The sequence below is a fragment of the Arthrobacter sp. NPDC055138 genome (assembly GCF_053607305.1).
The window spans coordinates 168,280-218,298 of sequence record NZ_JBSGTH010000007.1 but is presented as its reverse complement, the minus strand read 5'-3'; the positions used below and the strand labels follow the sequence as shown (position 1 = coordinate 218,298).

The 50,019-nt window shown below is 67.5% G+C and carries 48 protein-coding genes (1 of these 48 only partly in view); 19 read left to right on the top strand and 29 right to left on the bottom strand.

Going from position 1 to position 50,019, the window contains the following annotated elements; translation table 11 throughout:
- Positions 1–109: 109 nt before the first annotated feature.
- Together ACWF5H_RS17390 and ACWF5H_RS17385 are read right to left on the bottom strand one after the other, a co-directional pair.
- Positions 110–1,195 (bottom strand): 4-hydroxy-3-methylbut-2-enyl diphosphate reductase, encoded by a 1,086-nt coding sequence (locus ACWF5H_RS17390; RefSeq protein ID WP_364644639.1) that lies wholly within the window; start codon positions 1,193–1,195, stop codon positions 110–112.
- 9 nt (positions 1,196–1,204) lie between these two features.
- Positions 1,205–2,047 carry a hypothetical protein gene (locus ACWF5H_RS17385; RefSeq protein WP_452038401.1) on the bottom strand — a complete coding sequence of 281 codons (843 nt, stop codon included), beginning with the start codon at positions 2,045–2,047 and terminating at the stop codon, positions 1,205–1,207.
- Positions 2,048–2,218: 171 nt separating this feature from the next.
- Between ACWF5H_RS17385 and xseA the strand changes: the two genes are divergently transcribed.
- Positions 2,219–3,475, top strand: a complete 1,257-nt coding sequence (xseA, locus tag ACWF5H_RS17380; RefSeq protein ID WP_452038399.1) for an exodeoxyribonuclease VII large subunit — start codon at positions 2,219–2,221, stop codon at positions 3,473–3,475.
- Positions 3,476–3,536: 61 nt separating this feature from the next.
- Positions 3,537–3,830, top strand: a complete 294-nt coding sequence (locus ACWF5H_RS17375; RefSeq protein WP_364644631.1) for an exodeoxyribonuclease VII small subunit — start codon at positions 3,537–3,539, stop codon at positions 3,828–3,830.
- A gap of 102 nt (positions 3,831–3,932) precedes the next feature.
- Here ACWF5H_RS17375 and ACWF5H_RS17370 read toward each other — a convergent pair whose 3' ends face one another.
- The 10 genes from ACWF5H_RS17370 to ACWF5H_RS17325 form a co-directional block, all read right to left on the bottom strand.
- Entirely contained in the window at positions 3,933–4,793 is an 861-nt protein-coding gene (locus tag ACWF5H_RS17370; protein ID WP_452038397.1) for a polyphosphate kinase 2 family protein, read from the bottom strand.
- 89 nt (positions 4,794–4,882) lie between these two features.
- Positions 4,883–6,097, bottom strand: coding sequence for a pyridoxal phosphate-dependent aminotransferase (locus ACWF5H_RS17365; RefSeq protein ID WP_452038395.1), 1,215 nt, complete (start codon positions 6,095–6,097; stop codon positions 4,883–4,885).
- A gap of 73 nt (positions 6,098–6,170) precedes the next feature.
- A complete protein-coding gene (locus ACWF5H_RS17360; RefSeq protein WP_452038393.1) occupies positions 6,171–7,151 on the bottom strand; it encodes an ABC transporter substrate-binding protein in 981 nt (326 codons plus the stop codon).
- Between the two features lie 10 nt (positions 7,152–7,161).
- Positions 7,162–7,881, bottom strand: a complete 720-nt coding sequence (locus tag ACWF5H_RS17355; protein WP_452038391.1) for an ABC transporter permease — start codon at positions 7,879–7,881, stop codon at positions 7,162–7,164.
- Positions 7,878–8,648 (bottom strand): ABC transporter permease, encoded by a 771-nt coding sequence (locus ACWF5H_RS17350; protein ID WP_452038389.1) that lies wholly within the window; start codon positions 8,646–8,648, stop codon positions 7,878–7,880. The genes ACWF5H_RS17355 and ACWF5H_RS17350 overlap by 4 nt, the downstream gene beginning before the upstream one ends.
- The gene (locus ACWF5H_RS17345) at positions 8,648–9,709 is read right to left on the bottom strand and encodes an ABC transporter ATP-binding protein (protein ID WP_452038420.1); all 1,062 of its coding nucleotides are present in this window, start codon (positions 9,707–9,709) and stop codon (positions 8,648–8,650) included. Before ACWF5H_RS17345 ends, ACWF5H_RS17350 begins: the two co-directional genes overlap by 1 nt.
- A gap of 139 nt (positions 9,710–9,848) precedes the next feature.
- The gene (gene rsgA / locus ACWF5H_RS17340) at positions 9,849–10,961 is read right to left on the bottom strand and encodes a ribosome small subunit-dependent GTPase A (protein ID WP_452038387.1); all 1,113 of its coding nucleotides are present in this window, start codon (positions 10,959–10,961) and stop codon (positions 9,849–9,851) included.
- Positions 10,962–11,144: 183 nt separating this feature from the next.
- Positions 11,145–11,600: an NUDIX hydrolase gene (locus tag ACWF5H_RS17335; protein WP_452038385.1), complete on the bottom strand. Its 456-nt coding sequence runs from the start codon at positions 11,598–11,600 to the stop codon at positions 11,145–11,147.
- Positions 11,601–11,628: 28 nt separating this feature from the next.
- On the bottom strand, positions 11,629–11,883 hold the full coding sequence (locus tag ACWF5H_RS17330; protein ID WP_452038383.1) for a hypothetical protein: 255 nt from the start codon (positions 11,881–11,883) through the stop codon (positions 11,629–11,631).
- Positions 11,880–12,545: an ArsR/SmtB family transcription factor gene (locus ACWF5H_RS17325; RefSeq protein ID WP_452038381.1), complete on the bottom strand. Its 666-nt coding sequence runs from the start codon at positions 12,543–12,545 to the stop codon at positions 11,880–11,882. Before ACWF5H_RS17325 ends, ACWF5H_RS17330 begins: the two co-directional genes overlap by 4 nt.
- A gap of 213 nt (positions 12,546–12,758) precedes the next feature.
- Between ACWF5H_RS17325 and ACWF5H_RS17320 the strand changes: the two genes are divergently transcribed.
- The 4 genes from ACWF5H_RS17320 (at position 12,759) to ACWF5H_RS17305 (ending at position 17,174) form a co-directional block, all read left to right on the top strand.
- A complete protein-coding gene (locus ACWF5H_RS17320; protein WP_452038379.1) occupies positions 12,759–14,501 on the top strand; it encodes a tetratricopeptide repeat protein in 1,743 nt (580 codons plus the stop codon).
- Between the two features lie 99 nt (positions 14,502–14,600).
- Positions 14,601–14,969, top strand: a complete 369-nt coding sequence (locus ACWF5H_RS17315; protein ID WP_452038377.1) for a hypothetical protein — start codon at positions 14,601–14,603, stop codon at positions 14,967–14,969.
- Between the two features lie 124 nt (positions 14,970–15,093).
- On the top strand, positions 15,094–16,521 hold the full coding sequence (locus ACWF5H_RS17310; protein ID WP_452038375.1) for a sensor histidine kinase: 1,428 nt from the start codon (positions 15,094–15,096) through the stop codon (positions 16,519–16,521).
- On the top strand, positions 16,506–17,174 hold the full coding sequence (locus ACWF5H_RS17305) for a response regulator transcription factor (protein WP_452038373.1): 669 nt from the start codon (positions 16,506–16,508) through the stop codon (positions 17,172–17,174). Before ACWF5H_RS17310 ends, ACWF5H_RS17305 begins: the two co-directional genes overlap by 16 nt.
- Positions 17,175–17,185: 11 nt before the next feature.
- Here ACWF5H_RS17305 and ACWF5H_RS17300 read toward each other — a convergent pair whose 3' ends face one another.
- From ACWF5H_RS17300 to galU, 4 genes are all read right to left on the bottom strand, one after another.
- Positions 17,186–18,397, bottom strand: a complete 1,212-nt coding sequence (locus tag ACWF5H_RS17300) for an aminoglycoside phosphotransferase family protein (RefSeq protein WP_452038371.1) — start codon at positions 18,395–18,397, stop codon at positions 17,186–17,188.
- A 103-nt stretch (positions 18,398–18,500) separates the two neighbouring features.
- Positions 18,501–19,304: a hypothetical protein gene (locus ACWF5H_RS17295; RefSeq protein ID WP_452038369.1), complete on the bottom strand. Its 804-nt coding sequence runs from the start codon at positions 19,302–19,304 to the stop codon at positions 18,501–18,503.
- 261 nt (positions 19,305–19,565) lie between these two features.
- The gene (locus ACWF5H_RS17290; protein WP_452038368.1) at positions 19,566–20,201 is read right to left on the bottom strand and encodes a GNAT family N-acetyltransferase; all 636 of its coding nucleotides are present in this window, start codon (positions 20,199–20,201) and stop codon (positions 19,566–19,568) included.
- A gap of 24 nt (positions 20,202–20,225) precedes the next feature.
- Positions 20,226–21,128, bottom strand: a complete 903-nt coding sequence (galU, locus tag ACWF5H_RS17285; protein WP_364644581.1) for a UTP--glucose-1-phosphate uridylyltransferase GalU — start codon at positions 21,126–21,128, stop codon at positions 20,226–20,228.
- Positions 21,129–21,196: 68 nt separating this feature from the next.
- On the opposite strand from galU, the gene ACWF5H_RS17280 reads away from it, so the two are divergent.
- The 3 genes from ACWF5H_RS17280 to cpaB all read left to right on the top strand — a co-directional run bounded on the left by ACWF5H_RS17280 (position 21,197) and on the right by cpaB (position 23,009).
- Positions 21,197–21,832, top strand: a complete 636-nt coding sequence (locus ACWF5H_RS17280; RefSeq protein ID WP_452038366.1) for a 5-formyltetrahydrofolate cyclo-ligase — start codon at positions 21,197–21,199, stop codon at positions 21,830–21,832.
- A gap of 82 nt (positions 21,833–21,914) precedes the next feature.
- Entirely contained in the window at positions 21,915–22,223 is a 309-nt protein-coding gene (locus tag ACWF5H_RS17275; RefSeq protein WP_452038364.1) for an FmdB family zinc ribbon protein, read from the top strand.
- A 114-nt stretch (positions 22,224–22,337) separates the two neighbouring features.
- Positions 22,338–23,009 carry a Flp pilus assembly protein CpaB gene (gene cpaB, locus ACWF5H_RS17270; RefSeq protein ID WP_452038362.1) on the top strand — a complete coding sequence of 224 codons (672 nt, stop codon included), beginning with the start codon at positions 22,338–22,340 and terminating at the stop codon, positions 23,007–23,009.
- A 44-nt stretch (positions 23,010–23,053) separates the two neighbouring features.
- Here cpaB and ACWF5H_RS17265 read toward each other — a convergent pair whose 3' ends face one another.
- From ACWF5H_RS17265 to ACWF5H_RS17240, 6 genes are all read right to left on the bottom strand, one after another.
- Positions 23,054–27,031: a DUF4011 domain-containing protein gene (locus tag ACWF5H_RS17265; protein WP_452038360.1), complete on the bottom strand. Its 3,978-nt coding sequence runs from the start codon at positions 27,029–27,031 to the stop codon at positions 23,054–23,056.
- 169 nt (positions 27,032–27,200) lie between these two features.
- A complete protein-coding gene (guaA, locus tag ACWF5H_RS17260) occupies positions 27,201–28,790 on the bottom strand; it encodes a glutamine-hydrolyzing GMP synthase (RefSeq protein WP_452038358.1) in 1,590 nt (529 codons plus the stop codon).
- Between the two features lie 172 nt (positions 28,791–28,962).
- Entirely contained in the window at positions 28,963–29,454 is a 492-nt protein-coding gene (locus tag ACWF5H_RS17255; RefSeq protein WP_452038356.1) for a DUF3817 domain-containing protein, read from the bottom strand.
- A 5-nt stretch (positions 29,455–29,459) separates the two neighbouring features.
- Entirely contained in the window at positions 29,460–30,350 is an 891-nt protein-coding gene (locus tag ACWF5H_RS17250) for an SURF1 family protein (protein ID WP_452038354.1), read from the bottom strand.
- A 72-nt stretch (positions 30,351–30,422) separates the two neighbouring features.
- Positions 30,423–32,147: a glycerol-3-phosphate dehydrogenase/oxidase gene (locus ACWF5H_RS17245; RefSeq protein ID WP_452038352.1), complete on the bottom strand. Its 1,725-nt coding sequence runs from the start codon at positions 32,145–32,147 to the stop codon at positions 30,423–30,425.
- Positions 32,148–32,171: 24 nt separating this feature from the next.
- Positions 32,172–33,311 carry a GuaB3 family IMP dehydrogenase-related protein gene (locus ACWF5H_RS17240; RefSeq protein WP_364644554.1) on the bottom strand — a complete coding sequence of 380 codons (1,140 nt, stop codon included), beginning with the start codon at positions 33,309–33,311 and terminating at the stop codon, positions 32,172–32,174.
- A 375-nt stretch (positions 33,312–33,686) separates the two neighbouring features.
- Between ACWF5H_RS17240 and ACWF5H_RS17235 the strand changes: the two genes are divergently transcribed.
- The gene (locus ACWF5H_RS17235) at positions 33,687–34,538 is read left to right on the top strand and encodes a hypothetical protein (RefSeq protein WP_452038350.1); all 852 of its coding nucleotides are present in this window, start codon (positions 33,687–33,689) and stop codon (positions 34,536–34,538) included.
- A gap of 4 nt (positions 34,539–34,542) precedes the next feature.
- Here the strand turns inward: ACWF5H_RS17235 and ACWF5H_RS17230 are convergent, their stop codons facing one another.
- The 4 genes from ACWF5H_RS17230 to groES form a co-directional block, all read right to left on the bottom strand.
- A complete protein-coding gene (locus ACWF5H_RS17230) occupies positions 34,543–34,932 on the bottom strand; it encodes a hypothetical protein (RefSeq protein WP_452038349.1) in 390 nt (129 codons plus the stop codon).
- Between the two features lie 136 nt (positions 34,933–35,068).
- The gene (guaB, locus tag ACWF5H_RS17225) at positions 35,069–36,574 is read right to left on the bottom strand and encodes an IMP dehydrogenase (protein ID WP_364644546.1); all 1,506 of its coding nucleotides are present in this window, start codon (positions 36,572–36,574) and stop codon (positions 35,069–35,071) included.
- 232 nt (positions 36,575–36,806) lie between these two features.
- A complete protein-coding gene (gene groL, locus ACWF5H_RS17220; protein ID WP_364644543.1) occupies positions 36,807–38,411 on the bottom strand; it encodes a chaperonin GroEL in 1,605 nt (534 codons plus the stop codon).
- A 134-nt stretch (positions 38,412–38,545) separates the two neighbouring features.
- Positions 38,546–38,842 carry a co-chaperone GroES gene (gene groES / locus ACWF5H_RS17215; protein WP_127511177.1) on the bottom strand — a complete coding sequence of 99 codons (297 nt, stop codon included), beginning with the start codon at positions 38,840–38,842 and terminating at the stop codon, positions 38,546–38,548.
- 349 nt (positions 38,843–39,191) lie between these two features.
- On the opposite strand from groES, the gene ACWF5H_RS17210 reads away from it, so the two are divergent.
- From ACWF5H_RS17210 to ACWF5H_RS17195, 4 genes are read left to right on the top strand one after another with little or no spacing between them, the layout of a single operon-like run.
- Entirely contained in the window at positions 39,192–40,139 is a 948-nt protein-coding gene (locus ACWF5H_RS17210; RefSeq protein WP_452038347.1) for a siderophore ABC transporter substrate-binding protein, read from the top strand.
- Between the two features lie 53 nt (positions 40,140–40,192).
- Positions 40,193–41,224, top strand: a complete 1,032-nt coding sequence (locus ACWF5H_RS17205; protein WP_452038345.1) for an ABC transporter permease — start codon at positions 40,193–40,195, stop codon at positions 41,222–41,224.
- Complete coding sequence (locus ACWF5H_RS17200; RefSeq protein WP_452038343.1) at positions 41,217–42,224, top strand: iron chelate uptake ABC transporter family permease subunit; 1,008 nt, start codon at positions 41,217–41,219, stop codon at positions 42,222–42,224. Before ACWF5H_RS17205 ends, ACWF5H_RS17200 begins: the two co-directional genes overlap by 8 nt.
- Complete coding sequence (locus ACWF5H_RS17195) at positions 42,221–42,979, top strand: iron ABC transporter ATP-binding protein (RefSeq protein WP_452038341.1); 759 nt, start codon at positions 42,221–42,223, stop codon at positions 42,977–42,979. Before ACWF5H_RS17200 ends, ACWF5H_RS17195 begins: the two co-directional genes overlap by 4 nt.
- Positions 42,980–43,071: 92 nt before the next feature.
- On the opposite strand, the gene ACWF5H_RS17190 is transcribed toward ACWF5H_RS17195, so the two are convergent.
- Positions 43,072–43,461, bottom strand: a complete 390-nt coding sequence (locus ACWF5H_RS17190) for a VOC family protein (protein WP_452038418.1) — start codon at positions 43,459–43,461, stop codon at positions 43,072–43,074.
- 134 nt (positions 43,462–43,595) lie between these two features.
- Here ACWF5H_RS17190 and ACWF5H_RS17185 point away from each other — a divergent pair, with 134 nt between their 5' ends.
- From ACWF5H_RS17185 to ACWF5H_RS17175, 3 genes are all read left to right on the top strand, one after another.
- Positions 43,596–44,345, top strand: coding sequence for a Crp/Fnr family transcriptional regulator (locus tag ACWF5H_RS17185; protein WP_452038339.1), 750 nt, complete (start codon positions 43,596–43,598; stop codon positions 44,343–44,345).
- Positions 44,346–44,376: 31 nt separating this feature from the next.
- A complete protein-coding gene (locus tag ACWF5H_RS17180; protein ID WP_452038337.1) occupies positions 44,377–45,468 on the top strand; it encodes a sulfite oxidase in 1,092 nt (363 codons plus the stop codon).
- An 84-nt stretch (positions 45,469–45,552) separates the two neighbouring features.
- Positions 45,553–46,902 carry an MFS transporter gene (locus ACWF5H_RS17175; RefSeq protein ID WP_452038336.1) on the top strand — a complete coding sequence of 450 codons (1,350 nt, stop codon included), beginning with the start codon at positions 45,553–45,555 and terminating at the stop codon, positions 46,900–46,902.
- 10 nt (positions 46,903–46,912) lie between these two features.
- Here the strand turns inward: ACWF5H_RS17175 and ACWF5H_RS17170 are convergent, their stop codons facing one another.
- On the bottom strand, positions 46,913–47,512 hold the full coding sequence (locus ACWF5H_RS17170; RefSeq protein ID WP_452038334.1) for a maleylpyruvate isomerase family mycothiol-dependent enzyme: 600 nt from the start codon (positions 47,510–47,512) through the stop codon (positions 46,913–46,915).
- A gap of 82 nt (positions 47,513–47,594) precedes the next feature.
- Positions 47,595–47,774 carry a hypothetical protein gene (locus tag ACWF5H_RS17165; protein ID WP_364644514.1) on the bottom strand — a complete coding sequence of 60 codons (180 nt, stop codon included), beginning with the start codon at positions 47,772–47,774 and terminating at the stop codon, positions 47,595–47,597.
- 144 nt (positions 47,775–47,918) lie between these two features.
- On the opposite strand from ACWF5H_RS17165, the gene ACWF5H_RS17160 reads away from it, so the two are divergent.
- Both ACWF5H_RS17160 and ACWF5H_RS17155 read left to right on the top strand, forming a co-directional pair.
- Positions 47,919–49,181, top strand: coding sequence for a THUMP-like domain-containing protein (locus ACWF5H_RS17160; RefSeq protein WP_452038332.1), 1,263 nt, complete (start codon positions 47,919–47,921; stop codon positions 49,179–49,181).
- Positions 49,182–49,270: 89 nt separating this feature from the next.
- On the top strand, positions 49,271–50,019 hold the 5' portion of the coding sequence (locus ACWF5H_RS17155) for a glutamate--cysteine ligase (RefSeq protein WP_452038330.1). It continues 400 nt past the right edge of the window; only the first 749 of its 1,149 coding nucleotides appear in the window; its start codon is at positions 49,271–49,273; its stop codon lies off the right edge, out of view.

Below are 50,019 nucleotides of genomic sequence, written 5' to 3'. Positions count from 1 at the left end.
TTTTGTCCGAGGCAGCTGGCATCGTGAAGGCATGGATGCTTCGCATGTACTTCTCGCACTTCTGGCTTTGTTCGTTGGCGCCGCGCCCGGGGCCGCTGCCCTGCAGGCTTTAGCTGGTGGGGCGGGTGACCCTGCCGCCGAGGCCGCGCGATTCATCGCCGCGTTCCTTGAGCGTGGCACGCAGCTCCTTCGGCAGCGAGAAGAGAATATCCTCCTGGGCAGTGACCACTTCCTCTACCTCGCCGTAGCCGTAATCGGCCAGCAAGCTCAGGACCTCGCGCACCAGCACCTCCGGCACGGAGGCGCCCGAGGTCACGCCAACACTGGCTACGCCCTCGAACCAGGACTCGTCCACCTGATTGGCGAAGTCCACCCGGTAGGCCGCTTTGGCGCCGTATTCCAAGGCGACCTCCACCAGCCGGACCGAGTTGGAAGAGTTCGCGGAACCCACCACAATCACCAGGTCCGATTCCGGAGCGATCTTCTTGATCGCCGCCTGGCGGTTGGAGGTGGCGTAGCAGATGTCGTCGCTTGGCGGATCCTGCAGGGCCGGGAAGCGTTCGCGAAGGATGGAGACGATTTCCAAGGTCTCGTCAACCGAGAGCGTCGTCTGCGAGAGCCAGATCAGTTTGTTCGGGTCGCGCACCTGCACGGTCCGCGCCTCATCCGGGTCGTTGACGATCGTGGTGTGGTCGGGGGCTTCGCCGTAGGTCCCTTCGACTTCTTCGTGCCCCTCGTGACCAATCAGGAGGATCTCGTTGCCATCGCGGGCGAAGCGCACCGCTTCGCGGTGCACCTTGGTGACCAACGGGCAGGTTGCATCGATGGTTCGCAACTGCCGGTCCGCGGCAGACTGCACAACGGCGGGGCTGACGCCGTGGGCTGAGAAGACCACCAGCGCCCCTTCCGGAACCTCGTCCGTCTCTTCAACAAAGATGGCGCCCTTTTCCTCCAGGGTGGACACCACATGCACATTGTGGACGATCTGCTTGCGCACATAGACCGGCGGACCGTAGTGCTCAAGTGCCTTTTCGACGGCGATCACGGCACGGTCCACGCCGGCACAGTATCCGCGGGGAGCTGCCAGCAACACCTTCTTGTCGCCGTCCACGGGCGTGGCTGACGCGATCTCATCAGGAGTGCGTCGCTTGCGGGGAACGGTAGGCATGGAAAGGGAGACTGCTGTACTGGCCATGCCTCTATGCTAGCCCGTGGCCTTCTTCCGCCGGTCCCCGCCCAGCAAGGCCCGTAGGGTGAAACCGGCCACGGCAACCACCAGCCCTGTGCCGGCGAAAACGATGGCCCAGGAACGGAGATCCGCCACCGCCAACCCGGCAACCCTCCCCACAAACGTGGCCGCAAGTTCGCTGCTGCCCGCCGCGCCCTCCGCCAGCGGCGGCGCCTGCACGGCCGCCAGCCAGAGGATCCCGCCCAGCAGCGCCGCGCCAATACCGGCCCAAGCCAGTGCCGTAGTGGAGCGGCGTGCGGCCAGCAGCATCAGCACCAGCGCGGCGGCCGCAGCCAGCGCCGCCACCCACCACTGCGCGGCCAGATCCTGCCAGAAAGTCAGCTGGTCCGCGGTCTGGGCTGAGCCCAACGGGACCAGCACTCGCTCCGGCACCGGAAGATTGGTGCCCAGGGCGTCCGCTACCCGCGTAACCGCCAGGCCCACAATGGGAGCAATATCCAAGGTGATCCCGGCTTCTGACTCCGTCCCGCCGGAAAACGTCAGAGTGTGCGAGTTGGCCAGGGTTTCATTCAGCGCCTGCGGAAAACCGTCCAGCTCAGTGACCGCTCCGGCAGTCCGCTCGACGATGGGGCGCACCAACTCCCGCAGGCCTGCCGGCAGGTCTTCGCTTCCGGCCATTTCTTCCGTGACCGCGGAGGCAAGCGCTGCACGGAAGTCCGCATCACTGCCAAGAGGTGCAGCCAGCGACACGAACCCATCGCGATCGAACACGCGCTGGTTTGCCCAGGCTCCGCAGAGTGCCGCGCCGGCGAGGAGCACCGCCAGAAGCCCGCTCAGCACGGCCAGTAATGCGCGCACTGCTACCTCCGTCCCTGGCTTCCAGCAGGTGTCCGGCAGCGGCCCGCGAGCCCTGCCCCATTTGTACCTAGTACAACAGAGAATCGGAATGACGGGGATAGCTGGTAAGAATGTAGAGTCTTCGGCAGCCGCCGTAAGCACACGGATGCACACTGCCGGAGGGGGCAATTCATGGAGTCAGGCGGGGTCCAAGGCGCGGACACCGGGAAGTCGACCCTGCCCCCGACGGCCAACCAAACCACAGCGGAGAACCCCTGGCCGCTGCGGATGCTCTCCCAGAAGCTCAAGATGCACATCGACCGCGTGCCTCCCACCTGGGTTGAGGGCCAAGTCATTGAGCTCAACCGCCGGAACTCAACGACCTACCTGACCCTGCGGGACACCGACGCCGAGGCATCCTTCAGCCTGGTGGTCTGGGGCAGCGTAATGGCCCGCCTGGAGATGCCACTGGAACCGGGCTCGCGCGTGGTGGCGCAGATCAAGCCGGACCTTTACATCAAGACCGGCCGGCTGACCATGCAGACCCGCGACATCCGGCCGGTGGGACTCGGAGACCTGCTCGTGAGGCTGGAGCGGCTGCGCCGGGCGCTGGCAGCCGAAGGCCTGTTCGACCCGTCGCGCAAGCAGCGCCTGCCGCTGCTGCCGCACCGCATCGGCCTCATCACCGGCCGGGATTCCGACGCCATGAAGGACGTCATCCGGAATGCCTCGCTGCGCTGGCCGGCCGTCGAATTCGAGGTGCGCGAGGTTGCAGTCCAGGGCGTGAACGCGGTGGCCCAGGTAATGCGGGCCCTCGCGGAACTCGACGCCCGCCAGGACGTCGATGTCATCGTCATCGCCCGCGGAGGCGGATCGCTGGAGGATCTGCTGCCGTTCAGCAACGAAGATCTGGTTCGCGCGGTGGCCGCGGCAGCCACGCCGATTGTCAGCGCCATCGGGCACGAAGCAGACCGTCCGCTGCTGGACGACGTGGCAGACCTGCGCGCCTCGACGCCCACTGATGCTGCCAAGCGCATTGTCCCGGACGTCAGCGAGGAACTGCACCGGATCGGCCAGGCCCGCGCCATGCTGGCCCGGCGGGTGGAGCAACTGGTCCACCGCGAAACGGACCGGTTGGCCACCCTGCGGAGCCGTCCGGTGATGGCGAATCCTGCGGGCATGGTGGATGTCCGGACAGAGGACATCCACCGGCTCATTTCACGGGCCCACCAAGCACTCTCCTCGGCAGTGCACCGGGATACGGACCGGATTGCCCACCTCAAAGCGCAGGTTCGTGCCCTTTCGCCCCAGAACACGCTGGACCGCGGCTATGCCGTGGCCCAACTGCCGGATGGCCACGTGCTGCGTGATGCAGCCGACGCTCCCGCCGGTACCCGGCTGCGCCTCCGCCTCGCGGTAGGCGAGGTCGCCGCCGAAACACTCCCCTGACGCCGCTCCCGAATTCCCACAGACTCCAACGAAAATTACCTGCAGCGAAAGCGAGAACCCGATGACAGAGCAGCCAGCAGTGCCGTCCGACGTGGCGTCCTTGTCCTATGAACAGGCGCGCGAAGAGCTGGTAGCCGTTGTCAGCCAACTGGAAGCCGGCGGCGCCAGCCTTGAGCAGTCGCTCGCACTGTGGGAGCGCGGCGAAGCATTGGCCGCCCGCTGCGAGGCCTGGCTGGAAGGTGCGCGTCAACGTTTGGACGCGGCGCGCGTTGCCACCAACGCCGGGCAGCCGCCGCTCAGTGCAGGCAGTGCCGGCACTCCGGGATCCCCGATTTCCCCGGTTTCCCCGCTCTAGCCCGCCCGGCACGCCCGGCATGCCCACCATAAGGTTTGCCACACTGGGGCCGCCACTGCGCGGACGCCTGCCTCGATAGTTGCCGCCGTTCCGCCCCCGCTGCTACGAGTCGGCCAGCCGGGCCTTTTCCGCGGCGACGTCGAAGTGGGCCGGTGGCCACTGCGGGTCGATGGCTTCCAGTGCCTGCAGCAGAAGCTCCTGCACGGCGATCCGCGCGTACCACTTGTTGTCCGCCGGCACCACGAACCACGGCGCCTCGGCGGTGCTGGTCCGGTCCAGCATCACCTGGTAGGCCTGCTGGTATTCGTCCCAGAAACGGCGTTCGTCCACGTCGCCCGGATCGTACTTCCAGTATTTGTCCGCCCGGTCCAGCCGCTCGAGCAGCCGTTTGCCCTGTTCGTCCTTGCCCAGGTGCAGCATGACTTTGACCAGCCGGATGCCCTTGCCGGCCACCGCGGACTCGAAGTCGATGATCTGGCCGTACCGGGCTTCCACCGCCTCCCGGGACGAGAGCCCGTGCACGCGGTGGATGAGCACGTCTTCATAGTGCGACCGGTCGAAGACGCCGATCAGGCCCGGCCCCGGCAATTCCCGCTCCACCCGCCAGAGAAAGTCGTGCGCCAGTTCTTCCGGCGTCGGGGCTTTAAACGCATGATGGGACACGCCCTGCGGGTCGGCCGCTCCAACCACGTGCCGGACGATCCCGCCCTTGCCTGAGGTATCCATCCCTTGCAGCACCAGCAGGACAGCATCCCGTGCCCCGCCTCGGCTCTGCGCAAAGAGGCGTTCCTGCAGTTCGGAGAGGCGGCGGTCGGACGCCTTGAGCAGGTCTTTGCCCTCGGCTTTGCCGCCGGCAAAACCCGGTGTGCTGCCGGTGTCCACGCCAGCCAGGTCAAAGCCCGGTCCGACCCGCAGTAGCTCCGACGGACTCGCCGAAAACACCGGCACATCTGCCTCTTCCACCCTCGTCCTCCCTTCGGCACGGCCCGCTTGACCCGCGGTGGGGAAAGCCTACCCACACGCGGGCAGTGCAGCTACGGCAGGTGCACCAGTTACTGCCGGTACCCGGTCAGGAACTCCTCGATCCTCCCGACTGCTTCGGTCAAGACGTCCACATTCGGCAACGTGACCAAACGGAAGTGGTCCGGCTGCGTCCAGTTGAACGCCCGGCCGTGCGAGATCAGGATCTTCTGCTGCTTGAGCAGGTCCAACGCAAACTGCTCGTCGTCCTTGATCGGATAGACCTCCGGGTCCAGCTTCGGGAACAGGTAGAGCGCTCCCTTGGCCTGCTGGGTGCTGACTCCGGGGATGGCGTTCAGCAACTCATAGGCCTTGTTGCGCTGCTCCAGCAGCCTGCCGCCGGGCAGGATCAGGTCGTTGATGCTCTGGTGTCCGCCCAACGCGGTCTGGATTGCATGCTGGGCCGGCACATTGGCGCACAGCCGCATGTTGGTAAGCAGGTTGATGCCTTCGATGTAGTCCCCTGCCAAATGCTTGGGCCCGGAAATGGCCATCCAGCCGCTGCGGAAACCGCAGACCCGGTAGGCCTTGGACAGCCCGCTGAAGGTCAGGACCAGCACGTCGTCGGCCAGCAGCGCCGTATTCACATGCTCGGCGTCTTCGTACAGGATCTTCTCGTAGATCTCGTCCGAGAACACCACCAGGTTGTGCTTGCGCGCCAGTTCCAGCATGCCCTCGAGGATGTGCTGCGGATAGACGGCACCGGTGGGGTTGTTCGGGTTGATGATCACGATCCCCTTGGTGTTGGGGGTGATCTTCCGTTCCATGTCTTCCAGATCGGGCAGCCAGCCCTCTTCCTCGACACAGAGATAATGCACAGGATGGCCGCCGGCCAGGGACACCGAGGCGGTCCAGAGGGGGTAGTCGGGCGCCGGGATGAGCACCTCGTCGCCGTTGTTCAGCAGCGCCTGCAGGCTCATGGTGATCAGCTCGCTGACGCCGTTGCCCAGGTAGACGTCGTCCACGCCGATCTCCTGGATGCCGCGCGTTTGGTAGTACTGCGACACGGCGGTCCTGGCGGAGAAAATGCCGCGCGAATCGCTGTAGCCCTGCGCGGTGGGCAGGTTGCGGATCACGTCCACCAGAATGGCGTCCGGCGCCTCGAATCCGAACGGCGCGGGGTTGCCGATGTTCAGTTTGAGGATGCGCTGGCCCTCGGCCTCCATCCGCTGCGCGTGCTCGAGCAGCGGCCCGCGGATGTCGTAGAGAACGTTGTGGAGCTTATTGGACTGCTTGAACTCGGCCATTCAAAAATCTTCGCACACCGCGCGCGCCGCCCCGGTGACCGGAGCGGCGCGTGCGTGAACTCGAGGCAAAGCCTTAGTCGGCCAAGCCCTTCTGTGCCAGCCAATCTGCGGCCGCGTCGGCCGGATTGCGCTTCTCGTCGCCGCTGACCTGCCGGTTGAGGTCAATCAAGTCCTCGGTGGTCAATGCCGCCGAGACCTCGTCGAGCACCTTGGCTGCCTTGTCGTCCACGGACTCCGTACGGACCAGCGGCAGCACCTGCTGGGCAATGAAGTTGTTCTTCGGGTCTTCAAGCACCACCAAGTCGTTGTCCTCGATGGACGGAGTGGTGGTGTAGATGTCGGCCACCTGGATCTTGTCCGTGATCAGCGCGTTGAGCGTGGTCGGCCCACCGTAGTCGTTGATCGGTTCGAAGGACTTGGGCACGCAGTTGTAGTGCTCCTTCAGTCCCGGCAGTCCGTACTCGCGCTCGGCGAATTCCGGGTTGGCTCCGATCACCAGGTCGCCGCAGACCGGGGCCATGTCCTCGATCGAGGTCAGCTTGTGTTTCTCCGCCGTTGCCTTGGTTACCACCATCGCGTCCTTGCTCTCCGCCGCTGCCGGCTCCAGCACGCCGAGCCCCTCGGGCATGGCGGCAGGAAGTGCCGCCATGACGTCCGGGGCGGAGGCCGCCGTCGCGCCGCTGTCCAGGAACAGCAGCAAGTTTCCGCTGTAGTCCGGGATGACGTCCACGGACCCTTCCTCGACGGCCTTCACGTACACTTCCCGGGAGCCGATGCCCGGCTTGGTGGTGACGTCGTAGCCGGCTGCGGTCAGCGCACCCGCATAGAGCTCGGCAATGATCTGGCTTTCCGTGCCGCCGCTTGAACCGACCACCAGGGACCCGCCGGCGCTTCCCTCGGACGCCGGTGTCCCTTCCTGCAGCGGGTTGGAGCCGCCGCAGGCGGCCAATACCAGCGCCAGGGCCGCCGTTCCTGCCGCGAGCACGCTCCGCCGGGCGGCCGGGCCCCTGCTGCGTTCTTGGCTGTGTGCGTTGATCCGGGGGTGGTTTTTCATGCTTTTCTCCTCATGTGCCGGCACTGGCTGCTCCAACCTTACTTGTCCTGCCTTTTGACCCGGAGTGGACGCCGCGCACGCCGGGCGATACGGCGACTTTCTGAACCAAGGCCAACACGGCGTCGGTCACCAGTGCCAGCGCCGCGATCAGCAGTGCGCCGGCGAACAGGCGAACCGGGTCGCGGACGGCAAGCCCGTCGATCAGGTACCGGCCGAGGCCGCCGAGATTAATGTAGGCGACCACCGAGACCGTGGCGATGACCTGCAGCACGGCGGCACGCACCCCGCCCAGCAGCACCGGCAGCGCGTTCGGCACTTCGGCGCGGAACAGCACCTGCCGCTCGGTCATGCCCATCGCGCGTGCGGCGTCCACCAGCGGGCGGTCGACGGCGGCAATCCCGGAATAGGTGCCTGCCAGCAGCGGCGGAATGGCCAGGATCACCAGCGCGTAGATCGGCGGCATGAGGCCCAGGCCCATCAGGATGACGAACAGGGTCAGCAGGCCCAGCGTGGGCAGCGCCCGCAGCCCGCTGGCCAGCCCGACGACGGCGACGCGCCCCCTTCCGGTGTGGCCGACGAACAGTCCCAGCGGCACGGCAATGGCAGCGGCGATCACCAGGGTCAGGCCACAGTAGAACAGGTGCTCGGCCAGCCTGGCCGGAATGCCTGCCGGTCCGTTCCAGTTGGCCGGATCGAGGAACCACGCCGCAGTCTGTTCAAAGAGGTTCATCCGCGCACCGCCGCCTGGGCAGCATCGGGCCGTTGCCCCGGACCGATGCCTTCCTGCGCCGCCGTGCCGCCGCCGGGTTCCGACTCGGCGCCGGGCCCGGCCGCGGTGAGCGCAGCGGACCCGTCGGCAGCTCTGTGCCGGCGCAGCCACGGCGTGAATACCCGCTCCAGCACCACCAGGAACAGATCCATCAGCGCCGCGAGCACCAGGGTCATGAAAATTCCGACCAGGATTTCGGTCATGAAGTTGCGCAGGAGTCCGTCGGTGAACAGGAAACCGAGGTTCGGGACGCCGATCAGTGCACCCACGCTGGCCACCGATATGTTGCTGACCGACACCACGCGCAGGCCTGCCACCAGCACCGGGATGCACAGCGGCAGATCCACCTGGAAGAAGCGGCGCACCGGCCGGTAGCCCAAGGCGGCCGCGGCTTGCCGGACGCCGTCGTCCACGGACTCCAGCGCATCAACCACCGAGCGGACCAGCAGCGCAACGGTGTAGACCGTCAGCGCCACAATGAGGTTGGCCATTTCCAGGATTCCGGTGCCCAGAATCACGGGCAGGATCACGAACAGGGCCAGCGAGGGAATGGTGTACAGCACCGAGGAAAGAGAAAGGATCAGTCCGCGGACGGCGTGAATCCGCCAGGCCAGATAGCCCAGCGGCAGCGACGCCACCAACCCGAGCACCAGTGGAAGCACGCACTGGAACAAGTGGAGCCAGCTCAGCTCCATCACATAGGGCAGGTTGTCCAGGAACCACTTCATCAGCTGCCGTCCGCCTGGAGCCGCTGCAGCACGGCGGAGGGGTCGACCAGGCCGACCACACGACCAGCGGCGTCGACGGCGACCCCCGCCCCGGAGGGCGAGGACAGCGCCGCGTCCAGCGCCTGCCGGAGGCTGGAGCCGGGCGTGAACAGCGATCCCCCGATCAGTGCCTTCGCCGGGTCACGCTGACCCGGCGGCAGCCATCCGGCCGGTCCGCCGCCGTCGTTGGTCAACAGCAGCCAGCCTTCCTTTGGCGCTTCCGCAACACGGTCTTCGGTGGCGGTGGTGGCCGGCATCAGGGTCAGGCCGGCCGCGCTGTTGAACGACAACGAGCGGAAGCCGCGGTCGCGGCCGACGAAACCGGCGACGAATTCGTCCACCGGTGCCCGTAGGACTTCCTCCGGCGTGCCGAACTGCGCCAGCCGTCCGCCGGTGGCGAAGACGGCGAGCTTGTCGCCGAGGATCGTCGCCTCATCAATGTCATGGGTGACGAACACGATGGTTTTGGCCAGCTGTTGCTGCAGCCGCAGCAATTCCTGCTGGAGCTCGGCGCGGACTACCGGATCCACCGCGCTGAACGGCTCGTCCATCAGCAGGATCGGCGGATCGGCCGCGAGCGCCCGGGCCACCCCCACACGCTGCTGCTGGCCGCCGGAGAGTTGGGCCGGGTAGCGGTTGCCCAGCTCCTGGGCCAGCCCGACGACGGCGAGCAGCTCTTCGGCGCGCTTCCGCGCAGCCGTGCGGCGGACTCCGTTCAACCGCGGCACGGTGGCAACGTTGTCCAGCACGGTGCGGTGCGGCAGCAGTCCGGACGACTGCATGACGTAGCCCATCGACCGGCGCAGGGCCGCGGCGGGTTGGGCGGAGACGTCGTGGCCGTCCACCAGCACGGAACCAGCGGTCGGTTCCACCATCCGGTTAATCATCCGGAGCGAGGTGGTTTTGCCACAGCCCGACGGGCCCACAAAAACGGTGATCGCGCCGCGTTCAATGTCCAGTGTCAGGTCATGGACGGCCGGCTGTCCGGCATAGGTCTTCGTGACTTCCCGGAACTCCACCATCGGGCGCTGCCCAGCCGTGGCGACGCCGGCCGACTGGTCAGCCGGAAGGGCAGTCGGCTGTTGGGGCTCGGTCATGCTGAACCTTCCGTGGGAGATCCTGCGGCCGGTGGGCCCACAGGAGTGCTGGCTCTGAGTCTAATCACCTCGGCGGTCCGCCTGCACGTGGTTCCCCTCGTCCGCGGTGGTCCTTGGCCTGCGCGGCCGCTTTGGCCAGCTTGGCGAACTGCCGGCCGGTCCGGCGCTGCGCCGCCACGTTCTGACGCAGGTGCAGGCTGGCCAGTTCACGTTCCATCTTCCGGTAGCTGTCCCAGCGCCGCCGCTCCAGGCTGCCGTCGGCCAGCGCCAGCTGGACGGCGCAGCCGGGCTCGGCATCATGGACGCATTCGCTGAACCGGCAACTGGTTGCCAGCTCTTCGATCTCGGCAAACACCGTCCCCAGCCCGTCCTCCGCATCCCACAGGGCGAAGCCACGGATGCCGGGTGTATCCATCAGCACTGCGCCGTTGGGCAGCGGAATGAGTTCACGCACCGTGGTGGTGTGGCGGCCCTTGCCGTCGCCGGCGCGGACCGCTCCGGCGTCCTGCACCTCCCGGCCCAGCAGCGCGTTGATCAGGCTGGATTTGCCGGCGCCGGAGGGTCCGAGCAACGCCATGGTCCGGCCGGGCGCCGGGTACCCGGTCAGTGCGTACAGGCCGTCGCCCGTCTCCGCGCTGGTTGTCAGGACGTCGGCACCGGCCGCCTGCTCCACGATCTGGGCGGCGACCTCGTCATGCTGGCCGCGCAGGTCAGCCTTGGTCAAGATCACCAGCGGCACTGCGCCCGAATCCCACGCGGCTACCAGGGTCCGTTCCAGCCGGTTCGGCGAGAGCGGCCGGTCGAAGGGCGCCACCACCCCGATGAAGTCAATGTTGGCGGCCAGGATCTGTTCGGCCGAGAGCGGATCGTAGGCCTGTTTGCGGGACAGCGCTGAAAACCGCGGCAGCAGCCCGACGATGGCGGGGCCGCCCGCGGACGCCGGGCGGCCGGCGTCGTAGGCCACCCAGTCGCCAGTGGCCGGCTGCTGCGGCAGCCCCGCGGTAGATAGATGCAGAAGGCCGCTGTCGGCAGCCAGCAGGACGCGGCCCCGGTCGGTGCGTGCCACCCGGGCAGGGCGGAGTCTGGAATCGGGAAAATGGTCCCTGAACAGGGCTGCGATGCGTTCGGTGTAGCCGTAGCTGTGCAGCAGGGAATGCGGTGTGGATGTGTCGGTCACGACGGTTACCTCGGGATCTGAGGCCTCCGGACCGGAGCTTCCGGCTGCTAGCTGCGGCCGGAGCGGTCGTAGGAGGCGGGGCTGGAGATGGCAACGGCATCTGCGGCAATGACGGTCATCACATCCACCTCCTCGAGAGGTCCCAGCGGGCACGGCGGCCCGGCAACCGGTCCAGCATAGCGCTCAGCGGCCGGTTGCGGAATGGCCAGCGGGCACACCGTCCGGGAAGAGGAGCCGAAGCCCCAGATCCACCAGATCGACGCGGTCCAGCGACTGGACCCGGTGCAGCGGGATCCACCGCGCCAAATCGGTGGATCCGTCGGCCTCGTCCTTGAGCTCGCCGTCGATGACGCAGGCCGCGTAAATGACGCGGAAGGCGTGCAGCGGACGGTTCCCATGCAGCCGCTTCGCAGCCGGGATGTGCTTGCTGTCCACGCCTAGCAGGCCCTGGAGTTCGGCTGAATAGCCAGTCTCCTCCCGGATCTCCCGGACTGCGCCGGTTTCGGCGTCTTCTCCGTACTCCAGGCCGCCGCCGGGCAGCGTCCAACGGGGCCAGCCAGCGCCGGTCCAGCGGGCCAGCAGCACGGCGCCGTCGGCGACGATCACGCCGTAGGCGGCAACCCGCGTATCGAATTCCATCCCTTTAGTGTAGGGCTGCGGGCCGGCGCTACCGGGCGTGGATGCCGCTGTGTGCTGCCGCCTGGACATCGGTCCGAAGGGTTTCGTGGGCCTGTAGCAGCGCGGCCGGTGCACCATGGTTCGGCGTCGGCCGTCGCAGGGCTGCCTGCCGCCGGGCACGGCGCTCTCCGGCCATCACCAGTGCACGGCCGGAGTGGATCAGGAGCGATTCGAAAGCGTTGGGCCTGATGCCGAAGCCGGCGGGCGACGGCGGACGGTACGGCTGGCTGGGAATGCTGGTCATGATGGGCTCTCGGTGGGTGTGGGCGTCCGGTCCGAGCGGACGTCGATGATCGGAAAAGCGTTGAAGTGGAGCTGTACCGGGCGGACGCCCTCGGCGCTCTCCGCATTCTGGTCCAGATAGGGCGCGGCCAATTTGCGGACGTAATCAGATGCCTGTTCTGCAATCTCGGCGAGCTGTTCACGGGTCAGCCGGACGTTGATGGTGCTGACCACCGACGCATCCAGCCATTCCTCGGGCACCAACTCGCTCCCGTGGGCCATGAAATCCGCCAGTAGGTCCGCCCAGCTACGCTCGAATTCCCGCGTGACCAGGCGGGCTGCCTCCCTGGTTGCCGGACTGCCGGCCAGTTCTCCGGTGCTGATCGTCAGGCTGCCGGGAGTGCGCCGCCACCATCGTTCGCGGGCGGTTCCGCGGCCTTCGACCTCGCGGACGAAGTCGTGCTTGGCCAACTGACGCAAGTGATAACTGGTGGCCCCGCTGGACTCCCCCAGACGTTCCGCGAGTCCGCTGGCGGTCTGCGGGCCGTATTGGGACAGCGTATTGAGCAGCTGGATCCGCAGCGGGTGGGCCAGCGCCTTCAAGGACACCACATCCACCCGACGGTCCGTGCCGTGCTCGCCCGCTGAGGACGAGGTGGCTTCTTGCTGTTTCTGCTGCTCCATGAGCAGCATCCTAGTGATACAAAGACTTCTTTGCAATAGACTCTTTGCAACTGTTTGTTTGCATCCACTGAGCGGCTTCGATGACCATCGCCGCCGCTCCTCTGCCAGGCACCCAGAAGGCATTGCGCGGACCCCCGTTGGCAGCTAGAACTGAGACCATGGGCAAAGCGGCAACGAGGTCCCTCGGCACAGCGCTGCGGAAGCGGGGCCGCCGTGCCTGAGTCCGCGGCCACCATGCCCCGGGGCCTGATCGCCGACCGCTTGCGGGCCGTCCTGGATAACGCCGGACCCGATCCCTCCCGGTTCCCTGCGGCCGCCCGGGACTGCTTGGACCGCGCCTATGAGGCCGCCTACGGAGAGGACCACGCCAGCGCCCGGGCGTTGGCAGAGGCCGGGCTGGCCGGGTCCTCCGACGCCGATTTGGACGTCCGGTTGGGCCTGTACTCCGTGCTGATTGCGCTCGACCAACTGGCCGGAAACGAAAGCCAAGCACTTGAGTACCTCCAGGCGCGGATTGCCCTGCTCCGCAGCCACGGCCTGATGGCGGAAGCTGCCGCGGGTGAACGGCTGGGAATCGTCCTGTTCCGCGAGGCCGGCGACGACGACCTCGCGCTGCTGGAGGCCGAACTGACCAGTCTGCTGGATACCCATTCCCCCGCCTCGGTGACCTCGGATGTCCAGTTGGCCATCGCCGTCGTCCGATCCCAGCGGGGCGAGGCGAAGCGGGCGATCGCCTTGCTGGAAGACGCGGTGGCCGGGTATGAACGTGCCGGCCGGACCGACAGTTTGTCCGGCGCGCTGATGTATCTGGCCAATACATACCTGCAGGCCGACCAGCCGGAACGGGCCGCGGCGGCCGCCGACCGGATGCTGGCCTTGCCGGGAAACCGTGCCACCACCGCCAGCATGTGGCTGCTGAAGGCCAATGCCGCCGGCGGCGAGGGCGCGGCCGGGCTGGAGGAAGCTCTGACGGCACTGGAACTCTACGCCGCCGCCGGCGTGCGCAAGGGCGCCATCAGCGCGGCAGTGGTGCTGGCGCGGCTGTGTGCGGGGATGGGCGACTATGAAGATTCCGTGCTGGCCTGGCAGGCGGCGGTGGCGCAGGCAGAACGCGGTGAGGTCCAGGAAGAACTGACCCTGCGCCTGGCCCTGGGCAATCAGCTGCTGGAGGCTGAGGAATATGAGCTCGCCGGCGAGGTGCTGTCCAAGCTGCTGCAGCGGCTGGAGCAGACCAAGGCGCCGCACCCGCAGGTGGCCCGCGCCCTGATGAGCATGGGCCATGCCCATCGGCACGCCGGACGCACCCCCGAGGCTCTGGATTGCTGGCGCCGCGCGGTATCCGAATTCAGCCACGGCGGCGAGTTCGGCGAGGCGGCCCGTGGCCTGCTGGCGACCGGAACGCTGCTGTCCCGGGAGGACCGCGAGAAGGACGCGCTGGTCTGCTTTGAAGCGGCGGTTGCCGCCGCCCGCAAGGCCGAGGACGACGACGCCGCGCTGCCCCAGGCGCTGCATGCTCTCGGCCATGCCCTGTGCGAAGCCGGCGACCCGAACGGCCTGAACGCCCTGGACGAGGCAATCAGCCTGGCCCGCGAGTACGGGGCCCACTGGTACGAGGCGGACTACAGCGACACGCGGGCCCGGGGGCTCTGGGCGCTGGAGGACGGCACCGCGGCGATCTCGGCCGCACTGCACGCGGCCGACCTCTACTCGGCCGCAGACGACGCCGCCTCGGCCGGCAATTCCGAATTGTTCGCCGCCCACGTGCTCGCGGAGATGGGCCGGGCCGACGACGCCGTGCCGATGTTCAAACTGGTGCTGCAGGAGCCCGACGTCGGCCGCACGCTCCGGGTCGCTGCCTATCTGGGGCTGGCCTCTGCCCTCGATAACCTGGGCAGGACCGTGGAGGCGGACATTGCCAGGCGCGCCGCGGACGCGGCGGCCGACGGCACCGACTGACGGAGGCCCGCTCCGCATCCGCCCGCTTCCGCGGCAAGGCACCCGGGCCTTCGGCGCGGCTCTCATCTTGGTCTCATCTGCGCCGTGGATACTGATGCCATGCCTCGTGTAGCCATCCGCACCGTTTTGATCACGCTGGCCGTGCTGCTCGGACTGGGCGCCGGCGGCGCCGCGCTGGCCGCCGCGATGCGCGCGCCGGGCACCACCGATCTGGGCCCGTCGATCAGCGTCACGCAGTCCGGATCGCCAGACCCGGCCGAAACCCCGACGCCGGCAGCAAGCGAACCGCCGTCGCCTGCTTCCACCCCGACGCCGTCACCGACTACATCCGAACGGCCGCCGGGAGAAGGGGCCCAGCAGGTTCCGGTCCAGCCGGTTCCGGTCCAGCCTGCCCCGCCGCAGGATTACGATGACGACGATGACCACTGGGATGATAATGGGGATGACGACGGCGGGGACGATGACTAATTCGAGAGCAGGTCCGGCTGCACCGACCCGCCTGCAAACTGGTCCCAGTGCGGCGGCGTCCTGTCCGGCGGCCGTGCCTAGTCCTTCGGGCGGGCTATCGGTCCGGGTGCGGATACTGGCTGCCGTGCTCGCACTCTCCGCCTTGGGTCTGCTGGTTGCCGGATCGGTCGCTTTCGCCTTGCAGCGGGCTCACACGGTACAGCGCATCGACGATTCCCTGCAGCGCAGCGTGACCGAGTTCAAAACCTTGGCGGAAACAGGCATCGACCCGGAAACCGGGGAACCCTTCACACAGGCCAGCCGGTTGGTGTTTCTGGCGATGCAACGGACGCTGCCAGCGGCCAACGAAGGCATGCTCGGCCTGGTGGACGGGCGGGTGACCTACACGGCAAGCCCCTCCGTTCGGCTACGGCTCGAGCAGGATGCCGAACTGGTGGCCCGCTTGGGCTCGGAGGCAGCGGCGTCCGACCGGGTCACGCTGGCAACACTGCAGACGCCCCTGACCGTCTATCGGGTGGTCACGGTGCCGGTTCAGCTGGCCTCCGACCCTGCCCAAAGCACCTTCGTCGTGGCCTACGACTTTGATGCCGAACTGCGGCAGTTGGGGGACATTTTCCTGACCTACGCGCTGATCAGCTTCGGTTCCCTAGTGCTGATCGGCGGCGTGGGCTGGCTTCTGGCCGGCCGTCTGCTCGCGCCGGTCCGGTTGGTGCGGGAAACCGCCCAGCAGATCACCGACGCTGACCTGACCCAGCGGATTCCGGTCGGCGGGAACGACGACGTCTCCGCGCTGACCCGCACGTTCAACGACATGCTCGGCCGGTTGGAAGCATCGATGATTGCCCAGCGTCAGCTGCTCGACGACGTCGGGCATGAACTCCGAACCCCCATCACCATCCTGCAGGGCCATCTGGAGCTGCAGGACTCGCGCGACCCGGTGGATGTGGAATCGGTCCGCGGGATCGCCCTGGACGAACTGGACCGGATGCGCTTGCTGGTGGACGATCTGGTCCTGCTGGCTAAGGCCGAACGCCCTGGCTTTATCAGCGTGGCAGGGGTGGAAGTCGGCCAACTGACCGACGACGTGCTGGACAAGGCACGGGCCCTGGGCGAGCGCCGGTGGATGGTCGATGCTCGGGCCGAAGTCCGCTGGCCGCTCGACAGCCGGAGGATCACCCAGGCCTGGCTCCAGTTGGTGGCCAACGCCGCCAAGTTCTCCGAGGCAGGCTCCACCGTGGCCATCGGATCGGCGGTGCGCGGCGATGAACTGCGGCTGTGGGTCAGGGACGAAGGAACGGGCATCCTCCCTGAGGACCAAGCCCGGATTTTTGACCGCTTCACTCGGGGCAGCAACGGGACCCGGGCGGAAGGGTCCGGCCTGGGGCTGACCATCGTCAGCGCCATCGCGGCAGCGCACGGCGGCACCGTGGAACTGGCCTCCGCGCCGGGCGCCGGTTCCACCTTCACTATTCTGATCAGCGGGCGGCCGGAGGCGGCCGAGTACAAGGACTCAGCCCAGGACAAGGAGATAACAGCGTGGGCCAGATTCTGATCATCGAGGACGAGGACAGGATTAGCTCCTTCGTCGCCAAGGGGTTGAAGGCGGCCGGTTATCTGCCCACTGTGGTCGGCACCGGCCGGGAGGGCTACCATCTGGCCATGACCGGCGACTTCGAACTGGTCATCCTCGACCTTGGGCTGCCGGACCAGGACGGATTCACCGTGCTGCGCCGCCTGCGCGATGGCCGGAACGACACGCCGGTCATCATCCTCACCGCCCGCAGCTCGGTGGATGACACGGTTGCCGGGCTGGAAAACGGGGCGAACGACTACATGTCCAAGCCGTTCCGGTTCGAAGAGCTGCTGGCCCGGGTGCGGCTGCGGCTGCGTTCCGAGGCGCAGCCGGCGGACCTGGCCAGCCTGAGCAGCGGCACGCTGAGCCTGGACCTGCGGACCCGACGCGCCAGCGTGGGCGATCGGGACGTGGACCTTTCCGCGCGTGAGTTCGCCCTCGCCGAGGCCTTCCTGCGCAACCCGGGCCAGGTCCTCAGCCGCGAGCAGTTGCTCTCGCGGGTTTGGGGATACGACTTCGACCCAGGGTCAAACGTGGTGGACGTGTACGTCCGCTACCTGCGGAACAAGCTGGGGGCGGAGAAGTTCGCCACCGTCCGGGGCATGGGCTACCGGCTGGTGCCGGACGCCTAGCGCCTCCGGCCTCAGGCCGCGTCGGCGGCCAGACCCTCGGCGATGGCCAGCCGCTGCATGGCGTCCTGCTGCCATTCGTCCCCCTCGCCGGCGGTCTTGGCCCCGGCCACCAGCGACAGTGCCACGCCGGCGGCCCGGCCGCGCAGCCCCGCCGGGTCCACCACGGTATCGAACACCGCTGTGAAACGCTTCAGGGCTGCCGGCACATGCACATAGCCGGCGTGAACCGCCGGCAGCACGGCCAAGTGCCCAAGGAAACAGGCCAGATCGTCCACCAGATGGCCGGGTCCCAGCGAGTCCACGTCCATGAGTCCGGTGATCCGCCCGCCGTCCACCAGCAGGTTGGCTTCGTAGAAGTCCCCGTGCGAGGGGACCACGGGACCGGAATCCGTGGTGGCCAGCAGCTCCTCCACCCGGCTGGCCAGGGCGAAGATCCGGTCCTGCTCGTCGGGAAGCACCGCGGCCGCCGCCTTGGCATAATCGGCGGCGCGCTCCGCCCAGGCCGGACGGCGGGAGAGCTCCAACACGCCCGGCGGGAGGGCGTTCAGCAGGTCCAGGAGGGTCTGAGGTGCGAGCGCCGCGGCGCCGTCGTTCATGATGGCCCGGGCCAGCGGGGTACCCTCCGCCTCCGTGAGCACCACCACGCCGTCGGCCGGGCCTGGGGTGGCAACAGGTGCAGGCAGACCTGCGTCGGTCAGCATGCGGTGCCGGCGAAGCAACTGGACCGCCCGGTCCGGGCGGACCACCTTGAGGAAGACCTTGCGGCCGCCCTGCACGGCTTCCAGGACAGCGCGGCGCAGCGGCCGGTAACTGACCATCCGCAGCTCCGCCGCTCCCCCGCCGAAGACGCTACGTCCGACGGCAGCCGGGTCGCAGGCTGCAGGCAATCCGACCAGCACCGGGTCGATCGGGTACAGCCAGGCGGTCAACGGCACGGTTCCGCCGTCCAGGCGCACCAGCGGCAGGCCGCATTCGGGCACCGCGGCCGTGGTGATGCAGACGTACTCCGTCCGGTCGCCGCCATCGTTCCCGCGAAGCCGCACCGTGTAGATACCTGTGGTGCCAGCCCCGGGGCGGTGCTGCAGTTTCGCCAGCTGCCAGGACTGGATGGCACCGCCGACCGTGGCGACGGCCAGTTCCAGCGGCTCGCGCATCTCGGAGCTTTCCAAGAGGTCGATGCCGGCGGTTTCCGTGGCCATCACGTCCTGATTCGGTGCTTCCATACGTCCATTCCACACCATGTCGGCCGTCGCCGCTCGGTATTGCGGATCAGAAAGCACTGCGGCCCGCCCCGGGGGGCAGGCCGCAATGACATTCCGGGGCAGATCAGGCCCGGCGGCGCTGCAGCACGTCGTCCAGGTTCAGCCGGTTGGCTGCGGACTGCTGGCCGGAGGCTTCGGCCGTCGCGGCCGCCTCCTCGGTGTGCTGCCCGGCAGCCTGCGCGGTCCGCTGTGCCGCGGCTTCTTCAGTCCGCTGTGCGGCGGTCTGCTTGATCGACGTCTTGACCTGCGGCTTCTTGACCTCGGGGGCCGGCAGCGGCGCGGGAGCCGGACGGTTGGCCTTGGCGGCGGCAACATACGTCGGCTTGGGTACGTCCACGGGCTGCCAAGTGGTCCCGGTCGGCCGGGACGGGGCAACGGTATCCCCGGCTTCCGCGGCCACCTTCAATGCCTGCTCACGAAGTTCGGTGGCCGTCAGCGGAGCCGGCGCGGCGGGCGCGGCTTCCGGCGCCGGCTGCGCGTCCGTGGCGGCCCCGTCAAAGAGCTGGGTGGGGCGGGCGGGAGTCCTCGTGCCGGAGGCCCGGGAGGCCGACGCGGTGCGGGCCGCCCGGTCAGCGCGGATCGCTACACGCTTCTTGCGGTCGCGGAGCGCCAAGGAGCGCAAAATCACGACGACGGCGACGGCCGCCAGCAGCGCGAAGCCAGGGACCTGCCCCGAAACTGCGCCGGCCAGCGCCAGCGCACCGCCGGCGACGAAAACCACAAGGGCCATGGCGCCGGCCAGCGCCAGCGCGGTCCTGCCATACCGGATCCGAAACCCCGGCTGCCCGGCGGGCTGCTGGGAGGGCTGCCGGGAGATCTGCTGCACGGGCGACGACGTCGACGGTGCCGGCTGTGCGTTGTATTCCATGATGTTCCCCTGGTTGCCGCTGGAGGCGGTTGCGGGTATTGAAACTAGTGGTGCTGCTGCGTGCCCCGGCGCCGGTTCAGCCATCGCGAGACGGAATCCTCCGCGGAGCAGGTACGGTCCTACCCAGACAAACCACAGCCCAACGATGACCGCCAAGATCACAGAGCTCTGAATGTCCACTCTCAAAACCGTAGAAGCTCAAGCATGCCGGACGTGGCATTCCTCGCGGTGTGTCGGATAACGATTCCGCCCTGCCCTGCTTTATGGTGTCAGCCCAACGTCCCCGTGTTCCAACCAACGTTCCAGCAGTCCGCCGGGGACTTCCTCGGCGGTCAGCGCGAAGCTGCGGTGGTCCGCCCACGCTCCGTTGATGTGCAGGTACCGCGGACGCAGGCCCTCGTCCCGGAAACCGAGCTTCTCCACCACCCGGAGGCTGGCCCGGTTTTCCGGCCTGATATTGATCTCCATTCGATGCAGCCCCAGCGTCTGGAAACAGTGGTCGGTAGCCATCGCCACCGCCGTCGGCGCTATCCCCCGTCCGGCGCAGGCCTCGTCCACCCAGTAGCCCAGGGTGGCGGACATCGCGGACCCCCAGGTGATGCCGGAAACGGTGAGCTGGCCGATCAGCGCCGGCTTGGGCTGTCCCTGCTGCAGTTCGGTAATGACCCAGGGCAGGGCCATGGCCATCCGCGCCTGGTGTTTGAGTGAGCGGACCATCTCCGAGAAGGCCGGCAGGTAGCCGCCCGGGGCCGGATTCGAAGCCTCCCACGGCTCCAGCCAGCGTGCGTTGCGGCGCCGTACCGCCATCCACTCGTGCCGGTCCCGGTACCGGATGGGGCGCAGCGACAAATCCCCGCACTCAAGTGTCGCCGGCCAGATCGCCGCGCCATAAACCATGTGAAGATCTTTGCGGTCGAGCCGTCAGTCGCACGAACCGTCGACGAATTCTTTCAGCCAACCCCTCAGTTCCGTGCCGATGTCCTCCCGCTCGGAGGCTATCGTCACCACTGCCTTGAGATAGCTGAGCTTGTCGCCGGTGTCGTAGCGGCGTCCGGAAAAGACCACGCCGTAAACGCCGCCGCCCTCGCCTTCGCGGCCGGCCAGCACTTCCAGCGCGTCGGTCAACTGGATTTCGCCGCCGCGGCCCGGCTTCGTATCCTCCAGCACGTCGAAGACATCCGGGTGCAGTACATAGCGGCCAATCACGGCCAGATTGGACGGTGCCTCCCCCGGCGACGGTTTCTCGACGAGTTCGTTGATCCGCACATAGCTGCCGTCTCCCACCGGGGTGATATCGGCGCAGCCATAGGCACTGATCTGTGCCGGCTCCACCTCCATCAGGGCGACCACGGAACCGCCGGTCTGCTGCTGGACCTCGATCATCTGGGCCAGCAGGTCGTCGCGTTCGTCGATCAGGTCGTCTCCGAGCAGCACGGCGAATGGCTCGTGGCCCACGTGCTGGCGCGCCCGCAGCACCGCGTGGCCAAGCCCCAGCGGGTCCCCCTGGCGCAGGTAGTGGATGTCCGCCAGTTCCGAGGCAGCCCGGACGGCGGCAAGCTTTTCCAGGTCGCCCTTCTCCTCCAGGATCTGCTCAATGTTGGGCACCCGGTCAAAGTGGTCCTCCAGCGGCCGCTTGTTGCGACCGGTGATCACCATGACGTCGCTCAGGTTCGCGCGGACGGCCTCTTCGACCACGTACTGGATGGCCGGCTTGTCCACAACGGGAAGCATCTCCTTGGGCATGGCCTTGGTCGCGGGCAGGAACCTGGTTCCCAGGCCGGCGGCCGGAATGACTGCTTTGCGTACCGCACGATGAGACGTCATGACCTCAGAGTACCGAACGAAGCTGCGCCGCAAGCCGTTTTGGCGGGAAAGGAATTACGATGGCGGCCATGGAGAAGCAGACCCGATTGGACAAGGAGACGGCCCGCGCCCTCTTCCGCACCCGCCGCAGCGAGCGTTCCACCGAGGAGCGGCTCCGGGCCGGAACCGTTTTCGCGCAGCAGGTGCTTGACGGACTGCAGCGGCTGAAGATTCCGGCCGGAACCACCGTTCCGGCCTACATCTCGGTGGGCTCCGAACCCTCCACCCGGACGCTGCTTCCTGCACTGGAGGACGCGGGCTACCACGTTGTAGTCCCCATCTGCGAACCGGAATACCGGCTCAGCTGGGCCCGGTGGTTCAGCGGCGTGGAGCTGGCGCGCAGCCCGCGGGCCTGGGTGGACGAGCCCGTCGGAGAGCGCTTCGGTCCGGAGATCATGGCCGGCCTGCCGTTGCTGCTGATTCCCGGGCTTGCCGTCGACTTAGCGGGCAACCGGATGGGCCAAGGCGGCGGGTACTACGACCGCTTCCTTGCCTCGCTGCCCGAGGGCGCGAACCGAACCAAAATGGTGGGACTTTTCTACTCGGACGAAGTGGTGCCGGCCGGCACCTTCGAGTTCACCGCCCTCGATGCACCGCTGGACGGCGTGGTCACTCCCGACGGCTGGACGTGGTTCAGTAGCCAGACGGTGCAGAACACGGTGTAGAATTGGCACTCGGAGCATTTGAGTGCCAGCTTACGTATCAGGCACTGTTCTGCTTCAGGCCAAGTTTTCAGGAGGAACCACAGTGCCCACGTACGCCTACGCCTGCAAAGACTGCACCCACGCCTTCGATATCCAGCAGTCCTTCAGCGACGATTCGCTGACCGTCTGCCCCGAGTGCGGCGGAAACCTGCGCAAGAAGTTCAACAGCGTGGGCGTCGTCTTCAAGGGTTCGGGCTTCTACCGCACGGACTCCCGCGACGCTGCCAAGGCCAGTTCCGTGCCCGCGGCCCCCTCCGGTACCAGCGGCAGTACGGAAGCTGCCAAGCCGGCGGCCGCCGCCGAACCGGCCAAGCCTGCCGCAGCTCCGGCACCCGCCGCGGCCGCCAGCTAGCCAGCCGCGGGCGACCCGCCGCTTCTCCTACACACCTCAACGGTGGCAGCGCCGTATCCACAGCGTCCTGCCGCCTGCTGCCGTCGCACCGGCCTCCCGGCATAACGTGGCTGCATGCCCCCAGCCGCAGCAACCACCCGCAGTGCCCGCCTCGCCGTGATGCCGCGGCGGCTGCTCCGCCGGCATTACCGGTTGCTGGCCGCCCTGCTGCTCTGCGCCGCCGCCGCACTGGTGGTCCATCACTTCACCCCCGCGCCGGCGCCCACCGACGCCGTGGTGGTTGCTGCGGCGGATCTGCCTGCCGGCACCGTGCTGTCTGCGGGGGACATCGAGCTCGCCGAGCTGCCCGCGGGTGCCGTCCCGGACGGAACCGCGGACAACACCTTGCCGCTGGTCGGTCAACGCCTGGCCACGGCCCTGCGGGCAGGTTCTCCGGTCTTCGACACCTCAATAGTCGGGCCAGGACTGTTGGCGGGTGCGCCGCCGGGCACGGTGGCCGTGCCGGTCCGTCCCGCAGACCCCTCCACCGTGCAACTGGTCTCCCCCGGCCAACTGGTGGACATTGTGCTCAGCAGCGGCAACGGGTTCGACGAGCCGGCGGGGTCGACGGTCTTGGCGCGCGCGGTCCCGGTGCTGTGGAAGGCCGACGACGGCGGTGCCTCGCCTACGCTGCTCGGCTCACCGGAACCGGACGGGCTGGTGGTGGTGGCTGCGGCGCCGTCGGACGCAACCGCCCTGGCCGGCGCCTCCAGCCGGGGCAACATCTTCCTGGTGCTGGTCGGCTGACAGCCCGGTTGGGCTCCCAGCCGCTCAATCTCCGGTTGCCCGGCTTAGCCCCAGTGCGGAGGACGCTGCTCACGCAGCCAGGCGTCCCGGTCCTCGTCCCGGTCGCCCCAGGCGTGGGGGTCGTCCTCGGTTGCCTTGGTCGGCAGCGTCGGGGACTGGCTTCGCTTGGCACGGCGCGGCCGCAACCCGTCCTGGCCGGTTTCCTGTGCCTCGGCCGTTGCATCGGCTTCGGGCTCAGCCGGCGCCTGCCCGGCTTGCTCGGCTGCCGGCTCCGGCTGTCCCGGACCGGCCGGGCGGCCGCTCTGTTCTACCGGTTCTTCCGGCTTCTGCAGTCCCAAGTAGCCTCCGATCAGGTCCGCGCATTTCTCCGGATCAGTGAACACCTCGATGGTCCACAGGGTCAGCGGCCGCCAGCCGAGCCGTTCCAGCTGCTGCGGGCGCAGCCGGCTGCGTTCGCGTACGGTCAGCTGACGGTACTCCGGGGTCCCATCCGATTCCAGGGCCACCGGAAGCGTCGGTTCAACATCCGGCGAATACTCTACCGCGTTCGTGCTGGCCACGATATCGATGAGTCCGTAATAGTGGTCCCAAACGCGGGCGCCGCGGCTGCGGATGCGCTCCACCAGGTCGGCGACCAGCGGGTCGTCGATGCCCGGCGAGAGTTCGGATGCCCGGAAGCGACCGTCGCCCAGATGGCGGTCCAACAGTTCGTGGAAATCGACCGCTCCATGCCGCAGCCGCTCCGGGTCCAGGTCCTCCGGACGGAAGCAGCTGAGCACGTGCAGCGAGTGCCTGGACCGGGTCACCGCGGTCGCGAAGAGAGCCCGCCCGCCCGCCGCCGACAAGGGCCCGAAGTCATGTACCGCACGGCCGTGCGGTGTCCGGCCGAAGCCCAGCGAGAAGATCACGTCGTCGCGGACCAGTCCGGAGGCGCGTTCCACCGGGACCACCCGGAAAGGTTCTTGGCGGCGCTGGAAGAAGCTTGTTGCCGACGGATAGTTGGGCATCTGCAGCCGGATGGCCTCCGCCACCCGGGCGGCATGCCGGGCGCTGGCCGTCACGACGGCGAGCGACCGCGACGGCCGCAGGCTGATGTGCTCGAAGACCAGGTCCACCACGCGGTTCAGTTCGGCCGGAACGCTCTCGACGCCTTCGTGTCCGGCGCCGGGCATGCCGGTACCGTCCGGCAGGTATTCCACTTCCAGGCCGCCGCCGCGGATGGAGCTGGCACCGGGCAGCCGGGACAGCGATCCCGCGTAGAACTTGTCGCTCAACGAGCGGGTCAGGTCCAGGTCCACGGCGCGGTACGCGGTGGTCAAGCGCACTATCGGGAGCACCTCGGAGAGGGCGTGGAAGCAGCTGGTCAACGGCTTCGGGGCCTCGCCGGTGACCGGATCGTTGCGGCGGTCCACATTCACTTCGAAGGGCGCTGCGCGGCCGAGCTCGCCGTCGCCGAACGCCACCACCTGATGCGCGCGGGAGACCGCGGCCAGGGCCGACGGCAGGCTGGTGGCCTCGGCGTCGAGGACGATCACGGCGTCGAAGTGCTTGCCTTCCGGCAGCAGCAGCGGCAGCACCAGCGGGGAGGCGGTCCAGATCGGCAGCAGCGCCGACACGAGCGATTCCGACTGCTGCCCCAGCGCGGCCAGCGTAGGTTCGCCGGCCTTGAGCAGCTCGCGCAACCGGTGGGCTGCCTTGGGCTTGCTCTTGAGCGAATGCCGCCAGTTCTGCGCCAGTTCCCAGCGCAGCCGGGCGGGACCGGACGCGATGTGCGCGTTGTCGGCGAGCCGGTAAACGGCCTCGAGCTTGCGCAGATTGTCGCCGTCCGACATGGCCAGGTAATCGTCGCCGCTGATCATCGCTTCCAGCGCCGACTGCCACCAGGCAAGGTCCAGTTCGGCGCCCACCTGCTCGGCGCTGACCTGGCGCTCGGCCAGGTCGTCCAGCAGCTCGCCCAGCCCGTGTTCGCGCATCTGCTCAAGCAGCAGCGTGCGCTCGGGCAGGTTGACCAGAGTTTCCTTGTCCGCGGCCAGCGAGTTCAGCTGCTCCTGGAGTTCGCCGTCGGGCATGGTCACCAGTGCGCGGTCCTCCGGCACCGGTGCCAGCAGGGCAGCCAGTTTCTGCAGCCGCCCTGACACGTCCCGGTAGAAGCTGTTCAGGTCGGCAAGGCCGGACGGCACCGCCGGGTGGCGCTGCGAGGTGGCGTAGTCGGCCCACTTGGTCCGCTGCTGCTGGACTTCGAAAAGGGACTCATGCAGGTCGGAGATATGCACGCCGGGGCGGATGTATTCCTTGGCCACCTTGCGCAGCCGGGAGCGGGTCATCGAGCTCATCTCGATCCCGCGGTCCCGCCGCCAGGAGTTCGGCGCGGTCGCCGAGATCAGGTCGGTGACCGGCCGGTCGAAGATGTCCGGGGTGAACTTGTCCAGGCTGCCGCGGACCTCCACCAGCAGCTGCAGCTGCTGGCCCCACTCGCGGAACGTTTCGGCGAGGGCGATCTGCGAATGCTCGGCCACCTTGTTCATCCGAGTCCGCAGCTCCGGAACATCCTTGGCCAGGTCGGAGGCCAGCTGGTGGGCGTCCTCCGTTTCCTTGCGGTTGAGCAGCTTGGCCCCGAACCACGGACTGGTGGTGGAGGATTTGCTGAAGCTGCCCAGTTCGGCCGCGCGGACCAACCGCGCCGTCAGTTCGGCCCGGTCGGTAATGCTGTCCAGCACCGAGCGCTTCAACCGCACCGTGGTAGCCGGCGCCGGATCAAGCGAGGTGAGCTTGGCCAGCGACTGCATGGCCTGATACGGCGAGCAGCGCCAGCGGCTCCGGACGTTGTGCAGCGATTTAACGTGGTCCCGCAGCTTGTGCCGGTGGTCGGCGAGCGTGGCGTGCAGCTTCCGCAGCTGCGGCTCCTCCGCCTTTTCGCTGCGGCTGATGGCGCGGATCAGCGTCTGGCGCAGCTGGTCAGGCGTCAGGTCGGCACTGAGCTGCAGCGCCAGCGATCCCAGGTCCACGGTTTCCAGCAGCTGCGCGAATTCGTTCAGCGTGCCGCGGCGCTCCGCCACCACCAGCACGCTCTTGCCCTCGTAGGCGAGCGCCGCCGCGGCGTTGAGCGCGGTCTGGGTCTGGCCGGTGCCCGGCGGCGTCGAAACCACCAGCGAGTGCCCGGCCTGGACCAGGTCCAGCACCTGCTGCTGCGCCGCGTCGGCGTCCAGCAGCAGGAACTCGTCCTGAGGATCGCGCTCATCAATCGGCGGCAGTTCCACCTCCGGCACCGGCACCGCGCCCAGGCCGTGCGCAACGGGGCGTCCCTCCCCCGAACCCGCGCCGGCTTCCGCCAGAGCCTGAATCACCGGGTGAGCCGCATCGATCAGGACCGGATCGGTGACGGCCTCCAGATCGGCGAAGGTGGACACCAGAAAATGGTGTTCGATGGTCATGTTCCGCACGTCCGCGGTGAGCAGGCGCAGCCGTTCCAGCACCGGGTGCGGGTCGAGGCGGGCAGTGCCGTAGGCCAGCCGGGCGGTCGCCTCGGCATCGATGCCGATCCCCTGCTCGGCGGACAGGTGGCGGACCAGGGCCGGGTTCAGCCGGGCACGGTCGGCCAACTGCAGCTCGAAGTCGTCCTGGCTGGGGCGCACGGTCAGCGCCACCGGTGTCAGCATCACCGGGGCGTTCAGCGACTCCGACCGGCCGACCTCCGGAACCCGCCAGGACGCGGTGCCCGCGGCAAGGTAGCCGACGTCGATGCCGCGGTCGGAACCCAGCTCCAGGATCTTGGCCCGCAGGCTGCGGGCGGTACGCATCGCGGCGGCGTACTGGTTCGGGTCGCGCAACAAGGTGGAAAGACGGGTTCTGCGCCCGGCCAGCAATTGGGCCAGGCCGGAAGGGTGGGCATGCGTCAGGTCGATGCTGTTCGACGACGTCGGAGCGAACCGCAGCAAAGTGTCGGACCCGGCCACATCGCCCAGGTTCTCCAGCCACGATGCCACAACGTCTTCAGCAGCCTCAGCTACGCTGGCCAGCGACACGGCTGCCCCCTTTACTTCACTCTCGGCTACTTGCCTCGACCACAACGGCATGTCAATCAAGGTATCGGACTTTAAACGCCAAACGGGCGACCGCAACACTGCCTCGGCGAATTTTGCTGTGCAGTGTTCCCGCGCTGTGCGGCGGGTTGGCAGCGGTTGCCCGTTGTGGCTACTCCCATTCGATGGTTCCCGGCGGCTTGCTCGTCACGTCGAGCACCACGCGGTTGACGCCGTCCACTTCGTTGGTGATCCGGTTGGAGATCCTGGCCAGCAGGTCGTAGGGCAGACGGGACCAGTCAGCGGTCATCGCGTCCTCGGAGGAGACCGGACGGAGCACGATCGGGTGCCCATAGGTGCGGCCGTCGCCCTGCACGCCCACGCTGCGGACGTCGGCCAGCAGGACCACCGGCATCTGCCAGACTTCCTGGTCCAGGCCTGCGGCGGTCAGTTCCGCGCGCGCAATCGCGTCGGCCTTGCGCAGCAGGTCCAGGCGTTCCTGCGTGACTTCGCCGATGATGCGGATGCCCAGGCCCGGGCCCGGGAACGGCTGGCGGCCGACGATCTCGGCCGGCAGGCCCAGCTGCGCGCCGACGGCGCGGACTTCGTCCTTGAACAGCGTGCGCAGCGGCTCGACCAACTCGAACTGCAGGTCCTCGGGCAGACCGCCCACGTTGTGGTGGCTCTTGATGTTCGCGGCGCCCTCGCCGCCGCCGGACTCGACCACGTCCGGGTACAGCGTTCCCTGCACCAGGTATTTCACCGATTCGCCCTCCGCGGCCGCCTCGGCCAGCACGGCCTTTTCGGCCGCTTCGAAGGCGCGGATGAACTCGCGGCCAATGATCTTGCGCTTGGTCTCCGGATCGGTGACCCCGGCCAGCGCGGACAGGAAGCGCTGCTGCTCGTTGGCAACGTACAGGTTCACGCCGGTGGCGGCGACGAAGTCACGCTCCACCTGCTCGGCTTCGCCCTCACGCAGCAGCCCGTGATCCACGAAGACACAGGTCAGCTGGTCGCCGACGGCGCGCTGCACCAAGGCCGCGGCGACGGCGGAGTCCACCCCGCCGGACAGCCCGCAGATCACGCGGGAATCGCCGATCTGCGCGCGGATGCGCTCCACCTGCTCTTCCAGGATGTTGCCGGTGGTCCAGTTGGGCTCCAGGCCGGCGCCCTGGAACAGGAAGTTCTCCAGCACCTGCTGGCCGTGCGCGGAGTGCTTGACCTCCGGATGCCACTGCACGCCGTACAGCTTCTTTTCCTCGTTCGCGAAGGCCGCTACCGGGGCACCGGCCGTGCTGGCCAGCACGTCGAAGCCTTCGGGCGCCTCCTGTACGGAGTCGCCGTGGCTCATCCAGGTGTTCTGCGAGGCCGGGATGCCGGCCAGGATCGAGCGTCCCTCGCCGACGGTGGTGGCGTCCGTGGCGCCATACTCGCGCAGGCCGGTCTTCGCCACCGTGCCGCCCAGGGCGTTCGCCATGGCCTGGAAGCCGTAGCAAATGCCGAACACCGGAACGCCGGTCTCGAACAGGTCGGCGCCGACGCTGGGGGCTCCCTCGGCGTACACGCTGGACGGGCCGCCGGAGAGGATGATGGCCACGGGGTTCTTGGCCATCAGCTGTTCGGTAGAGAAGGTGTGCGGAACGATTTCGGAGTACACGTTGGCTTCGCGTACGCGGCGGGCAATCAGCTGCGCGTACTGGGCCCCGTAGTCAACAACGAGGACAGGCCGGTGGTCCGTAGTGGCGGGGGGAGGAGTAGTCACCCCTACAGGATAGTCGCCGTGCCCGGGGCCACGCACTTTGACGTCGGGCTTCGCGGCGTGAGCTAAGGCACGGGTGACCCAATACACGGTGAGCCAAGGCACGACGGCGGTGGGCCCCGCCGTCGTGCTCCTCACCACTGTGCCCCTCCACTAGGGCCGGTGGCCGCCTCGGTTAGTAGCGCTTGGCGGCTTCGGGGTGGGCGGTCAGCTCTTCTTCCACCTCGCGGTGGATCTTCCGCTCCAGAATGATGGACAGGAACGGGATCACGCCGCCCAGGGCGATCAGCACGAACTTGGTGAACGGCCAGCGCATCAGCGACCAGAGCCGGAAGTCGGCAATCAGGTAGAGCACATACAGCCAGCCGTGCGCCACCAGCACCGCGATGGAGAGGTTCACGCCTTCTATCACCGAGGGTTCGGCCTGCGCCAGGCCGAGCGCGAAGGTCTCCCCGGTCAGCGTGTTGGTCGCGCCGGCGAACAGGAACAGGTTGAAACCGTAGCGCAGCACCATCTCCGCACAGAGCAGCAGCAGCATGATGCCGGTGATGTAGGAGGTGACCTTATAGAACGTCAGGGCGGAGCGGATCTGGGTGTGCGTTCCGGCGAAGCGGCGCTTGGCGGGGCGCTGGGGCGCGGCGGAACGGTCGGGAGCGTTTTCTGTCACGTGGACTACCTCGTTGCGTGGGGTGTGTTGCTGGATGTGGTCTGGTCGGCGCCGTCCGGGCCGGCGGGATGAGGTTCTGCCTGGGCCGTCGCGCCGCGTTCGGCCTCGGCAGCGAAGCGGGCTTCTGCGGCCGCGTCTTCGGCGTCCTCCAGGTCGCGGCGGTGGTCGTCAGCCACCAGCCGCCACCAGAGGAAGATGGCGAACCCGGCGAACACCACCCATTCCACCGCGTAGAAGATGTTCATCCAGTTCAGCGGAGCTTCCTGCGGCTGCGGTCCGACGACCACCGGCTGCATGGCGGTGCCGTCGGTTGCCGTGCCCAGGTCCTTGCCGGCAACGGTGTAGCCGGTACCGACCACGAAGCCGGCATAGCTCGGCGCGTCCCAGCGGTTGATCAGCTCGGCAACCGAGAGCGATGCAACCTGCCCGGCGGGCCTGGCACCGGGCAGCGGAGCCTCGGTGGGCAGCAGGCGCCCGACGACGTTGGCCTCGCCTTCCGGAGCGGGAGCGGCATCTGCCGGATCCTTGATCCAGCCGCGCACCACGGGGATGACCACGTCTTCGCGGGACTGCTCGACGCCGTCCACGGCGAAGGCGTCCACCACCCACAGTCCGCTGTCACCGTCCTGCAGACGGCCCTGGACCAGCACCTGGGAGCCGGGGACAAAACTGCCGTGCACGCTGACCATCTGGTCCGCCGTGGCGGCCATCATCGGGATCCCCGGCTTAAAGACATCGGTCAGCGGCTTGACGGTTTCGGTCTCGCCCGGGGGCGGCGGCGGTTTGCTCTGCGAGGCGGAAAACTGCCACTGGCTCAGCAGCACAAACACCGTGGACAGCGCCAGCGCAAGCACCAGAGCCGCTATCCAGCGGGGTTTCAGGGCAGTCTTGAGCACCCTTTAAAGGTACTTCGCAAGCCTGTAGAAAACGAATCCAGCCGGGGTCCGCCGTAGGCTGCACCCGCGCCCTTAGGCCAGCGGCACGATGTCGTCGACGCCCATCCGGGCACTGTCTGCGGAGACGTCGTCGGGCTGCTCCTGGCTGAGTCGTTCTGCTTCCACCCGCGCCAGATAGTGCTTCACCTCGCGTTCCACTTGTTCCTCGCTCCAGCCCAGGATCGGCGCCATTAGCTTGGCCACCACCGGCGCGGCCGAGACACCGCGGTCCCAGGCCTCGATGGAGATCCGGGTCCGGCGGGTGAGTACGTCGTGGATGTGCCGGGCCCCCTCGTGCGTGGTCGCATAGACCACCTCGGCCGCCAGGTAGTCGTCCGCGCCCGGCAGCGGTTCGGCCAGCTCGGGCCGATCCGTGATGATGTCCAGCACGTCCCCGGCCATGGAGCCGAAGCGGTTGAGCAGGTGCTCCACCCGGGCCACGTGGATGCCGGTCCGGTCGGCGGTGCGGCTGCGCTTGTTCCACGCGGCCTTGAACCCGGAGGCGCCGAGCAGCGGAATGGTATCGGTGCAGCTCGGCGGCACGCGCTCGTCCAAGGCCCGCGCGGCCTCGTCCACGGCGTCCCTGGCCATCACGCGGTAGGTGGTGTACTTGCCGCCGGCCACCACCACCAGTCCGGGGACCGGGTGCGCCACCACGTGTTCGCGCGATAGCTTCGCGGTGGAATCGTTTTCGCCCGCCAGCAGCGGCCGGAGTCCGGCATAGACGCCTTCGACGTCCTCCCGGGTGAGCGGGCGCTGCAGCACCTGGTTGACGTGTTCGAGCAGGTAGTCGATGTCCTTGGACGAGGCCGCCGGATGGGCCTTGTCCAGGTCCCAGTCCGTGTCTGTGGTGCCGATGATCCAGTGCCGTCCCCACGGAATCACGAACAGCACCGATTTTTCGGTGCGGAGGATCAGCCCCACGGTGGACTGGAAGCGGTCCCGCGGCACCACCAGGTGGATTCCCTTGGACGCACGGACGCTCAACTGGCCGCGTTCGGTGACCATCGCCTGGGTTTCGTCCGTCCACACACCGGTGGCATTGACCACCTGCTTGGCGCGGATGTTGAACTCGCTGCCGTCCTCTTGGTTGCGCACGCGGGCGCCGACCACGCGTTCCCCCTCGCGCAGGAAGTCGATGACAGACAGCCGGTTCACCGCCTGCGCTCCGAACGCGGCGGCCGTGCGGACCAGGTTCACCACCAGCCGGGCGTCGTCCACCTGCGCATCGTAGTAGCGGATGGACCCCACCATGGCGTCCTTCTTCAGGCTGGGTGCCGCCCGGAGGGTCCCGTGCCGGGACAAGTGTTTGTGGAAGGGCACGCCGCGGCCGCGCCCGGTGGCCACCGCCAACGCGTCGTACAAGGCGACGCCCGCGCCCACGTAGGGCCGCTCCACGAACCGTTTGGTCAGCGGATAGAGGAACGGCACCGGCCGCACCAGATGCGGCGCGATGCGCTCCAGCAGCAGCCCGCGTTCCTGCAGCGCCTCACGCACCAAAGCGAAGTCCAGCATCTCCAGATACCGCAGCCCGCCGTGAATCAATTTGGAAGACCGCGACGACGTTCCCGATGCCCAGTCCCGTGCCTCCACAATGCCCACGTCCAGCCCGCGGGTGGCCGCGTCCAGTGCCGCCCCGGCACCCACCACGCCTCCACCGACGATCAGCACGTCCAGTTCGGCCCCGCGCTCCGCGGTGGCGCGCAAGGCTGCCAGCGACTGCTCGCGGCTCTCGGGACTCAGGGCACCGGTGGTCATCGCCTCAGCCTTCCATGATCGGGATCAGTCGCCGGGTTGGATGGGCGCCAGCACCACTTCGCAGCGCTGGAATTCCTTCAGGTCGGAGTACCCGGTGGTGGCCATCGACCGGCGCAGCGCACCGACGAGGTTGGACGTGCCGTCTGTGTGGTTCGACGGCCCGTGCAGCACCCGCTCCAGCGGACCCACGGTGCCCACATTCACGCGGTCTCCGCGCGGCAGCTCGTCGTGGTGGGCCTCCTGGCCCCAGTGCCAGCCGCGGCCGGGCGCTTCTTCGGCCCGGGCCAGTGCCGAACCGAGCATGACGGCGTCGGCTCCCATGGCGATGGCTTTGACGATGTCGCCGCTGAAGCCCAGTCCGCCGTCGGCAATCACATGCACGTAGCGGCCGCCGGATTCGTCCATGTAGTCCCGCCGCGCGGCAGCCACGTCGGAGATCGCCGAGGCCATCGGTGCATGGATGCCCAGCGCGCGCCGCGTGGTGGTGGTGGCTCCCCCGCCAAAGCCCACCAGCACGCCGGCCGCGCCGGTGCGCATCAGGTGCAGGGCCGGGGTGTAGCCGGCCGCGCCGCCGACGATCACCGGCACGTCCAGTTCGTAGATGAACTGCTTCAGGTTCAGCGGCTCCTGTGTCTTGGACACATGCTCTGCAGAGACCGTGGTGCCGCGGATCACGAAGATGTCCACGCCGGCGGCCAGCACCGTCTTGTAGTGCTCCTGCGTGCGCTGCGGGGTCAGCGATCCGGCCACGGTTACCCCGGCCTCGCGGATCTCGGCCAGGCGGGAGGTAATCAGTTCCGGCTGGACCGGTGCCGCGTAGAGCTCCTGCATCCGCTTGGTGGCGGCCGGGTTGAAGTTCTCCGTGCCCAGAGCTTCGATTTCATCGAGCACCGGCAGCGGATCCTCGTAGCGGGTCCACAGTCCTTCGAGATTGAGCACGCCAAGGCCGCCCAGCTTGCCCAGCGCAATGGCGGTGGCCGGGGACATCACCGAGTCCATCGGCGCGGCGATCACCGGGGCGTCGAACTTGTACGCATCGATCTGCCAGCTGACAGAGACATCCTTCGGGTCGCGCGTGCGGCGCGACGGGACGATCGCCACGTCATCGAGGGAGTAGGCTCGGCGCCCACGCTTGCCACGGCCAATTTCAATCTCGTAAGTCACGGCTCTAGGTTATCCCACTGCTGGAACGCTTCACCCGTGAACCGGCGGTGACAGGAACTGCGCCGGCCGCGGCCGGCGGCTGCGCGCTCCCCTGGGCCGACCGCTGGCGTCGTCCCGGCGCAGGCGATACGCTCGACCTGCCGCACGGCAGGCAAGCGCACCGTAGGCCCGTTCCCCTCAGGTTGCCGCTGGCCGGCCGCAGGTAGCTTCAGCGGGAAGTGGGCAGGCATGGGTGGAAGATTCCGGCGGTCCGTTGAGCCCATGCGACCGTTCGCGAGTGGGCTGGGGTCCACCCTGTGCTTTGGCATCGCTGGGCTCATTTGGTCCATGCCCTCCCTGCGTTCGCGCCGGTTGCGGAGAGCCGCATCGTGTTCCGTGTGCGCTTTCCATCAGCGCGTGCGCGGGATCGCCGTCGTTGTGGTCGCGGTCCTCCTCGTCGCGGGAGCTGGAGCCCGCGCACTTGAGGCGCTCTCCCCGCACATCGTTTGCCACAGCCATATAACTGCCGACGGGCGGATCAAACCCGAGCCGTATCTGAAGATTTCACCGCCGGCCTCGTGGAACATCACCCGCAATTTCCTGGTCGCTCCGATCAGCGGCGTAGGGGTCCTGACCGGGCGCAGCCTTGAGATGGAATCGTGCTCAGGACCGTCCCTGTGGGTCACGTTCTGGCACCCGCCGCGGACCAGTGGTGGCGGAACAATGCTCGGCGATGTGTTCCTTGCGTGGATGCCGCCGGTAGACCCAGCGGGTGCCCTGAGCGTCAACGGCTACGGCATAGCCGACGAGGGCCAGTATGTCCGCTACGGCCCGAACATCTCCCAGACCCGGACCGAGGAGGTGAAACTCGCCAGCCACGAGTCGCGGCACGTCGACCAGTGGGCCGTAGGCAGCTTGCTCGCCGGCCCGTTCGCATTTCCGGCGGCATACATCATCGACGGAGCGCTGTTCCCGTCCTCACGCAACCACTTCGAGCGAGCCGCCGGATTGTCCAGCGGCGCCTATCCGCCCGCGCCGGATAACTGGCCGGCGCCGCGCTGGCCTGACACTGCCGCCATCGTGATCATCGCGCTTCTGATCTTCCGACGTCGGCTCCGTTGGCTCACCCGTGTGGCGGTCGGTGGCCGCGATCACGCCCGTGCCCACGCACCCATGCGCTGCCCCGTCCATACCCGCGGCTGGTCGCAGCCCGCCGGCCCGTCCCGGGCGCCGTTGGCCCCCGGCTGAGCGCTTACCCGGGGGCGTCGATCCAGCGGGCAGCCGCCGCATAGGTGTCTTCGGGACTGGCGTTGAACGCGATGGCCGCGTCCGGAGAGTGCCGGCGCACGAGGTTGATGATCCGCTCGAACAGCTGGGGACGGTCCTCTGCTCTGCGCACACCCCCGCCGACAACGACGCACTCCCAGGGATGGGCGCGAAGGGCGGCCGTGACCATCGCTTCCGGGTCATCGCTGCCGTCCAGCCCGAAGAGGCAGGCCTGGGCGCCGACGCCGTGGCGGGCGAATGCTGCCATGCCGGCCTCGATGGCATCCGCCACCGGCCGCGGGTCCCACGGCCCCGGCACCTTGTACGGGTTCAGCCCGATCACCAGCACGCGAGGCACGGGCGCGGGAGCTGTCATGCCCCGAACCTATAGCTCCGTTGCCGCCGTGGCCAGAGCTTCGCAAGACGGCCACAACGTCGCATGCCGCACATTAATGCGCGAGGCGCCGCTCCCCCAGTTGCAGGGAACGGCGCCTCTCTCATGGGCTGTGGGACTACCGCTTGTAGTTCGGTGCCTCCACGGTCATCATGATGTCGTGCGGGTGGGATTCCTTCAGGCCCGCAGCGGTGATCCGGACGAACTTGCCCTTGGCCTTGAGTTCGGCGACGGTGCGGGCCCCGGTGTAGAACATGGTCTGGCGCAAGCCGCCCACCAACTGGTGCGCCACGGCGGACAGCGGACCGCGGTACGGCACCTGGCCTTCGATGCCTTCGGGGATCAGCTTCTCGTCGTCGGGCACATCGGCCTGGAAATAGCGGTCCTTGGAGAAGGACGTGTTCTTGCCGCGGGTCTGCATGGCGCCCAACGAGCCCATGCCGCGGTACGCCTTGAACTGCTTGCCGTTGACGAACACCAGATCGCCCGGGGACTCGGCGGCACCGGCCAGCAACGAGCCGAGCATCACGGTGTCGGCGCCGGCGACGAGGGCCTTGCCGATGTCGCCGGAGTGCTGCAGGCCGCCGTCGGCAATCACCGGGATGCCGGCCGGGATGGCTGCCTTGGCGGACTCGTAGATCGCCGTGATCTGCGGGACGCCCACGCCGGCCACCACGCGGGTGGTGCAGATGGATCCGGGGCCTACGCCCACCTTGATGGCGTCGGCGCCGGCATCGACCAGCGCCTGCGCACCCTCGCGGGTGGCTGCCTGGCCGCCGATGACATCCACGTGGGCCGCGGCCGGATCCTTCTTGAGCCGGGCGATCATGTCCAGCACGCCCTGGCTGTGGCCGTTGGCGGTGTCCACCACCAACACGTCCACGCCGGCATCGATCATGGTCATGGCACGCTCGTAGCCGTCGCCGAAGAAACCGACGGCGGCGCCGACGCGCAGCCGGCCGTCGTCGTCCTTGGTGGCCAGCGGGTACTGCTCCGCCTTGTCAAAGTCCTTGACCGTGATGAGGCCCTGCAGGATGCCGGCATCGTCCACCAGCGGCAGCTTCTCGATCCGGTTCTTGCCCAGCAGCTCGATCACGTCGGGGCGGCTGATACCGACTTTGCCGGTGATCAGCGGCATCGAGGTCATTACCTCGTGCACCTTCGTGGTCGGGTAGTCGGCGCGGGGCACAAAGCGGGTGTCGCGGTTGGTGCAGATGCCCAGCAGCTTGCCCTCGGAGTCCACCACCGGCAGGCCGGAGACGCGGTAGTTGAAGCAGAGCTCGTCCAGCTCGGCGAGCGTGGCGTCCGGGGCGATGGTCACCGGGTTGGTGATCATGCCGGATTCGCTGCGCTTGACCCGGTCCACGTGCTCGGCCTGGTCCGCGATGGAGAGATTACGGTGGATCACACCCAGACCGCCCTGGCGGGCCATGGCGATGGCCATCCGGGATTCGGTCACCGTGTCCATGGCGGCGGAGAGCAGCGGGGTCTGCACGGTGATTCGACGGGTCAGGCGCGAACTGGTGTCGGCCTCGGACGGAATGACATCCGTGGGGCCGGGCAACAGGAGAACGTCGTCGTAGGTGAGACCCTCGAAAGCGAACGGATTGAATTCTTCGGACACTGCAGGGCCTTTCGAACGATACCGGTGGCGGCCTCCGGACACAGCCCGAAGACCGGTTCCTGAGGTTGATTACATCCTAAACGTTTCCGGCGCAGCCGATATTTCTGCCCGCTCGCGATGTGGTGGAACTAACGGCCCTCGCGGGCAGCACAGAGGGGACCAGGCACGGCCTGGTCCCCTCTGTGCTTGACTGCCCGTGGGTCCCCGCGCGGTGCGGCAACCCTTCAGGCTGTTAGTGCTGGTGGTTGTGCTCGTCCTCGTCGGCCGGCTTCTCGACGACCAGGGTTTCGGTGGTCAGCACCAGGGCTGCGATCGACGCCGCGTTGCGCAGCGCCGAACGGGTCACCTTGACGGGGTCGATGACGCCGGCGGCGAACAGGTCCTCGTACTCGCCGGTGGCGGCGTTGAAACCGTTGTTGACGGTCAGTTCGCCCACCTTAGAGACGACGACCATGCCCTCGTGGCCGGCGTTCTCGGCGATCCAGCGCAGCGGCTGGGCCAGCGCGCGGCGGACGAGTCCGACGGCGGTGGCTGCATCGCCCTCAAGGGCCAGTACATTCGGGTCGGTATCCAGAGCCTGGGCAGCGTGGACCAGTGCGGAACCGCCGCCGGCAACGATGCCTTCTTCCAGAGCAGCGCGGGTGGAGGACACTGCGTCCTCGATCCGGTGCTTCTTCTCCTTCATCTCGACCTCGGTGGCAGCGCCGACCTTGATCACGCCGATGCCACCGGCCAGCTTGGCCAGGCGTTCCTGCAGCTTCTCGCGGTCCCAATCGGAATCGGTGCGCAGCACCTCTGCCTGCAACTGGGCCACGCGGTCCGCCACATCGGCCTCCGAACCGGCTCCGTCCACAATGGTGGTGTTGTCCTTAGTGACGGTGATCCGGCGGGCGGTACCCAGCACCTCGAGGCCAACCTGGTCCAGCTTCAGACCGAGGTCCGCGGACACCACCTGGGCGCCGGTGAGCACCGCGATGTCCTGCAGCATGGCCTTGCGGCGGTCGCCGAAGCCAGGTGCCTTCACGGCGGCCACGTTGAGCGTGCCGCGGATCTTATTGACCACCAGGGTGGACAGGGCTTCGCCGTCGATGTCTTCGGCGATGATGAACAGCGGCTTGTTCGCCTGCAGCACCTTCTCCAACAGGGGCAGGAATTCCTGCACCGTGGAGATCTTGCCTTGGGAGATCAGGATCAGCGCATCCTCGAGGACGGCCTCCTGGCGCTCCTGATCGGTGACGAAGTACTGAGACAGCAGGCCCTTGTCGAACTGCATTCCTTCAGTGAGCACCAGTTCGGTGTCCATGCTGGAGGCTTCTTCGATGGTGATGACGCCGTCCTTGCCCACCTTGTCGAAGGCTTCGGCCAACAGCTGGCCGACCTCGGGGCTCTGGGCGGAGATGGTGGCCACCTCGGCCACCTTGTCCTCGACCTCGCGGGCGTTCTCCAGCAGGCGTGCGGAAACGGCCTCGACCGCTACCTCAATGCCGTGCTTGAGCGCTCCCGGTGCGGCGCCGGCGGCCACGTTGCGCAGGCCCTCCTTGACCAGGGCCTGGGCCAGCACAGTGGCGGTGGTGGTGCCGTCGCCGGCCACGTCGTTCGTCTTGGTGGCGACTTCCTTGGCCAACTGCGCGCCAAGGTTCTCGTACGGATCGTCCAGCTCCACCTCGCGGGCGATGGTCACGCCGTCATTGGTGATCGTGGGGGCGCCCCACTTCTTGTCCAGGACCACGTTCCGGCCGCGGGGGCCGAGGGTGACCTTGACGGTATTGGCGAGCTTGTCGACGCCGGCTTCCAGCGCCTTGCGGGCCGCGTCGTTGAACTCCAACTGCTTTGCCATGAATTTGTTCCTTTCACGCGAAATGCCCCGGTTGCGCTGCAATACAGCGGCAGCCGGGGCATTTCGGTTGTCCGTGGTTCCGGCTGCGGGCGTCGACTGCGCGCGCCCGAGCCGCCGGACTCAGCTGATGGGCCTTACTTGGTGACGATGGCCAGCACGTCGCGGGCAGAGAGCACCAGGTACTCTTCGCCGCCGACCTTGACCTCGGTTCCGCCGTACTTCGAGTAGATGACAACGTCACCCTCGGCTACGTCAACGGGAACCCGGTTGCCATTGTCATCGACGCGGCCGGGGCCGATCGCGACAACTTTGCCTTCCTGCGGCTTTTCCTTGGCGGTGTCCGGGATAACCAGGCCGGAGGCCGTGGTCTGCTCTGCTTCGAGCGGCTGGACAACAATACGATCCTCAAGAGGCTTAATCGAGACCGACACTCGGCTCTCTCCTTTTCATGAGCTACGAATAGGTTTGGCCAAGGAGATGTCTGCCGTCGTCGCGGTGCCGGCAGGCGGTTCCTTGTATTAGCACCCACACGGGGAGAGTGCTAACTGCGACTCTATGAGACTGATTAGCACTCGGTCAAGGCGAGTGCCAGCAGCAGGTGGATCCTAGCGACCTGCACGTCCTCTTGTGACGCGGCGTGGCTTTTCGGACCGCGGGCCAAGTTGCGTAAGGCTTACCTAACCCGATAGTTTTCACTGTGCGCGCAAATAGCAAACGTTTATGTTGCCTAATGTAGGACTCCTCTCTCGGGGCCCGGCATTGACGAACGATGGAGTGTCAGTGAAAAAGCCCCTGAAGTCCGGCCTGCTGGTCGTGACCGCAGCCGTTTCCATGCTCGCTATGAGCGCTTGCGGTCAGCAGACCAATGCCGCAGCAGGCTCCGATGCAGAGACGATCAGCGTTGAGCACGCCTCGGGAACCACGGATGTGCCGGTGAACCCGGAGACCGTCTACACCTTCGACCTGGGCGTGCTGGACAGCCTCACCGCCCTGGGCGTCGAGGTCGACGGCGTTCCGCAGGCCGTGTTCCCCGAGTCCCTGGCGCAGTATGGCGAAGACGGCTACACCAAGATCGGCTCCATGAAGGAACCCGACTTCGAGGCGATCAGCGAGGGCGCTCCGGATCTGATCATCATCTCCGGCCGGACTGCCGAGGCGTACGACGAGCTGAGCAAGATCGCCCCGACCATCGACCTGAGCGTCGATACCGCGGCGCCGGTCGAGAGCTTCAAGGAAGTCTCAACGACTCTGGGCGAGATCTTCGGCAAGGAAACCGAAGTCGACGAGAAGCTTGCCGCCCTCGACACCAAGATTGCGGACACCAAGGCCGCGGCTGCCGACGCCGGCACCGGCCTGGTGCTGATGACCAGCGGCGGCGAAATGACCGCCTACGGCGCCGGATCCCGCTTCGGCATCGTCCATGACGTGCTGGGCGTGCAGCCCGCTGCCGAGGTGAAGTCCGAGGGACCGCACGGTGAGGCGATCTCGCACGAATTCATCGCGGAAACCAACCCGGACCACCTGTTCGTGATCGATCGCGACTCGGCCGTCGGCGAATCCGGTGAGGCAGCCACCGCTGTTCTGGATAACGAACTGGTCAACGGCACCAAGGCGGCAAAGAACGACAGCATTACCTATCTGGATTCCGCTTCCTGGTACCTGGTGGGCTACGGCCTGAATAACACGGATGCGATGATTAGCGCCGTCCAGGCAGCCGTTACGAAGTAGCACCCCGTAAGGCTGCCGGCTCTCTGCCGGCGGCCTGCGCGGTGGTCCGACTTATGGCCTCCTCCACGATTTCCACACCAGCTCCGGCACCGGTTGCAGCCGCGGCCCGGCGTTCGCGTCCCCGGGGATCCGGTGCGCAGCTCGCCTGGGCGGGCACCGCCGTCGTTATTTTGGCCTGTGTCAGCATGTTCGTGGGGGTCAGCGATGTCTCCCTGCCGGCACTGCTGTCCGGCGACCAGACCGCCTGGGACATCTTCTGGATAAGCCGGCTGCCGCGGACCCTGTCCGTGATACTGGCCGGTGCGGCACTGGGCATTGCCGGGCTGATCATGCAGCTGATGGCCCGGAACAAATTTGTGGAGCCGTCCACCGTGGGAACCGTGGAGTCCGCTTCGCTGGGCATCCTGGTGGTCACCGTGGCGATCCCCGGCGCATCCCTGCTGGCCAAGATGTCCGTGGCCACCGTGTTCGCGGCGGCCGGAACCGGGCTGTTCCTGCTGGTATTGCGCCGGATCCCGCTGCGCAACACGCTGATCGTGCCGCTGGTGGGCATCATGCTGGGCGGCGTGATCGCGGCCGTGACCACCTTTTTTGCCTACCGGTACGACCTGCTGCAGACGCTGAACAGCTGGATGATCGGCGACTTTTCCGGCGTGCTGCGCGGCCGCTACGAACTGCTCTGGATTGTTGCGGTGCTGGCCGTGGTCGGATATTTGTGCGCGGACCGGTTCACCATGGCGGGCATGGGCCAGGAATTCTCCACCAACCTGGGCCTGCACTACGGGCGGGTGATGACGCTGGGACTGGTCATCGTCTCGCTGATCAGCGCCGTGGTGGTGGTCAACATCGGCGCCATTCCGTTCCTGGGCCTAGTGGTGCCTAACCTGGTGTCCCTGGTGTTTGGCGACAGCGTCCGCCGCGCGGTCCCGTGGGTAACGGTGTTCGGCGCCGGCTTCGTGCTGCTGTGCGACATCATCGGCCGCACCATTCGGTTCCCCTACGAGATTCCCGTGGGCGTGATTGTCTCCGCCGTAGGCAGCGCCATTTTCCTGTACCTGCTGCTGAGGACCCGCAAGAATGGCTGACACGGTTCTGCCCGCCGCACTGACGCAGCACAAGCGCCGCACGGTCAAGACCGTCCGGCCGCGGACGTGGATCATCCTGCTGGGCCTGCTCACCGCCGTCCTGGTCGCCGTTTTCATGACCGTCGACCTGCGCGGCAACCTCGGCTACATCCTTCCCCGGCGGGCCATCAAGATCGGGTCGATGCTGTTGGTGGCGTACGCCGTGGGTGTGTCCACCGTGTTGTTCCAGACGGTGACCGCCAACCGCATCCTGACGCCGTCGATCATGGGTTTCGACGCCCTGTACATGCTGATCCAGACCGGGCTGACGTTTGCCATCGGCGGCCAGGCGCTGCTGAGCATGGGCGCACCGGCCCGCTTCGCGATCGAAGTGCTGATGATGGTGGCGTTCTCCTTCCTGCTGTACCGCTGGCTGTTCACCGGCGGCGGCAAGAGCCTGCACCTGATGCTGCTGGTGGGCATAGTTTTCGGCACGATGTTCCGCGGCATCTCCTCGCTGCTGCAGCGGCTGATCGACCCGAGCGAATTCATCATCCTGCAGGACCTGTTCTTTGCCAGCTTCAACAACGTGGACGGTCTGTTGCTTGCCGTCTCGGCAGTGGCCGTTGCTGCCGCCAGCATCCCCGTCTGGAGGATGCGCCGCGAGCTGGACGTGCTGGCACTGGGACGGGATACCGCACTGAACCTGGGCGTGAACCACCGGCGCGCCGTCACCAAGGTGTTGATGGTCTGCGCCGTTTTGGTGGCCGTCTCCACCGCACTGGTGGGTCCCATCACCTTCTTCGGCCTGTTGGTGGCCAGCCTGGCCTACCTGCTGTGCTCGCATTTCCGCCACACTTATGTGCTGCCCATCGCCGTGCTCTTGGGCGCCATTGCGCTGGTCGGCGGCCAACTGGTGCTCGAGCAGGTCTTCAGCTTCGACACCGCGCTGAGCATTGTCATTGAATTTGCGGGCGGCCTCCTGTTTATTGCCCTGCTGTTGAAAGGCTCCGTCAAATGATCCACGTCTCGGGCGTCTCCAAGACCTACGGCACGCAGACGGTGGTGGACGATGTCAGCTGCTACATCAAGGACGGCGGCATCACGTCGATCATCGGGCCCAACGGCGCCGGCAAGTCCACGCTGCTGTCCATGGTCTCCCGGCTGTTACCGATGGATGCTGGGTCCGTCACCATCGACGGCCTGGACGTCAGCAAGAGCGCGGGCAAGGAACTGGCCCGCAAGATGGCCATCCTGCGCCAGGACAACCAGCTGACGGTCCGCCTGACCGTCCGGGACCTGGTGGGTTTCGGCCGTTTCCCGCACAACAACGGCCGGCCGACCGTCAGCGACAAAGCCCACATCGAACAGGCCCTGGAGTACCTGGACCTGACCTCCATGGCGGACAAGTTCGTGGACGAACTCTCCGGCGGCCAGCGCCAGCGCGCTTTCATCGCCATGGTCCTGGCGCAGGACACCGACTACCTGCTGCTGGACGAGCCGCTGAACAACCTGGACATGAAGCACGCGGTGGAGATGATGCGGCTGCTGCGCCGGCTCACCGACGAGCTGGGCAAGACCGTTGTGCTGGTCATCCACGACATCAACTTCGCCTCCTGCTACTCCGACAGCATTATCGCCATGCGCTCCGGCCGGCTGGTCCATCAGGGGCCGCCGGCGCAGATCATGCAGGCAGAGGTGTTGCGCGATGTCTACGAAATCGACATCCGGATAGAGGAAATCGAAGGCAACCGGATCGGCGTCTACTTCGCCTGAGCGGCGCAAGGCCAAGACCACGGGCGTGCGGCCTCCGGCAGGGCGTTCGCGGGCAGCGTGCTAACCGGCGGGCACGAGCTTGCGCCGCGCCGTCATTCCTTGAGGACCGAGAGTATGTTGCCGGCGGGGTCCTTGAACCACGCGATGTCCGGACCGTTGCCGCGCATGATGCCCTTCTCATCGGTGGGCAGCTCGGGATCGTTGTAGATCTTGGTCTGCACGCCACTGCCGTTGAGTTGATCCACCGCGGCTTCGACGTCGTCGACGGCGAAATTCAGGACGGTGAACGTGGCCGGTTCGTGGTCCGGCTTCGGGTACATGATCACCCGGGCGCCGCCGGGGAGATGGAGCTCGAGGATGCCCATCGGGCCATCGGCTACTTTGAGGCCCAAGGTTCCGCCATAGAACTGTTTGGCGGCGGCGGTGTCATTGACGCTGAAGCCGCTGAAAGCATGGTTGGGGGTAAACCCGGCGCTGTCCATGGTGGTCTCCTTCGCTACGCGGGCGGACACTTCCCAGAGTGGCACAGCGGCATCGGTCAGAACAGTGCCCCGCCCCGCTAGCATGGAACCAGGACCCGCCGCAGGTCCGGCCGCAGGTATCGACGGAGGCGGACATGGGACAAAATCCTGCGTGGACCGAGGACGTCCCGGCACAGCAGGCAATTGCCGCGTCGCAACTGGGCAGTCTGCCCGAGCAACTGCTAGGCGACCTCTTCGCCGGCAGCACCCGGGTCCGGGTGCCGGCCGGCACCCTCACCCACCGCGAAGGCGATCCCTACCCCCACTTGGAGCTGATGGTCTCCGGGCTGCTGAAGTTTTATGCCACGGCCCCCGATGGACGCACCATCACGGTGCGCTATTGCCGCCGCGGGTCGCTGATGGGAGTGGTTTCCCTGTTCTCACCGGACTTCGCCCTGCCGGTGAGCGCCGTGGCCCTGACCGACACCGAACTGGTGCGTCTCTCCCCCGTGCGCGTACGTGGCGCCGCGGCGCGCGAACTGCAGGTGGCCCACGTATTCCTCCGCGAACTCAGCGAGCGCGTGCTCGGTTTCATGGCCGAGATCCCCGGCAGCGCGTTTACCTCGGTGCGGCAGCGGGTGGCCCGGCACCTGTTGGACTTGGCCGCCGGGGCCGACGCCGGCCGACTGGGCGTGCCTGCTCCGATGGCAGATGCCGGATCCGGGCTGGCCGTGCGTACCACGCAGCAGGAACTGGCACAGGCAGTGGGTTCGGTCCGTGAGGTGGTGGTGCGCATTCTGCGCGAACTGCGCGAAGCCGGTGTGGTCCGTACCGAGCGGGACCGGATAGTGATTGTTGAGCCGGGGAGGCTGGCCGAGCTGGCCATCTGGAACCCAGGTTCCTGACACCGTCCGTGTAGCTCTCGACACTGGACCTATGAAGACACTACCCAAATCGGCAAAGCAGCCGGGGGCCGCGACCGATGTACCGCTGACGGCGGAGGAACTGCAACTGGCCTCCCGCAATCATGCGATGCCGCTGGAGATGCTCAGCGCCGACCGCACCCCAGCAGGCATGCACTATTTGCTCACCCATTTCGATGTCCCCCTGATCGACGCCGGAGCCTGGCGGCTGCGGATCGGCGGCGCGGTGCGCCGGCCGCTGGAGTTCGGCTTGGCCCAACTTCATTCCCGCGAACAGCGCACGCTGGCCGTCACTTTGGAATGCGCAGGCAACGGCCGGAGCCTGCTCACACCCCGTCCGGTGAGCCAACCGTGGACCCACGGCGGGATCGGCACCGCCGATTGGACCGGGACGCCGCTGGCTCCGCTGCTCGCCGAAGCGGGAGTGGAACCGAAGGCGGTGGATATCGTCTTCACCGGTGCGGACCGGGGCGTGCAGGGCGGCGAAGAGCAAAACTACGCCCGGAGCCTGAAAATCTCCGAGGCGATGTCCCCGGACGTGTTGCTGGCCTACGCCATGAACGGCGTTCCCCTGCCGCCGCAGCATGGGTTCCCGGTGCGGCTGCTGGTGCCCGGGTGGTACGGGATGGCCAGCGTGAAGTGGCTGACCGACATCGAGGCAACGGCTGTTCCGTTTGCGGGATTCCAGCAGATGTCCTCCTACCGCTACAACCGCAGCGAAGCCGATCCCGGCGAGCCGGTAACCCGGATCAAGGTCCGTGCACTGATGGTCCCGCCGGGCATCCCGGACTTCATGACTCGAAACCGGCTAGTGGATGCCGGCCCGGTCCTATTGCGCGGCAGGGCCTGGTCCGGGAGGGCGCCCATCCAGCAGGTCAAAGTCGCCGTCGACGGGGCGTGGTCCGAAGCACAGCTGGACCCGGCGGACGGCGAATATGCCTGGCGCGGCTGGACTTTCCGCTGGCAGGCGCAACCCGGCGGGCATCAGCTGATGTGCCGGGCGATGGATGCCCTCGGGCAGGTCCAGCCGTTGGAGCCGGAATGGAACTATCTGGGCATGGGCAACAATGCCGTGCAGACGGTGCCGGTGACTGTCCGTCCGTGAAAGCAGCATCCGGACGCGGTAATATTCCGGTTCATGGCTCTGCCCGGCCCGCCGGCCCGCTCGGAACACCCTCGGCCTGCAACTGTGTGGAGAACTCCCGGGGAAACCAGAATTCTCCTGATTGCTATTCTGGCCTCCTTTGTTGCCTTCCTCGACGCCTCCGTCGTCAACGTGGCGCTGCCGGCCATTGGCCGGGACCTCGGCGGAGGCCTGGCCGTCCAGCAATGGGTGGTGGGCGGCTATCTACTGTCCCTGGGCGCGCTGATCCTGGTCGCAGGTGCCCTGTCCGACGTGTTTGGCAGGATCCGGATCCTGCGGCTGGGGCTGATGGTCTTTGGGGTGGCTTCGGTGGCTTGCGCGGCGGCGCCGACGGCAGCCGGCCTCGTGGCCGCACGGATCGTGCAGGGCGCCGGCGCGGCGCTGCTGGTGCCCGCTTCGCTGGCCTTGATCACCATGACCTTCGCGGGCAGAGAGCAGCACAGGGCGATCGGCGTCTGGACCGGCTGGACCGGCACGGCCTACATCATCGGCCCGGTTTTCGGTGGCCTGCTGGTGGACTCGGTGGGCTGGCGGGCGGTCTTTGCCGTGAACCTACTGCCCATCGCCGCCACCTTCTGGCTGATGGCCCGGCTGGCAGATCCGCCCCGGCCCGAGCCGAGGGCACCGATCGATGTCCCGGGCGCGTGCCTCGCCGCCGGCGGACTCGCCGGATCGGTGTTCGCGCTGATCGAGCAGCAACGGCTCGGCTGGGCAGACCCACGCGTTCTGGTCCCGCTGGTAGCCGGGCTGATAAGTCTGGGGCTGTTTGTGTGGTGGGAACACCGAAGGCGCTACCCGATGATGCCGCTGCAGATATTCGGCATTCGTAACTTCGGCGTCGGTAACATCGCCACCGCGGGGGTCTATGCCGGACTGGCCCTGGGCCTGTTCGCGCTGCCGGTCTTTTTGCAACAGGCCGCCGGCTTCAACGCTGCCGCCGCCGGTCTGGCGACCTTGCCAATGAGCGTTCTCTCACTCGCCCTTGCCGCCTGGTTTGGCCGGCTCTCGGGCCGCTACGGGCCGCGCCTGTTCATGTCCGCGGGCCCACTGCTGGCCGGGACCGGGTTCCTGCTCATGATGTCCGCGCACGAGCCGCTGGACTTCTGGCAGCAAATCCTGCCGGGCGTGCTGCTGGCGGGCCTCGGCCTGGCGGTCACCGTCTCTCCGCTGACCGCCGCGGTGCTCGGCGCTGTAGCGGCGGAACGCAGCGGGATCGCCTCCGCGGTGAACAACGCGGTGGCCCGCATTGCCGGGCTGGTGGCCATCGCCGCAGCCGGCACCATCACCGGCGGCATGCTGGACTATGCAGGGTTCCGCCGCGCCGCCCTGGCCGCTGCCCTGCTGCTCTTCGCCGGCGGTGTGGTCTCCGCCGTCGGCATCCGCAACCGGCCCTAGCTGGGCAGGACTACACCACGGAAAAATCCCCCGGCAGGATGGTCCGGCCGGTCAGCGCCAGCAGGACCAGTGCGCCGTCCCCGCGTTCGGAGGCGATCTGAATAGCCAGCCGGCCGGCTTCCAGTTCCACGTCCTTGGGCAGTTCGGCCACCAGCCCGCACGCTCGGGAAAGGTCAAGGGTGTGCACGGCCAGTTCGAAGATCCGGGTCGGCAGGTAGTCGCGGAAGCGCATTCCGCCGGCGGCCGTTTCGATGATCCGGTCTTCTGCCAGCGGCAGCGTGTTCTCCAACTGGGCCAGCAACCGGTCCACCATGTCCACCGGATGCGCCCCCAACTCCTGGCCTGCCGCTATGGCCCGCTCGGTGACCCGTGGATCATTCGCCAGACCGGTGGCCAGGTAGTAGTCTGCGGCAGACTCAACCTGCACCTTTTCGGCCGGACGTCCCAAGTACGTCAGCACCGTGGACAGGGCGCGGTTGGTGTGCCCGGCCAGGGTCCTGACGGTCCAATCATCCAGTCCGGGCGCGTTCCACGCGGTAGACGGCACGTTGGCCAGGACTTCACGGAAGTAGCGTCCCGCGGACAGAAAAGTTGCCGCCGATTCGATCATGCGCCCATGCTAAGGCCGGCGGCTGTCCACGACCAGCGTTTCGGCGCGCCCCGGTTCGGTCCGGTCGCGAACGACGGGAGCCTCAGGCCAGGCGCCGCATGTCCTTCCGCCACGCCGGCGCGGGGACGGCGACCTCTTCCCACAGGGCCTGCCATCCGCGGTGGACGCGGTTGCTGGCCGCGATCAACTCGCCCAATTCCGCTTCGATTTCCGCCTGGCAAGCATCCGTATCGATGTCGCTCCAGTCACAGGGTGTTGACATAATCCGGGCCTCCTTCACAGTAAGCTTCCTTCGATCCTACGGATGCCCCGCTCCGCCGGCCATGGGGAGAACTACCCATGGCCTGCCACCGGGACGAACAGGGCCCGTGCGCCGGCCCGAATCGGCTGCACTAGGCTTGAAACCATGGCACCCGAGACCCACGCCGAGAGCATCGCCCCGATTCTGACTCCGGAAGGCTGGGAACTGCTGAACTCGCTCGGCCCGTACTCCGAGGCCGAGAGCCTGCACACCGGAACCGAACTGCGCAAGGCCGGCCATTCCCCCGAACTCGTCGCCGCCGCGATGACGCAATCGCGCCTGCGGGCCAAGGCCGAGGCGAAATTCGGCCCGTTCGCGGAGAAGATGCTCTTCACGCAGGCCGGGCTGGAACAGGCCACCCGACTGAACATCGCGGCACTGCACGCCCAGCGGTTCCAGGCTGCCGGGGTGGAACACGTTGCGGACCTCGGCTGCGGAATCGGCGCGGACTCCATGGCTCTGGCCACCCTGGACCGCAGGGTCACCGCCGTCGAACGTGACGAGACCACCGCCGCGGTGGCTACCATCAACCTGATGCCCTGGCCGGAGGCGACGGTGGTCAACGCCGAAGCCGAAGACGTGGACCTGACCGGGATCGACGGCGTGTGGCTGGATCCGGCGCGGCGGACCACAACGACCTCGGGCACCACGCGGATCTTCGATCCGGAGGCGTTCTCGCCCCCGCTGTCCTTTGTGGAAGAACTTGCCGACCGGGGCCTGCCGGTGGGCGTCAAGATGGGTCCGGGAATCCCCCACGATGCTCTGCCGGAGAACTGCGAGGTGCAATGGGTTTCCGTCAACGGGGACGTCATCGAGGCTGCGCTGTGGTTCAACACGCTGGCCCGACCGGGCGTGCGGCGTGCCGCCCTGGTGGTTGGTGCCGGCGGCACCGCCGAACTGACCAGTGCCATCAGCTTCGACCCGGCGCACCAGGACGTACAGACCGGCCCGGCAGAGGGCTACCTCTACGAGCCCGACGGCGCAGTGATCCGCGCGGGGCTGGTCGCCGACCTTGCCCGCGGCCTGGCTGGACACCTGCTCGATGAGCACATCGCCTACATCTGCGCTCCGGAGCTGCAGGAAACCCCGTTTGCCCGCGCGTATAAGGTGCTGGAGGTCAAGCCCTACAACGTCAAGAAGCTCAAGGCGTGGGTGAAGGCCAACCACATCGGCACACTGGAGATCAAAAAGCGCGGCACCTCGGTCACCCCGGACGAGTTGCGCAAAGCCCTGTTGACCGGTTCCGGCAAGGGACCAAACAAGGCCACGCTGGTGCTGACCCGGATGGGCGAGGACCGGGTGGCGATCGTCGTCGAGCCCCTTCCGTCCGCCGGCGGCCGCAGCCGTGAGCGCGCGGCCAGGCCCTGACGCACTAGAATCAAATCAGTGTCGCCGCCCGTTCTGCGCGAGACGTGCATCTCCGGCGGCAGCCGGTACCGCCAGATACGGAGCAGCGTTTGAACATCGATTTCGCCCAGTCCGCCCAATCTTCTTTGGGGGTCGAGTGGGAGTTGGCCTTAGTGGACGCACAAACCGGCGAGCTGGTCTCCGTGGCCGAACGGGTGCTGGATGCTGTCCGCGCCGGCCATCCTGAGCTGAAAGACGACGACGAGCACCCGCATGTGAAGCAGGAGCTGCTGCTGAACACGGTTGAGCTCGTCACCGGCGTCTGCAATACCGTCGGCGAGGCCAAGGCCGACCTGAGCAGCGCGATGACAGCGGTCCGCGACGTGACCGACCCGATGGGCGTGGAACTTTTCTGCGCCGGCAGCCATCCGTTTGCCGCCCCGCGGTCGCAGCCGGTGACGGACAAGGCGCGCTATGCCAAGCTGATCGACCGCACCCAATGGTGGGGCCAGCAGATGGTGATTTACGGCGTACACGTGCACGTTGGCCTGGACCACCGGGACAAGGCGCTGCCGGTGCTGGACGGACTGCTCAACTATTTCCCGCACTTCCAGGCCCTCTCCGCCTCATCCCCGTTCTGGGCCGGAGAGGACACCGGATACGCCTCGCAGCGCGCGCTGATGTTCCAGCAACTGCCCACCGCCGGCCTGCCGTTCCAGTTCCCCAGCTGGGCGCTGTACGAAGACTATGTGCAGGACATGTTCACCACCGGGGTGATCGACACGATCAGCGAAATCCGCTGGGACATCCGGCCGGTTCCCGCGCTGGGAACCATCGAAATGCGGGTCTGCGACGGCCT

Bases quoted from the DNA above. Each gene is read 5' to 3' on its own strand.
- ACWF5H_RS17160 (WP_452038332.1), top strand. From the start codon at position 47,919: ATGGCACCCGAGACCCACGCCGAGAGCATCGCCCCGATTCTGACTCCG.
- ACWF5H_RS17165 (WP_364644514.1), bottom strand. From the start codon at position 47,774: ATGTCAACACCCTGTGACTGGAGCGACATCGATACGGATGCTTGCCAG.
- ACWF5H_RS17335 (WP_452038385.1), bottom strand. From the start codon at position 11,600: ATGGAATTCGATACGCGGGTTGCCGCCTACGGCGTGATCGTCGCCGAC.
- ACWF5H_RS17355 (WP_452038391.1), bottom strand. From the start codon at position 7,881: ATGAACCTCTTTGAACAGACTGCGGCGTGGTTCCTCGATCCGGCCAAC.
- ACWF5H_RS17360 (WP_452038393.1), bottom strand. From the start codon at position 7,151: ATGAAAAACCACCCCCGGATCAACGCACACAGCCAAGAACGCAGCAGG.
- ACWF5H_RS17330 (WP_452038383.1), bottom strand. From the start codon at position 11,883: ATGACCAGCATTCCCAGCCAGCCGTACCGTCCGCCGTCGCCCGCCGGC.
- ACWF5H_RS17375 (WP_364644631.1), top strand. From the start codon at position 3,537: ATGACAGAGCAGCCAGCAGTGCCGTCCGACGTGGCGTCCTTGTCCTAT.
- ACWF5H_RS17350 (WP_452038389.1), bottom strand. From the start codon at position 8,648: ATGAAGTGGTTCCTGGACAACCTGCCCTATGTGATGGAGCTGAGCTGG.
- ACWF5H_RS17300 (WP_452038371.1), bottom strand. From the start codon at position 18,397: ATGGAAGCACCGAATCAGGACGTGATGGCCACGGAAACCGCCGGCATC.
- ACWF5H_RS17230 (WP_452038349.1), bottom strand. From the start codon at position 34,932: ATGACAGCTCCCGCGCCCGTGCCTCGCGTGCTGGTGATCGGGCTGAAC.
- ACWF5H_RS17295 (WP_452038369.1), bottom strand. From the start codon at position 19,304: ATGGAATACAACGCACAGCCGGCACCGTCGACGTCGTCGCCCGTGCAG.
- cpaB (WP_452038362.1), top strand. From the start codon at position 22,338: ATGCCCCCAGCCGCAGCAACCACCCGCAGTGCCCGCCTCGCCGTGATG.
- ACWF5H_RS17170 (WP_452038334.1), bottom strand. From the start codon at position 47,512: ATGATCGAATCGGCGGCAACTTTTCTGTCCGCGGGACGCTACTTCCGT.
- ACWF5H_RS17180 (WP_452038337.1), top strand. From the start codon at position 44,377: ATGAAGACACTACCCAAATCGGCAAAGCAGCCGGGGGCCGCGACCGAT.
- ACWF5H_RS17190 (WP_452038418.1), bottom strand. From the start codon at position 43,461: ATGGACAGCGCCGGGTTTACCCCCAACCATGCTTTCAGCGGCTTCAGC.
- ACWF5H_RS17290 (WP_452038368.1), bottom strand. From the start codon at position 20,201: ATGGTTTATGGCGCGGCGATCTGGCCGGCGACACTTGAGTGCGGGGAT.
- ACWF5H_RS17200 (WP_452038343.1), top strand. From the start codon at position 41,217: ATGGCTGACACGGTTCTGCCCGCCGCACTGACGCAGCACAAGCGCCGC.
- ACWF5H_RS17195 (WP_452038341.1), top strand. From the start codon at position 42,221: ATGATCCACGTCTCGGGCGTCTCCAAGACCTACGGCACGCAGACGGTG.
- xseA (WP_452038399.1), top strand. From the start codon at position 2,219: ATGGAGTCAGGCGGGGTCCAAGGCGCGGACACCGGGAAGTCGACCCTG.
- groL (WP_364644543.1), bottom strand. From the start codon at position 38,411: ATGGCAAAGCAGTTGGAGTTCAACGACGCGGCCCGCAAGGCGCTGGAA.
- ACWF5H_RS17390 (WP_364644639.1), bottom strand. From the start codon at position 1,195: ATGGCCAGTACAGCAGTCTCCCTTTCCATGCCTACCGTTCCCCGCAAG.
- ACWF5H_RS17315 (WP_452038377.1), top strand. From the start codon at position 14,601: ATGCCTCGTGTAGCCATCCGCACCGTTTTGATCACGCTGGCCGTGCTG.
- galU (WP_364644581.1), bottom strand. From the start codon at position 21,128: ATGACGTCTCATCGTGCGGTACGCAAAGCAGTCATTCCGGCCGCCGGC.
- ACWF5H_RS17365 (WP_452038395.1), bottom strand. From the start codon at position 6,097: ATGGCCGAGTTCAAGCAGTCCAATAAGCTCCACAACGTTCTCTACGAC.
- ACWF5H_RS17205 (WP_452038345.1), top strand. From the start codon at position 40,193: ATGGCCTCCTCCACGATTTCCACACCAGCTCCGGCACCGGTTGCAGCC.
- ACWF5H_RS17185 (WP_452038339.1), top strand. From the start codon at position 43,596: ATGGGACAAAATCCTGCGTGGACCGAGGACGTCCCGGCACAGCAGGCA.
- ACWF5H_RS17325 (WP_452038381.1), bottom strand. From the start codon at position 12,545: ATGGAGCAGCAGAAACAGCAAGAAGCCACCTCGTCCTCAGCGGGCGAG.
- ACWF5H_RS17245 (WP_452038352.1), bottom strand. From the start codon at position 32,147: ATGACCACCGGTGCCCTGAGTCCCGAGAGCCGCGAGCAGTCGCTGGCA.
- ACWF5H_RS17345 (WP_452038420.1), bottom strand. From the start codon at position 9,709: ATGGTGGAGTTCCGGGAAGTCACGAAGACCTATGCCGGACAGCCGGCC.
- ACWF5H_RS17280 (WP_452038366.1), top strand. From the start codon at position 21,197: ATGGAGAAGCAGACCCGATTGGACAAGGAGACGGCCCGCGCCCTCTTC.